Here is a 53978-nt window from a genome sequence, read left to right on the forward strand (position 1 = left end):
AGATGTGTATAAGAGACAGGTCGGCAGGCGGGGTCGCGGGGGGCGCGGTGCCAGCCGCCGGTGCGGGTGCGGTCGCGGCAGGCGCCGCCGCGGCTGGCGCGGGCGCGGCTGCGGCCGGGGGCGGATTGGCCGGGGCATTCGTCACCGATGGCGGTGTCGTCAGCGCTGCGACGGATTCACCCTCGCCTATGCCGGTTTGGCCAGCGGCCGGGCCGGGGTCGGTTTCGCCGCCTTCGGGCGTCAGCCGCTGCGTGAATTTCGTCCCCTCGGCACCTGCCGCGGGCGCTGGCGCCGCCGGGGCGTCGGTCGCCGGCTTGGCCGGCGCCGGTTTCACGGGTTCGGTCTTGGCGACGACCTTGCTGCCGTCGAGGCCCAGCATCTTGCTGAAGGCGTCCTTGTTGAGCCAGATGCCATAGCCGCCGCCGGCAACGACCAGCAAGGCCACGACGGCGGCGATCAGTCCGCCATAGCTGCGCTTGCGCTCGGCAGGGCGCAGGCGGAAAGTATCGGCTGCCGCCGGTTCCTCATCGTCCGGGAAGACGTCGGCGCGATCATCGTCCTGGTCCGTATCCATGCCCGGCAAGGCAGGATCGGCGAGATCGGGGGCCACCGGTTGCACCGGCGTGGGTTTCTGCCAGCCTGGCTCGGCCTTGGCCACGGGCGAAGGCGCGGACTGGTAAGGTTGCGGCGTGGCGGCAGGCGGCGGCGCGGGACGGTAAGGCTCGGCCTTGGCGGCTGGCGGTGCCGGCCACGCCGGCTCCGCCTTCACCGGCTGGCGCGTGTGGCTCGGCTGGTTCTTGTTGCGGTCGATCGAGGAAAAGATGTGCTCCAGCTCCGCGAGCGGGTCCGTTTCCGGCACGCTCTTGGCATACTCGCGCTCGACGCTCGTAATGGCGTTTTCCAGTGAGCGCTTTTGCGCGCTTATGGCTTCGGTGGCCAGCGGCGGCGAATATTCCGCGAGCTTCTTGGCCAGCATGGAACGAACGCTGTCATAGATGCGCGTACGCTTTTCAGGCGTCTCGTCACCGTGCTTGTCGAGCGCCTTTTTCAGAACAGCAACAAAATCTGCCATGCTTCAGTCGACCTGTATTTTGCTTCCGCGCCGGCCCCCGCAAATCAGCCGTGATGCCCGGAAAGGCTTCAGAAACTAGTCTTGAAACGGATCGGTCACAAGTATCGTATCGTCCCGTTCCGGGCTGGTGGAGAGGAGGGCCACCGGCGCGCCGATCAACTCCTCTATGTATCGGACATATTTGACGGCCTGGGCCGGAAGGTCGTTCCAGCTGCGCGCGCCGGCAGTGGTGCCTTTCCACCCTTCCAGCGCCTCATAGACCGGTTCGACACGGGCCTGCGCGCCCTGGCTCGCAGGCAGGTAATCGATCATCTCGCCGTCGAGGCGATAGCCGGTGCAGACCTTGATCTCATCCAGCCCGTCGAGCACGTCGAGCTTGGTCAACGCGATGCCCTTGATGCCGTTGACGGCGACAGCCTGGCGCACCAGCACCGCGTCGAACCAGCCGCAGCGGCGCTTGCGTCCGGTGACGACGCCGAATTCATGGCCGCGCGTGCCGAGGAATTCGCCGATCTCGTTCTTCTGTTCGGTCGGGAACGGACCTTCGCCGACGCGCGTCGTGTAGGCCTTGGTGATGCCAAGGACATAACCGATGGCGCCTGGACCGACGCCCGAGCCGGCGGCGGCCTGGCCGGCCACCGTGTTGGACGAGGTGACGAACGGATAGGTGCCGTGGTCGATGTCGAGCAGCGTGCCTTGCGCGCCTTCGAACAGGATGCGCTCGCCGGCGCGGCGCTTGTCGTCGAGGATCTTCCAGACACGGTCCATGTAGGGCAGGATCTCGTCGGCGACCGAGGTCAATTCGGCCATGATCGCGTCATGCGTGACTTCGCCATGGCCAAGCCCGCGGCGCAGCGCGTTATGATGCGTCAGCAGCCTGTCGACCTTCAGGGGCAGCGTTTCCAAATCCGCCAGATCCATCACCCGCACCGCGCGCCGACCCACCTTGTCCTCATAGGCCGGACCAATGCCCCGGCGGGTCGTGCCAATCTTCGTTCCGGAATTTGACGCGGCGTCCTCGCGGAATCCGTCCAGCTCCCGGTGCAGCGACAGGATAAGCGCTGTGTTTTCGGCTATTTTCAGGCGATCCGGCGTCACTTCGACGCCCTGCGCCTTGAGCTTTGACACTTCGGCCACGAAAGCATGCGGGTCGAAGACCACGCCATTGCCTATGATGGACAGCTTGCCCTGCCGCACGACGCCGGACGGCAACAGCGACAGCTTGTAGACCTTGCCGTCAACGACCAGCGTGTGGCCGGCATTGTGGCCACCCTGGAAACGCACCACGACATCGGCGCGCTCCGACAGCCAGTCGACGATCTTGCCCTTGCCTTCGTCGCCCCACTGCGAGCCGACGACCACCACATTGGCCATGTTTCTTTTCCCTTGAGACGCCGCCGAGCGGCTTGGATATGGTTCGAAACGACAGGCCTCTATAGCGTCAAGACCTCGCGAGCGCGACCTTTCTTTGCCGCCGAAAATGCCCTGAGGCACAACAATTTTCGGCTTTGACATCATTTACTTGGGCTGAGAGGGGCAATAGGCCGGCAAACACCGCAACGCATCCGTCGCGGCCGGAATCCTGCGATGCATCGAAGCGCCTACTTATTCCTGCTGCTCACCACCTTGCTGTGGGGTGGCAATTCGGTGGCCGGCAAGCTGGCGGTCGATCACGTCTCGCCGATGATGCTGGTCTTCCTGCGCTGGGTGCTGGCGGTGGCGATCCTGCTGCCGCTCGGCTGGCGCACGATCCAGGAGGACTGGCCCGTGGTGCGCCGGCACTGGCTCGTTCTGGCGGCACTCGGCGCCAGCGGCTTCACGCTGTTCAACGTGATCTTCTACACGGCACTCAACTACACGACGGCGATCAACGTCTCGATCGAACAGGCGGCGATGCCGATCCTGATCATGACGGCCAATTTCGTCTTCTTCCGGCTGCGCGTGAACTTGGCGCAGATCGCCGGCGTCGTGCTGACCATCGCCGGCGTGATCCTGACCGCTTGCCACGGCGATCCGCGCCGGCTGCTGACGCTGGAGCTCAATTTCGGCGACGCCATCATGCTGGTGGCGGTCGTCCTCTACAGCGGCTATTCGGTCGGGCTGCGGCTGAAGCCGGCGCTGCGCTGGCAGAGCCTGATGCTGGCCATGTCGATCGCCGCGCTCATCACCTCGCTGCCCTTCCTGCTGTGGGAGGTCGCCGCCGGCAAGGCCATCGTGCCCGACGCACGCGGCTGGACGGTCATCGTCTACACCGCCATCGGCGCCTCGGTCGTCTCGCAGATAACCTACATCAGGGGCAACGAGCTGATCGGCGCCAACCGCGCCGGCCTGTTCATCAACCTGGTGCCGATCTTCGGCACGCTGCTTTCGGTGCTGATCGTCGGCGAGACGTTCCAGCTCTATCAGGCCTTGGCGCTTGTGCTCGTGCTGGGCGGCATCGGGCTTGCCGAACATAGCGGGCGCAAGAGCGCGATGACCCGGCAGGCCAGGGCGCGCTGAGCAGCAGGAAGGCGCGACAGACGCCGCGCCTTCTGATCTTGGCGAAAAGCCGGGGGTCAGATCCCGCCGACGTCGAACTGCAGCCGCTTGGCCGAATCGATCGACTTGTGCGCCCGCACCTGCTCCAGCACCTTTTCCGGGAACGGCGCGTCGAGATAGAGCAGCGCTATGGCGTCGCCGCCCGGCCGGTTGCGGCCAAGCTGGAAGTTGGCGATGTTGACACCATTCTCGCCGCACACCGTGCCGAGCAGGCCGATGATGCCGGGGGCATCGGCATTGGTGGTGTAGAGCATGTGCTGGCCGACCTCGGCGTCAAGGTTGATGCCCTTGATCTGGATGAAGCGTGGCTTGCCGTCCGAGAAGCAGGTGCCGGCGATCGAGCGCGTCCTGTGCTCGGTCTTGACCGTCAGCTTGATGTAGCCGTCGAACACGCCCGACTTGTCGCGCTTGACCTCGGCGACGATGATGCCGCGCTCCTTCACCATGATCGGCGCCGAAACCATGTTGACGTCGGAGACCTGCGGCCGGATCAGCCCGGCCAGCGTCGCGCTGATCAGCGCGCGCGTGTTCATCGTCGCGGTCGAGCCGTCGAACAGGATCTCGACCTCCGTGATCGGATCCTCGGTGACCTGGCCGACAAAGGCGCCGAGCACTTCGGCGAGCTTGACGAAGGGCTTGAGCCGCGGCGCTTCTTCCGCCGTGATCGACGGCATGTTGATGGCGTTGGAGACCGCGCCCTTGATCAGATAGTCCGACATCTGCTCGGCGACCTGCAGCGCGACATTCTCCTGCGCTTCCGCCGTCGAGGCGCCGAGATGCGGCGTCGCCACCACGTTTTCCATGCCGAACAGGGCGTTCTGCTCGGCCGGCTCCACCTCGAACACGTCGATGCCGACGCCCGCCACCTTGCCGCTCTTCAACGCCGCGATCAGATCGGCCTCGACGATCAGCCCACCGCGCGCGCAATTGATGATGCGCACGCCGTTCTTCATCTTGGCGATTGCCCCGGCGTCGATGATGTTGCGCGTCTTGTCGGTCAGTGGCGTGTGCAGCGTGATGAAGTCCGCGCGAGCGAACAGCTCATCGAGCTCGACCTTGTCGACGCCGAGCTCCTCGGCACGCTTGTCCGACAGGAACGGGTCGAAGGCGATGACATGCATCTTCAGTCCGACGCCGCGTGTGGCGACGATCGAGCCGATATTGCCGCAGCCGATGACACCCAGCGTCTTGCCGGTGATCTCGACACCCATGAAGCGGTTCTTCTCCCACTTGCCGGCATGGGTCGAGGCGTTGGCTTCCGGGATCTGGCGCGCCAGCGCGAAGATCATCGCCACGGCATGCTCGGCTGTCGTGATCGAATTGCCGAAGGGCGTGTTCATCACGATGATACCCTTGCGGCTCGCCGCCGGGATATCGACATTGTCGACGCCGATGCCGGCGCGGCCGATGACCTTGAGCCTGGTGGCGGCGTTGATCAGCTTTTCGGTGACCTTGGTTGCCGAGCGGATGGCGAGGCCGTCATACTGGCCGATCACTTCGAGCAGCTTTTCCTTGTCCTTGCCGAGGTCTGGCAGATAGTCGACCTCGACGCCGCGATCCTTGAAGATCTGCACGGCGGTGGGAGAGAGTTTGTCAGAGACGAGAACGCGGGGCGCCATTGCGGCCTCCTTGAAATGGGATTGATCCGGGAACGGGCGGCCCGCGGGCCGCCACGGAAAGTCTCAGGCCGCCGCTTTCAGCGACGCCTTCTGCGCGGCGAAGGCCCAGTCGAGCCAGGGCAGCAGCGCCTCGAGATCCGATGTCTCGACCGTCGCACCGCACCAGATACGCAGGCCCGGAGGCGCGTCGCGATAGGAGCCGATGTCGTAGGCGACACCTTCCTTGTCGAGCGCCGAGACCAGCCCCTTGGCGAAAGCCGCCTGACCGTCGGCGTCGAGCGTCGCCACATGGGCATCGGTGAAGGACAAGCAGACCGACGTGTTCGACCGCGTCGCCGGCTGGACGGCGAGATGGCCGAGCCAGGAGGACTTGTCGACAAATCCGTCGAGCACGGCAGCATTGGCATCCGCCCTGGCGACCAGTGCATCGAGGCCGCCGATCGACTTCGCCCAGTGCAGCGCGTCGAGATAGTCCTCGACACACAGCATCGACGGCGTGTTGATGGTCTCGCCCTTGAAAATGCCCTCGATCAGCTTGCCGCCGGAGGTCAGGCGGAAGATTTTCGGCAGCGGCCATGAAGGCTTGTAGTTCTCCAGCCGCGCGACGGCTCGGGGCGACAGGATCAGCATGCCATGCGCGCCCTCGCCGCCCAGCACTTTCTGCCAGGAGAAAGTGACGACATCGAGCTTTTCGAAATCGAGCCTTTGCGCGAAAGCCGCCGAAGTGGCGTCGCAGATGGTCAGGCCCTTGCGATCCGCCGGGATGAAGTCACCATTCGGCACGCGCACGCCCGACGTGGTGCCGTTCCAGGTGAAGACAACGTCGCGGTCGAAATCGATCTTGGCCAGATCCGGCAACTCGCCATAGCCGGCCTCGAGCTTGCGCACGTCGGGCAGCTTCAGCTGCTTGACCACGTCGGTGACCCAGCCGGAGCCGAAGCTTTCCCAGGCGACCATGTCGACGCCGCGCTCGCCGAGCAGCGACCACAGCGCCATCTCGACGGCGCCTGTGTCCGACGCCGGCACGATGCCGATGCGGTAGTCGGCCGGAACCCGGAGGATTTCGCGCGTCAGCTCGATCGCCTGTTCGAGCTTGGTCTTGCCGATCTTGGCGCGGTGGGAACGGCCGAGCGCGGCATTCTTGAGCGCCTCGACCGACCAGCCGGGGCGTTTTGCGCAAGGACCTGAGGAGAAATTGGGGTTTGCCGGACGGAGTCCGGGTTTCGTATGCGTCGTCATCGTGGTCTATCCTTCCAGATAGTGGCCCCTCGTTGGGGAGGGGTGGCCCACGGACGGCGATATGCGTTCAGGCCTCGGGCGTCAAGAGGAAAGTTTTTGTCGCTGCCGGGATACCGGCGATCCGTGATCAGGATCGCGTGATCTCAAACGCGAACGGCGGACCGCTGGGATCCGCCGCTAAAGTCTCGCCCGGTCCCTGGCCTACCAGAGATCGTAGCGCAGTCCGAGCTTGATCTGGTGATTGCTGATGCCCTTGTGGACGGGGAAGGAGGTCAGACTTGCGGCCGTGACATATTCGGCATCCGGGGCGGAGAAATACTGATAGCCGAGGTCGACCGAAACGTTCTTCGACACCTGGTAGGCAAGGCCGGCATTGAGCGTATAGGCCAAGGAGTACTTCGTCTTGTCGTCGGTCTGCTCGAAATCGTCGGTGGGATCGAAATTGTTGGTGAAATAGCTGGCCGAGAGCTTGCGCGTGCTCTGTACGATTCCGACGCCGCCGCCCAGATAAGGGGTGATCCCGACATAAGTGCCAAGGTCGACATAGCCGTTGAGCATGAGCGAGTAGGCGTAATTCTTCAGGTCAGCCGACGCTTGGGTATACGCGATCGTGGATCCCGAATCATCATAGCCAACGCCGATCTTGTTGCCGGGCAGATAGCCGAGATTGAGATCGGCGCGCAGATAGTCGTTGAAGTGGTAGCCAAAGCCGATGCTGGCAAAGATCGGATCTTCTTTTTCGTCGAAGCTCGCCGGCGTGAAGGCGAAATCATCGTTCTTGAAGCTCTTCTGCACCAGATAGGAGACGTCGCCGCGCAGATACCAGCCGGAGCCGACCTCGACCGGCACATAGTCGGGCGCCTGATCGGTATAGATCGGCGGATCGTAGTCGGCGGCGATTGCCGGCGTCAGCGGCAAGAGACCGAGTCCGGCAAGCGCCAGCACAGTACGCGATGTGAGTGTCATAGTCCCCGACTCCCGGATTTGACGACACCTGCGATCAACACGGCAGCCATCGTTTCAGGAAGCATTGTTAACCATAGTGGTTAAGTCACGGTTAAGGCTAATAGAGCGTTAGCGAATTCAGTTCAGCTAATACATAGCGCCTAAATTGCCCTCCCTGTCAGGGCGCTTCATTGGCGACAGCTCAAGCGAAAACCGCCCGGTCAAGCCGGGCGGTTCGTGTATATTGGAAGCTGCGGATTTCTTACTTGGTGTAGACCGGCTCAGGTTCGGGCTGGTAGGCCACCACCGGTGCCGCGCACCCATTGTTGCCACCGAACTGATAGCGCAGGCCGCCGCGCACCTCGTGGGTGTTGAAGCCGCGGTCGAAACCCGGGCCGGTGCTGCTCGCATCCCATTCGAACATGCGGCCGCCCTGAATATGGGAGAAACGATAGCCCGCATCGAGGATGATCTTGTCGGTCAAGCAGTAGGAGGCACCGGCCATCAGGGCATAAGCGAAGCGCCAGTTGGATGCTCCGGGGTTGGTCTCGGTGGTGTTCGGGTCGTAGACGGTATCCCACTTGACGTGCGCGCCGCCGATACCGGCGCCGACATAAGGCGTGATGCCGTGCCAGGTGCCGATATCGACATAGGCATTGGCCAGCAGCAGCAGGGCGCTCATCTTCGACACTTCGGTCGACGTCGAGACGAGATCCGAGGTGCCGCCGTTGAAGTTCGACTTGAACCAGTAGTCGGCGGTCACGTCCGTACGCAGGTAATCGTTGATCTTGTAGCCGACACCGCCGCCGAGCGAGAAGCCGCCCTTGAGCTTGCCGTAGTCGAAACTCTTGCCGCCCGGTATGACCGTACAATTACAGGGATCGATGCCGTAGGTCATGTAGTCGATGCCGCGCACATCGGACTTGTGATAGTCGATGTCGCCGCGGATATACCAGCCGCCGACGTCGACCGGCTGTTCGTAGACCGGCGGCGGTGCCTCTTCTACCTGCGGCTCAGGCAGGTCGGCCGCGAACACCGGCCAGGCCAGGCCCGCGAACAGCAACGCGAACAGGGCCTTTCTTGCTGTATTGAACATGCTTGTCACCCCTAGGAACCCTCGGAACGCGATCGCGTCCGAACGAGATTGGCTTTCAGGCGTGGATAATGAATTGGAAAAGTTAAAAGGCGTTTAACCCTGTCGGTTAACCACGAATCTCTAAAATTCGAGGAATCCGGGCATGATTTCGATAGTAAGGGGGTCGCTCTCCGGCCAATAAAAAAGCCCGCCGAAATGGCGGGCCTGGATATGCAACCGGAGCAGTGACGTGACCCCCAGAGCAATTCCGTGAACCGGTGAAACACGCTGAGGGCGCCCTGGAGATCAGGCTGCGCTGCGGGTCTCCGAAATGACCTCGACAATGTCGTTGACGACGGCCTCGACCAGTTGCGGATCGTCGCCTTCGGCCATGACACGGATCAGCGGCTCGGTGCCGGACGGACGGATGACCAGACGCCCGGCCTTGCCGAGACGGTTGCGCGCATCCTCGATCGCGGCCTTGACCGGAGCTTCCTCGAGCGGCTTGCCGCCGGCGATACGGACATTCTTCAAGAGTTGCGGCACCGGCTCGAATTTCTTCGACAGTTCGCTGACCGGGCGTCCCTGGCGCTTGATGCAGGCCAGCACCTGCAGCGCCGACACTAGGCCGTCGCCGGTGGTCGAGAAATCCGACAGCACGATGTGACCGGACTGTTCGCCGCCGACATTGAGCCCATGCGCGCGCATATGCTCCACGACATAGCGGTCGCCGACCTTGGTGCGGTGCAATTGCAGTTTCATGTCGCCGAGGAAGCGTTCGAGGCCGAGATTGGACATGACCGTCGATACCACGCCGCCGCCGGCAAGCCGTCCGCTCTGGTGCCAGGACTCGGCGATCATCGCCATGATCTGGTCGCCGTCGACGATAGCGCCATTCTCGTCGACGATGACGACGCGGTCTGCATCGCCATCGAGCGCGATGCCGATATCGGCGCGCACTTCATGCACCTTCTTCTGCAGGCCGGCCGGATGCGTCGAGCCGCATTCCTTGTTGATGTTGAAGCCGTTGGGTTCGACATTGATGGCCACGACCTCGGCGCCGAGCTCCCACAGCGCCTCGGGCGCCACCTTGTAGGCCGCGCCATTGGCGCAATCGACGACGATCCTGAGGCCCGAAAGCGACATCGAGCGCGGCAACGTACGCTTGGCGAACTCGATATAGCGGTCATGCACGCCATCGACACGCTTGGCGCGGCCAAGCCCGTCGGAATCGGCGAGTGTCAGTTCGATATCCTTGTCGAGCATGCTCTCGATGCGCTCTTCGATCTCGTCCGAAAGCTTGTAGCCATCCGGACCGAACAGCTTGATGCCGTTGTCGTAATAGGGATTGTGCGAGGCCGAGATCATGACGCCGATATCGGCGCGCAGGGAACGCACCAGCATGGCGACGGCCGGGGTCGGGATCGGGCCTAGCAGGAACACGTCCATGCCGGCGGCGCAGAGACCCGCCACCATCGCATTCTCGATCATGTAGCCGGAAAGCCTGGTGTCCTTGCCCAGAACGACGCGATGGCGGTGGCTGCCGCGCTGGAACGAAAGGCCAGCGGCCATCCCGACCCGCATGGCGATCTCCGCGGTCATCGGAAACTTGTTGGCGCGCCCGCGAATGCCGTCCGTGCCGAAGTAATTCCCTGCCATGCGAGTTCAATTCCCTGAAGGTTCTTTGCCGGCGCTTTAATGCCATAATTGACCGGCGAGCCATGATCACATTGTGTGATTATATGTTACCAATCCTTAGAAAATCATTGTTGTGCGCTGCACACAACAAGGCAGCAGCCCAACATGATGGCACCGCGGCGCTGCAATATACCAGTTCTGCGAGCTATATGCCGCAGCTGCACGCGGAAAATCTTGTTTTTGACCCGGTAAGGCACAATGATTTCATCACCTTATCGGGAGGAGCAAGCTTTGGGCGGTATATACGCCACTTAGCATCTGGCGCAACCGACCGTTGAGCGTTATTGATTCGCAGGGACGTATAATGGGCTGCTGCAATGGAGAAACGCTATGCTCATCCACCGACTTGCCACTTTGACCGGCCTCGCCGTAGTGACGTTGTTCCTGGCCGCGCCAGCCAACGCACTGACGATGGCCGAGTGCAGCACGAAATATAACGCCGCCAAGGATGCGGGGACACTGGCCGGCCAGACCTGGAACCAGTTCCGCAAGGCGCAATGCGGCACCGATGCCGCCGCCACCACGGACACCAAGCCGGCCGATACCAAGAAGGCCGCCGAAACCAAGCCGGCCAAGGCAGCCAAGGCAGCGGCCGCCGACGCGGGCGCCGCGAAGGGGCTGACGGCCAAGGAATGCAGCGCCAAGTACCAGGCGGCGAAGGCCGCCGGCACGCTGAACGGCATGAAGTGGAACGACTTCCGCAAGACCGAATGCGCCGCCGGCGCATCCGCCGCCGCTGACACCACCAAGCCGGCAACCACCAAGGCAGCCGCGGCTCCCGCCGACAGTGGCGGCAAGGGCCTGAGCATGGCCGAGTGCAGCACCAAGTACCAGGCTGCCAAGACGGCGAACACCCTGAAGGGCATGAAGTGGAACGACTTCCGCAAGGCCGAATGCGGCGCCAGCGCCTCGGATGACGACACCGTGCCTGCCCCGAGTGAAGCAAATTACACCAAGGAGCCGGCGAAGCCGACGACGGTTGCGCCCAAGGGCGTCACCTTCCCGTCCGCGATCTCGCCGAAATATGCCAGCGAGACCCCCGGAAAGGGCCGCATGCACACCTGCCTCGACCAGTACTATGCCCTCAAGGACGCCAATGCGCTTGGCGGCCTGAAGTGGATCCAGAAGGGCGGCGGCTTCTACAGCCTGTGCAATGCCAAGCTGAAGGGCTAAGCTACGCATTCCCCCGGATCGATGAGGCATGAGCCGGTTGAGATCGAATTGAGTTAGACGGAAAGTCTGGCAAGGACAGGCAAAGGCCCGCGATGCATCTGCTTCGCGGGCCTTTTATTGCTCGCGACGACGCCCGCGGCCTTGCTCGCATCTATCGCGGGAGCTGTCGGCATCAATTCGCCCACACTGCCCACCGCCGGCCCTTATCGCTAGCTCCCAAAGATTCTAATTGAACATATCAGGAACAAACAGTATACAAAAGGATGTCTAACTTGTTATCAACCGGGAGGATCTTATGCCCAATTTGAAATTGGCGGTATTGGCTGTGACGGCATCGGTTGCTTGGAGCGTCGCCCCTGCAAGCGCACTGACGATGAAGGAATGCGGCGAGACCTATCGGACAGCCAAAGAAGGCGGCACTCTGAACGGCATGGACTGGGCCGCTTTCCGCAAGGAGAAATGCGCGACGCCCGCTGCGGAGAGTGTCAGCGGCGATACCGTCAAAACCGCGCCGCAGCCGAAAAAGGAATCCGACGCGGCGGTCGCCCCCACTGTAGCGCCGGCAGGCGTGACATTCCCAACCACCCTCGCCGCCGAGTTCAAGACCGAAAAGCCCGCGAAGGCGCGGATGAAGACCTGCCTGCAGGGTTACCACGGCAATAAGGACGCGGGTACGTTGAACGGCCTTCGCTGGATCCAGAAGGGCGGCGGTTATTACAGCCTGTGCAATGCGCGGCTGAAAGCTGAATCATAAAAATGGAATACGGCGGATAAAGCGGTCACGCAGACGTTGAGCCGTGATCCTCGGGCTTGTCCCGAGGATCTGCTGTCCGCCCCGGCTCAGCTTGACGGCTGTGGCTCCATGCCGCCTTCGGGCTCGGGACCCTTCTTGCGGCGGCCGCCGGACTTCGGCACGGCCGAGCCGCGGCTGGGCGGCGTGTCGTCGCCGAGATCGCGCGCGGGCTTCTCGCCGGCGATCAGCTGCTTGATCTCGTCGCCCGACAGCGTCTCGTATTCGAGCAGGCCCTGCGCCAGCGCGATCCATTCCTTCTTCTTCTTAGTCAGGATGGACTTTGCTGTCGAATAGGCCTCGTCGATCAGGCGACGCACTTCGGCGTCGATGATCTGCGCGGTCTCTTCCGAGATGTTTTGCGTGCGCGCCACCGAATGGCCGAGGAACACTTCTTCCTGGTTGTCGCCATAGGCGACATGGCCGAGCTTGTCGGAAAAGCCCCAGCGCGTGACCATGGCGCGCGCCAGCTTGGTTGCCTGCTCGATGTCGGAAGAGGCGCCCGAAGTGATGTTCTCCTTGCCGAATTTGAACTCCTCGGCAACGCGGCCGCCCATCATGATGGCAAGGCGCGAGATCATGTATTTGTAGCTCATCGAATAGCGGTCGCCTTCCGGCAACTGCATGACCATGCCGAGCGCGCGGCCACGCGGAATGATGGTGGCCTTGTGCAGCGGGTCGGCTGACGGCACGTTGAGCGCCAGTATGGCGTGGCCGGCTTCGTGATAGGCGGTCAGCTCCTTCTCGGCCTGGGTCATGGCCGATGAGCGGCGTTCGGCGCCCATCATGATCTTGTCCTTGGCGTCCTCGAACTCGGCCATGGTGACGAGGCGCTTGTTGCGCCGCGCCGCCATCAGCGCCGATTCGTTGACAAGGTTCATCAGGTCGGCGCCGGAGAAGCCCGGCGTGCCACGCGCGACAACCTTGAGATCGACATTGGGGGCCAGCGGCACGTTGCGCACATGCACCTTGAGGATCTTCTCGCGGCCGACGATATCGGGGTTCGGCACCACCACCTGGCGGTCGAAACGGCCCGGACGCAGCAGCGCCGGATCGAGCACGTCGGGACGATTGGTGGCGGCGATCAGGATGATGCTTTCGTTGGATTCGAAGCCGTCCATCTCGACCAGCAGCTGGTTCAGCGTCTGCTCGCGCTCGTCGTTGCCGCCGCCGAGGCCGGCGCCGCGGTGGCGCCCGACCGCGTCGATTTCGTCGATGAAGATGATGCAGGGCGCGTTCTTCTTGGCCTGGTCGAACATGTCACGCACACGGCTTGCACCGACGCCGACGAACATCTCGACGAAGTCCGAACCCGAAATGGTGAAGAACGGCACGTTGGCTTCGCCGGCGACCGAGCGGGCGAGCAGCGTCTTGCCGGTGCCGGGAGGGCCGACCAATAGCACGCCGCGCGGAATCTTGCCGCCGAGACGCTGGAACTTCTGCGGATCGCGCAGGAACTCGACGATCTCTTCCAGATCTTCCTTGGCTTCGTCGACGCCGGCGACGTCCTGGAACGTGACGCGGCCATGCGCCTCCGTCAGAAGCTTGGCCTTCGACTTGCCAAAACCCATGGCGCGCCCTGATCCGGACTGCATCTGGCGCATGAAGAATATCCAGACGCCGAGGATCAGGATCATCGGCAGCCAGGAGATCAGGTAGCCGAACAGCGAATTGGAACCGTCGGTCTCGGGCCGCGCATTGATGGTGACGTTCTTGTCCTGCAGCCGCGAGACCAGCTGGGGATCGCCGGGCGAATAGGTCTGGAAGCCGGTGGAATTGTCGGTGTAGGTGCCGGTGATGCGGGCGCCCGCAATGGTCACCGTCTTGACCCGGCCGGCCGCGACATCCTGTAGGAACTGCGAATAAGGCACATCGCTCGAAGCCCCGCGCGTCTGCGGCGTCTGGAACAGATTGAAGAGAGCGATGAGCAGGACCGCTATGATCGCCCAGAGCGCGAGGTTGCGATAGTTCGGATTCATCAATTGTCCCGTTGGCGTCCGCGCACGGACAGCATCATGAGAGGAAACTTGAGCCTAACATAGGGAGAGCGTCTCCCCTTGCCAAGCAGAACAGCACGTCTGGGTTAAGCTTTCGGCCACCATCAATCGGCACTGTGGCCGCGCAATGGCGAAGCGGGAAGCGGTGACGCGCCGATCAGTTCGGCGACGGCCCGCGCCGGCGCCAGATCGAAGGACGGCAGAAAGCGGGAAAAAGGCGACACGACCGGTCGCGCCGCGAACGCCGGCGACCCCGCCCCGCCCTGCGGCGAACCAGGCTTTTCAAGGGCTTGTCGCAATGTCGGTTCCGCGGCCATTGCGGCGCGCATCAGGCTTGCCGGGGTTTCTCCATCATCGATCGCCAGCCGCCTCGCACCTGTCACGCCCAACGGTGCGATCAACAATGCGCCGGACCTGTCGTTCAATGTGATGTGGCGGCGGCCGTCCCAGATGGTGTTGTCGACAGCGGTTGCGGCGGGCGGCAAACCCCGCGCCTCGCGGCGCAGGAAGAGACCGGTTCGCCGGAAATCGACCACCGTCCGCGACAATGTGGCGCAAAGAAATCCGGCCTTCAGCCGGCCCAACAGCGCCTCGCTGCGCGCCTGGTCCGGCAGGAAGGCAACGCCTCCGGCGGTGGCCAGCAGGATGCGCAACGCATAGATGGCCGCCCGGCCGTCGTCCGCGGTCAGCATTGCCGGATCGAGCCGGACGAGACCCGTGCACGGCTGGCTGGCGAAGCGATGGATCAGATCGGCAGCGCTGGCGCCAAGCTGCCTGCGCTCGACGGCGGCTTGGCCAGCGAGCCGCAGCGCATTCTCCATGTGGCCGGCACTTTCGCCGGCAAGTGCCGCGCGCACGCGCGGCCGCTCGAAGGCCTCGTCGATATTGGTCGGGTCATCGGCCCAGCCAACATGTTCATGCCGCAGGAAATCGCGAAGCGCCGAGCGCCGCATCCCGAGAAGCGGGCGAACGATCCACTCGCGCCAATCATAGAGGGTGGCCGGCGCCATGCCGGCAAGCCCACGGCCTGCCATGTCGGCACGCTCCCGGCCGCGGGCATGCCGCATCAGCACCGTCTCGGCCTGGTCGTCGGCGGTATGACCGGTGACGATCAGGCCGATGCCTTCCGCGCGCGCCGCCTCGGCCAGCAGATGGTAGCGCGCCTCGCGCGCCGCCGCCGGCAGGCCGGTCGATGGCTTGCGCCCGGACCACGTCAGGGTGCGGTGGGCAATGCCGCGCTCGGCGCACAGCTTCGCCACGGCTTGCGCCTCGGCTGCCGAACCCTGGCGCAGGCCATGGTCGATCGTCACGGCCAGCAGCTTCGCTGACGATGCGGTTCGGTCGAGATGCTGTTTGAGAAGGAGAAGCAGGGCGGTCGAGTCGCTGCCGCCGGACACGGCCGCAATGGCGCCGCGGGTAAAATCGATAGGCGAAAAAAGTCTGGTCGAAAGATCGGGCTCGGTGTCGAGCATCAACGCATGTCGTCCAAAGGCGGTCGCGGTCCAAGGACCAAGACATGCCTGGGAAAAATCAGCACGCAGCCAGGGCCTTCTCCTGCTTGACGCGTTCCTTCAGGGCACTGGAGATGTCGGGGTAGCGCTTGCCGACTTCGCTGAAGGTGGCGCAGGCGACGTCGTGCTGCTTGAGGCCGACCAGCGACACGCCGAGTTTCAACAGCATGTCGGGCGCCTTCTTGGCCTTGGGGTAGTCCTTGCTGGCGGCGAGGAAGACTTCGGCCGCGTCGCGGTATTTCTGCTGGCCAAGCAGCGATTCACCCAGCCAGTAATGCGCGTCCGCCGCCTTCGCATCGCGCGGGAAGCGCGAGATATGATCGCGAAAACCCTGTTCGGCGGTGCTGTAGTCGCCCGACAGGATGAACTGGTAGGAATTGCGGTAGAGTTCCTCCGGGTCCTTGGTGGAGGGCAGCGCCGCGACGATCGTGCCATTGGACTTGCCGGCCTTGGCCGGAGCGCCGGTGGCCGGGGCGCCATCTTGCGCCGGCGCGGTCGACTGGGTGTTGCCGCCGGCATCGATCACATTGCCGTTCTTGTCGACGGTGATGGAACCAAAGGTCTTTTCCGGGGCTCCCGTGCCGGGGATCACCTTGCCGGGGTCGCCATCCGGCGATTCGACGATGACGTCCTCGACCGTCTTGCCGCCCGCGGACTGATTGGCGCCGGGCGCGGCGCCGGCATCGGCCGGAGCCTGGGTAGCCGGGGCCGCCGCCACGTCGGTGTTGGTGTCGGTGGTGGCGTCGGATTTCTTCTGCGCCGGAGGCTGTCCGCCTTGCGCGCCGCCTTCAAGCTGCTGGAAGCGGAACTCGTTGTCTTCCTGCTGCTTGCGCATCTGTTCCTGCATCTGCAGGATCTGGAAATTGAGCTCTTCGATCTTGCCGTTCATCTGGCGCAGCTGGTCCTCGAGCCCGGTGGCGCCGGCGCCGTTCGACTGCTGCGCGAGCTGGACCTGGTCGGGTTTCTTCTTGTCGCCGAAGAGGCTCGGCAACTCGAGGCTCGGCAGATGGAAGGAAAAGCCGCTGTCGGTTGACTGCCCTGGGCCGCTTGCCCCCGGACCGCTTGCCAGGGCGGTGAAGCCTGATAGGAGCAGCGCCGCAAGCGTGCCGCTCAGAACCGATCTCAAATGCATGTGCCTCTCGCCGTGTGTCGTTTGTCTGTTCGCGCCTTCCAATCAGGATGGGACCAGCCAGGCGCCCTCGGCTCATAGCAGGACGCGAGACTTCGGCCAAATTTTGTTTCGGTCACCCGGATATGAAAAAGGCGGCCCGGAGGCCGCCTTTCGCAAAGCTGTGTTGCATTTTTGCCAGTCGGCGCGATCGCGTCTCCCGACGCGCGGCCAACTCAGGAACCGGCGCCGCTGAGCGTGGTGACGGCGCGGCGATTCTGCGACCAGCAGGAGATGTCGTCGCACACCGCGACCGGACGTTCCTTGCCGTAGGAAATGGTCTTCAAACGGCTGGAAGCGACACCCTTGGAAACGAGGAAGTCGCGGGCGGCGGCGGCGCGGCGGGCGCCGAGCGCCAAATTGTACTCGCGCGTGCCGCGTTCGTCGGCATGACCTTCGACGACGATGGCATACTGCTTGTACTGGTTCAGCCACTGCGCCTGGCGGGCGAGCGTCGTCTGCGCGTCGGCGCGGATCGAGGACGAGTCCGTATCGAAGAAGATCCGGTCGCCAATGTTGACGGTGAAATCCTGCGCCGAGCCGGGCGTTGCGGCACCGGCACCGTTGAGGCCAAGATCGGCGGCGCTGTTGGGCGTCTTCTTCGAAGCGCAACCGGCAATGGCGAGCATCGCCACCAGCGCGATCATGACCGGGTTTCTGGTAAGTGCTGCGATACGGCCCATGCCGCCTCTCCTTCGCATTTCGAGTGATTTCGTTGATCACCCAGTAACCACGTTTGGGTTAACCGGCATTCAAGAAACACGGTTAAAATTTGGTTTAGGCTGCCCGTCCGCAACCTTTTGATCGGGGTCACAGTTGGCGCGGACCCTAGGCGGAAATGCGGCCAAAACGCGACGAAGGCATGGAAAAGGGGCCGAAACGGCCCCTTTTCAGCATGTGTGGCAATTCGGCCGACGCTATTCCAGCAGCGGCGACCAGGCCGGATCCGACGCGAAGTTCGCGGTCGGGATCGGCTGCTCATTGCGGCCGGTGAGATCGACAGAAACCAGCTTCGGGCCGCCATTGGAGTCGCGGAAGAACATCAGCACGCGGCCGTTTGGCGCCCAGGTCGGTCCTTCCTGCTGGAAACCGGACGACAGAATGCGCTCGCCGGAACCGTCGGTCTTCATGACGCCGATCTGGAATTCGCCGCCGGTCTGCTTGGTGAAGGCGATGAGATCGCCGCGCGGCGACCACACCGGCGTTGAATAGACGCCGTCGCCGAAGGAGATTCGGGTCTGGCCCGAGCCGTCGGCGCCCATCACATAGATCTGCGCGCGGCCACCGCGGTCGGAAGTGAACACCACCTTGCTGCCGTCGGGCGAATAGGAGGGCGAGGTGTCGATGGCGGTCGAGTTGGTCAGCCGCGTCGTCGAGCGGCTGCGCAGGTCCATGGCGAAGATGTTGGAATTGCCGTCGTCGCGCAGCAGGCTCATGATCACCTTCTGGCCGTCGGGCGAGAAGCGCGGCGCAAACGTCATGCCGGGGAAATTGCCGACCAGTTCGCGCTGCCCGGTCTCGATCTGCAGGAGATAGACCCGCGGCTGGCCGCTCTCATAGGACATGTAGGTGATTTCCTGCCGGTTCGGCGAGAAACGCGGCGTCAGCACGATCGACCGGCCGTCCGAGAGATAGCGGACATTGGCGCCGTCCTGGTCCATGATGGCCAGGCGCTTCTTGCGCGCGTTCTTGGCGCCGGATTCGTCGATGAACACCACGCGCGTGTCGAAGTAGCCCTTCTCGCCGGTCAGCCGTTCATAGATGGCGTCCGCGATGATGTGGGCGACGCGGCGCTGGTTGGCGTCGTTGGCGAAGAACTGCTCACCCGACATCTGCTGTCCGGCGAAAGTGTCCCAAAGCCGGTACTGCGCACGGATGCGGCCATCGGCCTCCTTGCTGACGCTGCCGGTGACCAGCGCCTGCGCGTTGATCACCTTCCAGTCGTCGAAGCGGGGTGCGGCATCCGGGTTCGAGATCTTCTCGATGAAGGCGCTCTTGTCGATCGGCGCGAACAGGCCCGAGCGCTTCAGGTCGGCCGTGACGATCTGAGAGATCTGCGCGCCAAGCGCGTCGCCGCCCTGGAAATCCGTGATGGCGATCGGCAGCGGCTCGACATTGCCTTTGTTGACGTTGAGCTCGACGAGCGCCCACGCCGGCATGGGGACTACCGCCGTCATGCCCATCGCCATCGCTGCGACCATCAGGAGCGGCTTGAGGAAGGATCTCATATCTTCTCGCTTCTCTTCTTTTGATTGGTTGGGCGCCAGGCCTAGAGGCCGAGCATCTCCCTTGGATCGAAAGTGACCCGGATGTCGTTCCAGATGTCCTGCTTGCCGGCAGGAACCTGCAGGCCGGCCACGTCGCATTTCTGAACCGCACGAACCGCGCTTTCATCGAACTGCCGGTTGCCGCTCGACTTTTCAACGGACGGACGGCCATCGAGCTTGCCGGAGTTGTCCAGGTTGAAGCGCACGACCACGACGAAATTCTCCGAGCCCTCGAGGCCGACAGGCAATGTCCAGCAACCACCCAACTGGCTTTCCAGGGCGCCCTGTTCCGACTTCGACAGCTTCTGGCCCTGGTCCTTGTCGCCGCCGAGCGAGGCCTGCTGCGTCGAGCGCTTGGCACCGCCGCCTGACGGCTTCTGCTTGTCGAGGAGCGCGGAGATCTCGTTGGCGTTGAACTGCTTGTCGTCCGATTTCGGCTTCGACGACGCTTCCTTGACCGGCTTGTCGGCATCCTTGCGTTCAGGCGCCTTGGCGCTTTCAGCCTGTGCCGGCTGCGGCTTCGGCCGCGCTTCCGGCGCGGGCGCCGAGCTCGGCAATTGCGTCTCTTCGGTCGGCGGATCCTTGGCTATGGCCTCGGCGACGGCATCCGGCTTGACCTCGGGCGTCGGATCGATAGCGGCGGTCTTGTCCTGCGGCGGCGGGGTCGGCGCCGGCTTGGCCGGCGTCGGCTTCGGCTCGGTCTGCTTGACCGGCTCGGGCTTGACCTCTTCCTTGGGCGTCGGCGCGGGCGCCACTTCCGTCGCCGGAATGGGCTTCGGCTTTTCCTGCGGCTTCGGCACGTCCTCGGTCTTCGGCGTCTCTTTGGGAGTCGGCGCGGGCGGCGGGGCCGATGTCATGTCGACGGGCTTCGGCTTGGCCTCCGGCGTTATCGGCTTGTCGGTGTCGACGCTGTTCTCGCCGACCTTCTGCGAAGCCGGCACGATATCCGGGCGCTGGGTCGGCAGCGGCGCCGGCTTTTCATGCATCACGGCCTTCTTGTCGCCCTGCAGCGTCTGCGCGATGGCTTCCATCGGCACGATGTCGACCGCGACCGACTCGACATCGGCGGACGGAAGCGCGGCCGGCGCCGACAGCGTGAACAGGCCGAAGGCCAGCACCGCCGTGTGCAAGATCACCGATGTGGTGAGGCCGGTCTTCATCGCGCGTCTATTGATCCTGTTCCTGCAGCGAAACCAGGCCGATATTCTTGTAGCCGGCGGCCGAAATGCGGGCCATCACCTTCATCGCCGTGCCGTAGTCGGTGGACTTGTCACCACGGATGAAGATGCGCTCCTCGTAACCGGTCTTCGAGATCGCCTGCAGCTTGGCCACCAGCTCTTCGATCGGGATCTCGGTTTCCTGGAGATAAATCTGGCCGGTGGCGTTGATCGAAACGGTGATCGGCTGCGTGTCGGCATTCATCGCCTTGGCCTGCGTGTCGGGCAGGTCGATCGGCACGCCGACCGTCAGCATCGGTGCGGCGACCATGAAGATGATCAAAAGCACCAGCATCACGTCGACCATCGGCGTGACGTTGATTTCCGACATCAGCCCATGGTGACGGCCGCGCCGCCTGTGGCCGCGCCCGCCGCGTCCCGCCATGCCTACGGACATACCCATCAGCTACTCCTCAGGCCTTCGGCGCGACTTTTTCATCGATTTGGCGCGAGAGTATGGCGGAGAACTCGTCGGAGAACCCTTCCATGCGCACCGCGAGCTTGCTCGCATCCGATGACAGCTTGTTGTAGGCGATGACCGCCGGGATGGCGGCGAGCAGGCCGATGGCCGTCGCCAGCAACGCCTCGGCGATGCCGGGTGCGACAACCGCAAGGCTGGTGTTCTTGGACCCGGCGATGGCCTGGAACGAGGTCATGATGCCGATGACCGTGCCGAACAGACCGATGAACGGGGCCGCCGAGCCCGTGGTGGCGAGGAAGCCGAGGCGCCCCTCCAGCTTCTCCATCTCGCGGGTCAGCGCCAGGTCCATTGCCTTGTCGATGCGGGTCTGCAGCCCGAGCGGCGTCTTGGCGCCTTTCTCGAAGCTCTTCTTCCACTCGCGCATGGCGGCGACGAAAATGGCGCCCATGCCTGAGGTTTTGCGGTCGGCGAGTGTGCGGTAGAGCTCTTCCAGCGACTGCCCGGACCAGAAGACCTGCTCGAAGCGGTTCAGCGCCAGCCGCATCCGGCCATAGGCAACCAGCTTGTCGATGATGATCGCCCAGGTCCAGACCGAGGCGCAGAGCAGCCCGATCATGACCAGCTTGACCACCCAGCTGGCCTGCATGAACAGCGCCCAAATCGACAATTGCGCGCCCGGTTCGGCGAGTGCGATATTTTCCATCGTTACGTCCTTAAGATTTTCCGGGCGAAGCTGGCGGCTGGCCCCTGGCATCCCTTGTGGTCGGTTCGCACGAAGCTACCGGACGCCCCAAACCGTGCCGTTAGCGGCCTTTTCAGGGCAAATATTGGTGAAAGGAAGGCGCTCGGTAGCGCCAATCTTCACCAATCTCTTCATGAACCGTTATGGTTAAGGATGGGTTAGTGAATAAGGCGCGGCGCATTGCCGCGCCTGCCAGTCCCCGAACCGGGCCTGCGTCAACTCATACGACGCTCAAAGGTGGGTTGAGATTCAGGCTAGGCCGAGTCGAAAATGGTGGGCTCCGAGAACCGGAGCGGAGCGTACTTCTGGGAGCGCCGTTCTGCTGCGACGCAGTAGAACGGGGAAGCGCAGGAAGCCGCCGTTTGCCGGCCGGCATCACCTGAATATCAGCCCACCTTGGGCATGAACGCCGCGACCCACTCCTTGGGAAAACGCCGCGGCCGGCCATTCTCGCCGATGATCGCCGCCTCGACCTTGGCTTCGACCAGCACCTCGTCGCCGCGCTTGAGCTGCTGCGCCATGAAGATGCGCGCGCCGGAAATGGTGTCGGTACGGGTGTCGACGGTCAGGATGTCGTCGATGCGGGCGGGGCTGCGGAAGTCGATCTCCATGCGGCGCACCACCCAGACGATCTTCTCGCCATGCTTGCCGTCGGCGAGTTCCGTGTGATGCACGCCGGTGAGCCTGAGATAGTCGGAGCGGCCGCGCTCGAGAAATTCGAGATAGCGCGCGTGGTAGACGACGCCGGAGAAATCGGTGTCGGCATAATAGACCCGCGCCATCAGCCGATGGCCGAACGCCGTCAGCGCGCCGGAAAGCCCGGCCAGCAGCGTCGCCGATTCACCATGATCGTCCATTGCGCTTCCTTTTTCAGTCGCGGCGAGGCACCTGTTCCGCGCGTGACCTAGAGCATGATCCCGAAAACTGGGAACCGGTTTTCTCGGCCAAACGGGTTTCCGTTTGGCCGAGATCATGCTCCAGAAACATCGGATGGCACTGTTGAGGGCGATGATCAAGAGCTTGATGGCGGCGCTGCTGTTGCTGATGGCCTTGGCGCTGCCTGGTCAGGCGGCTACTTTTGCGATGAAGCGCGGCCTCAATCTCGACCAGTGGGTCACCTGGCCCGGCGAGGATCAGTGGGGCGACGCCAAGACCATACTGCCCTATCCGGAATGGCGCAAATTCCTCAAGGCCGACGATCTCCGAGCGCTCAAGGAAGCGGGTTTCGATTTCCTGCGCATGCCGGTCGACCCGTCGCCTTTCCTGTCCGACCAGACAACGGCGTTGCGTGACGACCTCTATGGCAGCGTGCTGGACTCGGTGCGCATGATCAACCGCGCCGGCCTGAAGGTGATCGTCGACATGCACCTGATCCCGGCCGGCGGCAGCCGCAAGATCGGCATGGCGCAGGTGATGGACGATCCCCAGACCTTCGACCGCTATGTCGACGTGGTGCGCAAGATGGCCCGCACCCTGGCCGGCGAAGATCCGAACCAGGTCGCCTTCGAATTGATGAACGAACCGATCGTCGACTGCGACAGCGACGGCACCAGCCTGTGGCCGGACCGCCAGCGCAAATTGTTCGCCGCGGCACGATCCTCGGCGACGAAATTGACCCTGGTGCTGACCGGCGGCTGCTATTCCGCAGCTTCATCCCTCGAGAAGATCGATCCCAAGGCGATCCCCGAAGACAATGTCATCTGGACCTTCCATTCCTATGATCCATTCCTGCTCACCCACCAGGGCGCGACCTGGGCCGGCGACTTTATCCCTTATGTGACCGGCCTGCCCTATCCGCTCGATGCCGTGCCGAAGGCGCAGCTCGACGTCACGCTCGACACCATCCGCGCCCGGATCAAGGCCGAAGCGCCGTGGACACGGCAGAGCGGGCTGCTTGCCTATCTCGACGAACAGATCGCCAGCATGGACAGCCCCGGCAAGCTGCTCGGCCTGATGGACGCGCCGTTCAAAAAGGTCGAGGCATGGGCGAAGGCCAACGGCATCAGGCCCGAAAACATCACGCTTGGCGAGTTCGGCATGATCCGCCAGGAATACGGCAATGCCTATGTAATGCCGGCACGGTACCGCGCCGCTTACGTCAAGGACATGATCGCCCGCGCCGAGGCGCATGGTTTCTCATGGTCGGTGTGGAGCTATAGCGGCGCCTTCGGCATCGTCGATGCCTTCAATGGCGACAAGGCCGAGCCGGATGTGATGGACGTGATCCGCTCGCTTCCCTGAGCGCTGTCGTTCAAATCAGCCAAGGTCGATCTGCAGGACCTCCGGGCGCACGCCGAAACGCACCGGCATGATGCTGAAGCCGAGCCCGCCGGAGACGATCAGATTGCGGTCGTTCTCGACGACATGGCCATAGGCGTAGCGGTTGCCGAAACGCGACGGCACGACGGGCGAATAGCCAAACAGCCGCACCTGCCCGCCATGCGTGTGGCCCGACAGGGTCAGCGAAACCCGCGACGGGACGGTCGGAAAAATATCCGGCTCATGGGCGAGCAGGATAATCGGCGCGGAGTCGCCGACCTTGGCCAACGTGCCGTCGAGATCGTCGAGCCCCTTGCAGTCGTCGCCCCTCCTGGCCGGCAGCAGCGCCAGCTGGTCGGCAAGGCCGGCGATCCAAACGCCATAACCATCCTTTTCCAGGCGCACGACATCGTTCTCCAGCACCGGGATGCCGGCCTTTTCCAGGGCCTTGCGTGCGATGATTGGACCCGCGCCGGCGCGCTGCGCAAAGCCGTCGCTCCACCAATCATGGTTACCAAGGATCGACAGAACGCCGAGCGGCGCCTTGAGGCCCGACAGGGCGGAGGCCCACTGCGACGGCGTCACCGGTCCCGTCACCAGGGGCATGCCGGCAATGTAGTCGCCCAGCAGCACGATGAGGTCCGGTTGCAGCGCATTGGCGTCTTCGACGAGCGAAGCAATACGTTCCGGCGTCATCCACGGCCGGCAGGCATGAATATCGGCGAGCGCGACAACCCGCAGCTTCAGGCCATCAGGCCAGTGCGGCGGCGCCAGAGCGTAGCGCTTCACATGGGTCAATAGCATCGGCTCGATGCCGACCGCATAGGCGCCGAGCGCGGCAGCCGTCAGGAACGACCCGCCGATGAAACGCAGGAACCCGCGTCTGGTTATCATGGATTGGCTCCCAGCCCTTCGATCGCGCGATTCCCCGCACGCGTCCGATAAAATCCACGATTACGCCGGCAAATCGGCAAAGACGCGCAGATTTTGCGCAGGATGGGTCACATATCCTTGATCGCTGGTCTGGGAACCCGCGCCTGAACGCTTGGCGGCTATTCTTCCTGGAACAGGTTGATCTGCTGCTGCGCCAAATCCTTCGGCGCATCGAGGCCGAGATGGCGCCAGGCATTGGCCGTCAGCATGCGCCCGCGCGGCGTGCGCTGGATGAAGCCCTGCTGGATCAGATAGGGCTCGATGATGTCCTCGATGGCGTCGCGCGGCTCGGACAGGCCGGCGGCGATCGTCTCGATACCGACCGGCCCGCCGCCGAAATTGCGGGCGATCATCGAGAGATAGCGGCGGTCGAGCGCATCGAGGCCGAGCGCGTCGACCTCCAGCCGGGTCAATGCCTCGTCGGCGATCAGGCGATCGACATGGCCGTCGCCGGCGACCGAGGCGAAGTCGCGCACGCGGCGCAACAGCCGCCCCGCGATGCGCGGTGTGCCGCGCGCGCGCCGCGCGATCTCCAGCGCGCCGTCGTCGCCGAGCGGCATTTGCAGGATGCGCGCGCCGCGCCGGACGATCTGCTCCAGTTCCTCGACCGTATAGAAGTTGAGCCGCACCGGAATGCCGAACCGGTCGCGCAGCGGATTGGTGAGCAGGCCAAGCCGCGTGGTGGCGGCGACGAGGGTGAAGCGGGCGAGGTCGATCTTGACAGAGCGCGCCGCCGGCCCCTCGCCGATGATCAGGTCGAGCTGGAAATCCTCCATCGCCGGATAGAGGATTTCCTCCACCGCAGGGTTGAGCCGGTGGATCTCGTCGATGAACAGCACGTCGCCTTCTTCGAGATTGGTGAGCAGTGCGGCGAGATCACCGGCCTTGGCGATGACCGGCCCGGACGTCGAGCGGAAATTGACGCCGAGTTCGCGCGCCATGATCTGCGCCAGCGTCGTCTTGCCCAGCCCCGGCGGCCCGACGAACAGCACATGGTCGAGCGCCTCGTTGCGGCCCTTGGCGGCCTCGATGAAGACCTTGAGGTTGGCCCGCACCGCCGCCTGGCCGACAAAATCGGCGAGTGTTTGCGGCCGCAAGGTCTGATCGGCATCCTCGCCGCGTTTTTCCGGAGCTATGAGACGGGGCGACAGGCTCATGCTGTCTTCCTTGCATATGGCAAGAGGAGGGGCAAGCGAGCCCTCACCGCGCCAGTTCCTTCAGCCCGAAGCGGATAAGCTTCGAGGCATCCGCGTCCTCGCCCGCCGTCGTCAGCGCCGCGGCCACCGCATTGGCGGCGGTGTCGCGCGAATAACCGAGATTGACCAGCGCCGAGACCGCGTCGGTGATCGGGGCCGGGGCGACACCTTCACCGAGCTCCTGTTTCAGGCCGATGGTGCCCGAGGCCGCGCCCGCATAGGCCGGCGCCTTGTTCTTCAATTCGGTGACGATGCGCTCGGCCACCTTCTTGCCGACACCAGGCGCGCGGGAAACCATGGCGATGTCGCGCAGCGCGATCGCATTGGCCAGATCGGCGGGCGCCAGCGTCGACAGGATGGCGAGCGCCACCTTGGCGCCGACGCCCTGCACATTGCTCATCAACAGCCGGAACCATTCGCGCTCCAGCGCCGACTGGAAGCCGTAAAGCCGGATCATGTCCTCGCGCACATAGGTCTCGATGAACAGCACCACCGCCTCGCCGGGCGAAGGCAGCGCTGCCAGTGTGCGCGCCGAACAGTAGGCGATATAGCCGACGCCATGAATGTCGACGAGGCAATGATCCTCGTCGATCTCGTCCAGCGTGCCCTTAAGCTTGCCGATCATGCCCAACAATTCCTCACGATGCCAATGCCGCCATCCGATAGGCAGCGCTCTGCCGGTGGTGCGCGTGGCAAATTGCGATGGCCAGCGCGTCGGCGGCATGTTCGGTGTCGAAGGTCGCCTTGGGCAGCAGCACTTTCACCATCATGTGGATCTGCTTCTTGTCGCCATGGCCGACGCCAATGACCGCCTTCTTCACCGCATTGGGCGCGTATTCGGCGACGACCAGGCCGGCACGCGCCGGCACCAGCATAGCGATGCCGCGCGCCTGGCCGAGCTTCAACGTTGCCACAGCATCCTTGTTGACGAAGGTCTGTTCGACGGCCGCCTCATGCGGCATTGCCGCATGCAGGACTTCGGCGAGCCCGTCATGCAATTGGCAGAGCCGCGTCGCCAGCGCCGCCTTGTCCTCGGAGCGCACCGTGCCGGACGCGACGAAGCGCAAGGAATTGCCGAGGCTCTCTACGATGCCCCAGCCGGTGCGCCTGAGCCCCGGATCGATGCCGATGATGCGAATCGCGTCCCCCATCCGGTCACTTTACCTCCGGGGGACAGCGATGCCAGCGAAATGTGAACAAACCGGAAACGGAGGCATATCCGGCGGGAAATAGTCCGAAGCCGCTCAGTTGCGGGCGAACGCCGTGTTGAGCAGGCTGATCTGGTCGGAAACCGGATTGGGCCGGCGGCCCATCGGCTGCATGTCGACCACGGCGCCGGCGCCGTAGATCTCGTCGTCCATGCGGCGCACCAATGCCTGCAGGCGAAGCGAGCGGTTGACCAGGTCGAGGAACTCCTCGGGCAATTCGGCCCAGCCGGCGGCTTCATCATGCGCGGAAGCGGTATCGAGGCGCACCTTGGACTTTTCCGAAGCGACCTGGTCGCGGGTCATCTCGCCGGAATTGGCCGCGCGCTGCAAAAGCAGCCATGAGGCCACCTGCATCAGCCTGGTCGTCAGCCGCATCGATTCGGCCGCGTAGAGCGTGGCCGCCAGCCGCGACAGCTTCTTGGCCTCGGCGCGGCCCTTGCCGTCGAGATACTCGGCCGCCTGTTCGACCAGCCCCATGCCTTCCTGGTAGAGCGGCTTGAAGGAGTGCGAAAAAACCCGACGCTCCGCCAGTTTGACGGTGTTCGCACTGCCCTTCGAAGGCTCGTTCATTGATACGCCCCTGCACTTGCAACCGGCCGATTCGGTTCTCTGCCGATACACCCGGCACCCTATCTGACTGAAGCTTGAAAATGCGCTTTGCACGGGGTGAAGGCAAGCACATGTTTAACAGAAGGTTAACGGCGAGCCGTTGCGTCAGGGTCCCCGGAATGCGGACAAAAAAAGAGCCGCGGATAAGGCGGCTCTCAGGAGTTTAACAGGGAGGCGTCAAACAAAGTGGCTCCAACCACTCGGTAAGAATCCAGATCACTGGATGCGCATAGTAAACGCCTGTAAAGCTTAATGAACCTTTAACGGCCCCGATGTTTTTTGACCGAATGCCCCCTTTCTGTGCCGTAACAGCACAGCCCCGAAGCTCATTCAGGCCTTCTTCCAGACGGCCGGCAAGGCGATGAAGGCAAACAGCAGCATGGCCGCGTAGAACCCCATCGAGGACGCCGCCACCATCGGTTCGATCGCGGCATTGCCGGCAAGCAGGAAGTAGAGCCCGATCAGCAGGCCGATGCCGCTGATCGCCGTCAGCCAGAAATGGACGACGGCGAGCGTCTTTTGCCCGACCGCCGGAAACAGATGGTAGAAGAAGGCGAAGACCGCCGACATCAGCCATCCGGCCACCATCGTGTGGGCGTGAGTCGGCATCTGGCCATGGTCCTGGCTGATCGCCATGGACAGGCCGAGCGCCATGCCGCACAGCGCATAGATGATGGCCAGCGTGAAGAAATTCCGTGCTACCCCTTGCATATGTCCCCTCGATTGCCTCTTCCCGTCTGCGGGAATGGGTTGATTGTCAGGCGATTCCTGTCGCCACCGGCTCCCGGCGTCGGCGCACTAGCATTGGCAATGTTTCCGGACGATGTCGCGCCAAACCCCTCCCGACACTTCGTATATTAGCAGAAACGAATCTGGGCATCTGCGGTCGTTGCAGCTTATGCCCGCGAAAAAGGTAGCCGAAACAGAGCCGGGTTTTCCGCGACATCGTTCCGAAACACGCGCCGCGCTAAACGCCCGCTCCTCTGACGGCTGGCGCAAATCCGCTCCACCGCAAACCTACCCGGAGCAAGCCATGGACTGGTACTCGATCGTCAAATTCCTCCACGTCACCTCGGCCATTTTGTGGGTCGGAGGCGGCTTCGTATTGTTCCTCCTCGGCGTGCTTGCCGAGCGCGCCGGCAACATCGAGGACAAGCTTCAGGCGATACGGGCCAGCGGGCAGCTGGGCGGGCGTTTCTTCGCGCCGATGTCGATGCTGACCCTGATCTTCGGCCTCATCATGTGCGGCTTCTGGGTCGGCTTCTCCGACCTGTGGATCATCATCGGCTTGGCCGGCTACGCCACGACCTTCTCGATCGGCATGCTAATCTTCAAGCCGACCGGCGAGCGCATGGGCGCGATGATCGCCAACGAGGGCATCACGCCGGCTGTTCTGGCCATCGGCCAGCGCATGATGAGCGCGGCACGCTTCGACTATGCGGTGATGCTGGTGATCGTCGCCGACATGGTGCTCAAGCCGACCATGCATGATATCGGCACCCTCGCCGGCATGGCGCTGGTCATGGCAGCGGGCGCTATACTGGCCTTTGGCGGCAGCCGTCGCCTCGTGCCGAGCGCCGCCTGATCTCCCTGACGGTGAGAGCGGCCGGCGAGCCGCCTCGCCTGTCTACATCAGGCCGGCGAGGCCGTCCCACAAAAGCTTCAGCGCCACGACCGCCACGGTCGCGTAGGTGAAGGGATAAAAAATCTCCGGCCGCATGCGCCGCACCAGCCAGGCGCCGGCGATCGTCGAAAGCGGCGCCAGCGGCATCAGCACGGCCGACGCCGTCAGGTTGGCGGTGTCGAACTGGCCGAGCGCGAAATAGGGGATGAGCTTCAGCGCATTGGTCGCGGCAAAGAAGATCGCAGCGGTGCCCGACAGGACCTTGGGGTCGAGCCGGATCGGCAGCGCATAGACCTGGAAGGGCGGGCCGCCGACATGGGCGACGAAGCTGGTGAAGCCGGCGACCGTCCCCCAGATCGCCGCAGCCACGCGGTTGGGTTCGGCGGCGTGGTCGGCACCATGGCGGAACTGCAGATAAAGCCAGCGCAGCACGAAGATGATGGCAACGGCGCCGACGATGAGCCGCACCGCTTCCTCGGTGACCAAAGCCGCCGTCAGCCAGCCAAGGCCGATGCCGATGACGGCGCCCGGCATCATGTCGACCAGCATCTTGCGGTCGTAGACGCCCCACCATGTCCACACCGAGACAATGTCCATCAGGCACAGGATCGGCAGCAGGATGGCGGCTGCCTGCACCGGCGGCATGGTCAGCGCCATCAGCGGCACGCCGACGAAACCGACGGCGCCGCCGAAGCCGCCCTTGGACAGGCCGACCAGAATGACCGCCGGAATGGCGGCCGCGTAGAACCACGGATCGAGAAGCAGGCCTGACATGGGGAGGAGCTGGTCTGGAGGGAAGGCGTCAACGCCTGAATAGCCCAGAATTGCGCTTGGGGCGACTGTAAATCCCGACAGGTTGCCGAACACCTGCCAATGTCCGGCTCGTGCCTATCGCCGGGCCGAGACCAGCAGGAACATCGGCCGATCGAGCTCTTCCGCCAGTTCCGGCCTGGCCGTGATCTGCGCGTCTGTCGGACAGAACTCCTCGACATGCTCGATCGCGAAACCGGACACGATCAGCGCGTTCAGCGTCGTGCCGATGGTGCGATGATGTTTCACCACGCCCTTGGCCAGCCAGTCGGTCTTGCGTGGACCCTCCACCAGATAGCGGTCGACAGGCCATGTCCTGCGGCCTTCGGCATCGACCGCCCAGCCGGGCCTGGTCGGAGCCATGTAGATCGGATGCTCCGTCGAGAAGACGAAATGCCCGCCGGGCGACAGCGCCTTGTGCACCGTGCTGAACAGCCGCGCGACATCCTCGACATAATGCAGCGCAAGTGAGCTGTAGGCGAGATCGAAGCCGGCTCGCGGCAGGCTGAGCTGGTCGAGGTCGGCCCTCTCATAAATGATGCCGGTGTCCGGGCCGGCGGCCCTCGCCCGGGCCAGCATCTTCTCCGACAGGTCCAGCCCCAGGACATGGCTCGCCCCATGCTCATGCGCCCAGCGGCAGAACCAGCCGAAACCGCAGCCGAGGTCGACGACCCGCAAGCCGCCGAGGTCCGGCAGCATGGCGCGCAGCGCCGGCCATTCGGCGGCGCCGCCAAGGCCTTCGATCGACCGGCCAAGCTGGCTGTAGCCAGCGAAGAAATCCGGTTGGTCGTAGATATTCTGTGCCATGTCTTCCTCGTCTCTCGGCAAATCATCTGGCGGGCTGACATTTAGTGGACTGATCGCGCCTGTCCACCACTGCCATACGGAGTCAAGACGAAGAAGATGGAACCCCGAGCGGTGGCGGCCGCCGCCGGATCGGCTGCGCCTTGATGATGGCGGTGCTGGTCTCGGCCTTGTCGGCAATGCGATCGAGAATGCCGTCGAGGTCGCCGATCGAGCGCACGAACAGCCGCGCGACGAAACAGTCGTCACCGGTCACCTTGTCGCATTCGCCGAACTCGGCGATCTCCTCGATCAGTTTCTGGACGATGTGCAGCTTGCCCGGCAAAGGCCGGATGCGCACGATCGCCTGCAGCGTATAGCCGAGCGCCAGCGGATCGATCTCGACTGTGAACGCCCGGATGACGCCGCGCTCCTCGAGCCGTCGCAGCCGCTCCGAAACGCTTGGCGACGACAGCCCGACCTTGGCAGCCAGTTCCTTCAGTGAAGTCCGCGCATCCCGTACTAGGATTTCGAGGAGATTTCGGTCGAGATCGTCAAGCATTTCAGATTTCTCACAAATTCGCGGAAGTAGCCTAATATAATTAGGTCATACAATCATACAACCTTTCCAATCAGGTGGAAAGCGCCCATCTCGCATGAGATTATGCCGCGTCAAAATGGGCTCGGAGATTATCATGAACGATATGGTACGTGGCACGGTCGAAATGTCGGCCGCAATGGCGATCCTCGGGACGATCGGATGGTTCGTCGTCATGTCCGGCCAGCCGATCATGGACGTGGTGTTCTGGCGCTGCGCGTTCGGCGCGGTGACGCTGCTGATCATCTGCGCTTGCCTGGGATTGTTGCGCGGCAGGCTGTCGCTGCGCGTCATCGGCCTCGCCGCGCTTGGCGGCGCGGCCATCGTCATCAACTGGCTGCTCCTGTTCAGCGCCTTCTCCCGCGCGTCGATCTCGATCGCCACCGCCGTCTACAACACCCAGCCCTTCATGCTGGTCGGCTTCGGCGCGTTCTTCTTCGCCGAACGGCTGACGCTGACCAAGCTGACATGGCTGGCAATAGCCTTTGCCGGCATGGTGTTGATCGTCGAGGCCGCCCCTGACGCCGGCGATGTCGGCACCAACTATTTTGCCGGCATCCTCATGGCGCTGGCCGCGGCCTTTTTCTGGGCCGTCGCGGCCATCGTCACCAAGAAGCTCAAGGGCACGCCGCCGCATCTGATCGCGCTGATCCAGGTCTGCGTCGGCGTCGTCATGCTGGCGCCCTTCGCCAATCTCTCGCGTCTTCCCGCCGATCCGTGGAGCTGGGCCATGCTGGCGACGCTCGGCATCGTCCACACCGGCCTGATGTACATATTGATGTACGGCGCCATCCAGAAGCTGCCGACGCATCTGCAGGGATCGCTGTCCTTCATCTATCCGGTCGTCGCCATCCTGGTCGATGTCGTGGCTTTCGGCCATCGGCTGCATCTCAGCCAGGTCGCCGGCGCCGCCGCAATCCTGGTGGCTGCCGCCGGCATGAATCTCGGCTGGTCCTTGTGGAAATCGAAGCCGGTCACCGCGAGCCCTGAGCCGGTCAAGTAGGGCAGGCGCCGCCCGGCGGCCAGGAAACGCGATCCCGACTGCCCGCCTGTTCAAAGCGGGCAGTTTGCTCTATGCCGCAATGCAACCATCTTCGCCCGGCATAGGCGAAACCCGGGATCGAAGAACCATGAACGACGCCACACCCCCAAATCGTTGCCGCATCGTGCTGATCGCGCCGCCCGGCGTGCCGGCCGCCCGTATCGCCGCCGCATTCGACGGCGGTGACGTCGCTTCGCTGATCCTGCCCGAAAACGGCATGGACGAGGCCTCCTTCCAGGCCTTTGCCGAACAGATCGTGCCGACGGCGCAGGCGGCGGGCGTGGCCGTGATCATCGCCGGCGACACCCGCATCGCCGGCCGTGTCCAGGCCGACGGCATCCATGTCGAGGCGTCCAAGGCCGAACTGGCCGAAACGATCGAACATTTCCAGGCGAAGATGATGGTCGGCACCGGCGGCGCCAAGAAGCGCGACGACGCGCTCGAGCTTGGCGAGGTCAGGCCCGACTACATCTTCTTCGGCCGCTTCGGCTACGACAACAAGCCGGAGCCGCATCCGCGCAACCTGTCGCTGGGCGAGTGGTGGGCGCAGATGATCCAGATCCCCTGCATCGTCATGGCCGGATCCGATCTGGCTTCCGTAGAGGACGTGGCCGCCACCGGCGCCGAGTTCGTCGCGCTGTCGAGCGCGGTGTTCGCCGACGGCGTCGATCCGAAAACCGCCGTGGCCCGTGCCAACGCGTTGCTCGACGAAACCGCGCCGCGCTTCGAGGACTGATGTGACTTCGGTAAGGCTTCCCCTTCAGGCCTTGCTTGCAGCGGTCATGATCCAGGCCGCCGCCGCCGAACCCATACCCCAGCCACAGCCCAAGCCTGAAACCGGCCTGCACACCGACAAGCCGATCGAAAAGCAGCTGCCGCAGCCCGCCACCACGGCGGAGCCGGCACCGCTGCCCTCAGTTGACAGCATCAATCCCGACCGCTTCGGCGCCAAGCCGGCGGATGCGGCCTATGGCGCCTTCCAGCGCGGGCTCTACAAAACGGCCTATAACCTGGCGCTGACCCGCGCCCAGAATGGCGACCCGGCGGCGCAGACATTGGTGGCCGAGATCCTGTCGCGCGGGCTCGGCGTGCCGCTGAATGCGGCGGAAGCCTCGAAATGGTATGCGCTTGCCGCCGAACAGGGTGTGCCTGAGGCGCAGTTCCAGTATGCGCTGATGCTGCTCGACGGCCGTTACGTCAAGAAGGACCCGAAAGAGGCCTACGCCCTGATGCAGGCTGCCGCCGAAGCCGGCAACCAGCTGGCGCAGTTCAATTTCGCGCAGATGCTGGTTCAGCAGGATCCCGGCGATGCGGGTCTGGCCAAGGCGGTTTCCTATTATGAGCGCGCCGCCGCGACCGGCCTCGCCGACGCGCAATACGCCATGTCCCAGATCTATGCCAACGGCGTCGGCGGCAAGCCGCGCGACGACGCGCAGGCAAGACGCTTCCTCGCCCAGGCCGCGCGGCAGAACTACGACACCGCGCAGATCGATCTCGCCGCCTGGATGATCGAGGGCCGCGGCGGTGTCCGCGACCTGAAATCGGCTTTCGGCTGGACGAAGCAGGCAGCCGAGGGCGGCAACGTCGCCGCGCGGAACCGGCTGGCAAAACTCTACATGCAAGGCATCGGTACCGACCCGGACCTGGTGCTCGCCGGCGCCTGGTACATCGCCGCCCGCCGCGCCGGTCTGATCGACCCCGACATGGATGATTTCCTGCAAGGACTGAGCGACGACCAGACCAAACAGGCCCTGCAGAAGGCGAATCGTTTGCCGTGACGGCGGTTGGTGGATCATTGCGTGTGATCGAGGACGACCTTGCCGAAGGGCGAGCCGTGTTCGAGGTACCGGAAGGCTGCCGCCGCGTCCTTCCAGGCAAATACCTTCTCGATCACGGGTCTTATCCGGTTGACTGTCAGGCCTCGGTTCATTGCCTCGAAGGATTCGCGTGAGCCCACGGGTATGCCGCGCGCCTTGACCTGGCGGCGGAAGATGTCGAGCGGATTGATCGACCCTTCGTTGCCGCCGAGATAGCCGATGACGTTGATCTGGGCGCTGCGCGCCGAAGCCTTCAGCGACTGGGTGAAGCTTTGCGGCCCGCCGACCTCGATAATATGGTCCGCGCCGCGGCCTCCGGTCAGCGCCAGCACGGCTGACGACCAATCGGGATTGTCGCGATAGTTGATGCCGTCATGCGCGCCAAGCGCCTTTGCCCGCGTGAGCTTGTCGTCGCTGCTTGACGTGACGATGACCCGTGCGCCGGCTGCCGCGGCGAACTGCACGGCAAACAACGAGACGCCGCCAGTGCCCAGGCTCAGCACTGTCTCGCCCGGTTTCAACCGGCCTTCGGTGAACAGCGCATGCCAGGCAGTGACCGCGGCGCAAGGCAATGTCGCCGCCTCGACATCACTCAGATGTGGCGGCGCCAGCACGGCCGCCTGTTCGTCCAGCCGCGCGAACTCGCTGAGCAAACCGTCGATGGGGCCGCCACGCTGATAGGACGGCTCGGCCATGGCAAAACTGCCGCCGACCCAGCGCTGCCAGAACGTGCCGCAAACGCGGTCGCCGACCTTGAACCGGGTCACTTCGGCGCCAACCGAGACCACTTCGCCCACACCGTCCGAAAGCGGTATCAGCGGCAGCGCAAAGGCGGTGTGGTAGCTGCCACGGGCGATCTCCACATCGCGGTAGTTGAGCGCTGTTGCCTTGACCTTGATGATCATCTCCTGGCGGCCCGGTTCTGGCATCGGCCGCTCGACCAGTCTGAGATTGTCGATGCCGCCGGGGGCCTGCAATTCGATTGCCTTCATTGTCTTCCCTTTCCTTTTGAAAGTCCGTCGAAAGGAAAATCGCTTGCCGGCACCTTGATCTCAAATTCATAATAATCAAAATGATTATGCATTTGAGGACCAAAGGATGCTGGAAGAATTGCGCACGCTTGTCCTCTTTGCCGAGGAAGGCTCGATCCAGAATGTGGCCCGCCGCCTGCCTTTGACGCAGCCGGCCGTCACCCGGCAGATGCAGCGGCTGGAGGATATGCTCGCGACAACGCTTCTCGATCGCCGGCAGAAGCCGCCGCGGCTGACTGCGGCGGGATTGGAGGTGCTGGCGCGGGCAAAGGACATACTGGCTTCGGTCGAAGCTCTGAAAGCGTTCGCCGCCGACGCCGAGCCGCAGGGCGTGCTGCGTGTCGGCCTGGCGCATGGCTTGTCCGATGCAAGCGTTGCGGGCGCTGTCGCCGGCGCCGCCGCTGCGTTTCCAAAGATATCGTTGCGGCTCAAGACCGGTTGGAGCGCTGAGCTGGTCGAGCAGTTCGAACGCGGTCAACTCGATATGGCGATCGTTCTGCGACCTGCCGGTCATCAAGGCCCGGACGCGCTTGGCACCGAACGTCTTTGCATCATAGCGCAAGCCGGCGCCCATCTCGCGGACGCTCGGACCAGCATGCCCTGGGTTCTCAGCCCCGAGCCTTGCGACGCGCGTCAGACGCTCCTCTCCAGTTTGGGCGGTGAACGGCATCTGCTCATTGTGGCGGCGGAAATTCAGGATCCGGCGATGCAGATGGAATGGGTCCGTCGGGGACACGGCCTCGGCCTCATGCCGTTGCGGCTCGCGACGCGTGGACTTCCCGACGGCCTCGCGCTTGTCGATCTCGAAGGTGTCGACCTTTCATTGCAGGTCGTGGCATTGCGCTCGCCACATCTCAACCGGCTGGCGAAGGTCGTTGAGGCCATTGCAAAGACCGTCGGCGAAGCCATCAAGATCGAGGCTGATACCGACTGACCGGTTGGGGCCGATCCGGCGTCCCTTGCCTCTCCGGACGATTTGTGGTCTTGGGAGCCCCTAAATCGCTAGTCCCGGCGAAAATCTCATTCCGGATCACCCCATCATGGCCAAGATCAATGGCAACGAAATCCGTCCCGGCTACGTCATCGAGCATGATGGCGGCCTGTGGGTGGCGGTCAGGACCAACACCGTCAAGCCCGGCAAGGGCGGCGCCTACAACCAGGTCGAACTGAAGAACCTCATCAACGGCACCAAGCTCAACGAGCGCTTCCGCTCGGCCGAGACGGTCGAACAGATCCGCCTCGACCTGAAGGATTTTTCCTTTCTCTACGAGCAGGACGACGCGCTGGTGTTCATGGACACCCAAAGCTACGAACAGCTCGAACTGAACAAGGATTTCGTCGGCGACCGCGCCGCGTTCCTGCAGGACGGCATGATGGTGACTGTCCAGCTTTATGAGGAGAGGCCGATCGGCATTTCGCTGCCCGATCAGGTGACCCTGACCATCACCGAGGCCGACCCGGTGGTGAAGGGCCAGACGGCTGCATCCTCCTACAAGCCGGCGGTGCTGGAGAACGGCATTCGCGTGCTGGTGCCGCCCTTCATCGGCGCCGGCGAACGCATCATCGTCGACACCAACGAAATCACTTACGTGCGCCGCGCCGACTGACGCGCTGCAGCAGGAAGACATACGATGGCACGCTCAGCCCTTCTCAACGTCATGGTCCAGGCCGCAATGAAGGCCGGCCGCTCGCTGTCGCGCGACTTCGGCGAGGTCCAGAACCTGCAGGTCTCGTTGAAAGGACCCGGCGACTATGTCAGCCAGGCCGACCGCAAGGCCGAGGACATCATTTTTGCCGAATTGTCGAAGGCGCGTCCGGGCTACGGTTTCCTGATGGAAGAGCGCGGCGCGGTGGAAGGCGAAGACAGCCAGCACCGCTGGATCGTCGATCCGCTCGACGGCACCACCAATTTCCTGCACGGCATTCCGCTTTTCGCCGTCTCGATCGCGTTGGAGCGGCAGGGCCAGATCGTAGCCGGCGTCATTTACAACCCGGCCATGGACGAGCTCTACACGACCGAGCGCGGCGGCGGCGCATTCATGAACGACCGCCGGCTGCGCGTGGCCGGCCGCACCAAGCTGGTCGACACGGTGATAGGCTGCGGCATGCCGCATCTGGGACGCGGCCACCACGGCAATTTCCTCGTGGAATTGCGTAACGTCATGGCCGAGGTCTCGGGCGTGCGCCGTCTCGGTTCCGCCGCGCTCGATCTCGCTTATGTCGCTGCCGGCCGCATGGACGGTTTCTGGGAAACCGGCCTGTCGGCCTGGGACATCGCCGCCGGCCTGCTCCTGATCCGCGAAGCCGGCGGTTTCGTCTCGGACATGGATGGCGGGCAGGACATGCTGGACAACGGCTCCGTCGTTGCCGGCAACGAGGTCATCCAGCGTGCGCTGCTGAAGACGGTGAAAAAGCCCCTGGCACCCCGTTAAAGCCCTCCCGCCGCACTGAACGGCCGCGGTCGCAAAACCGCCACCTGAGCTTGAAATACTGTCCGGCGGTTGCCCAGATATGGGGTGATGCAGGACGATCGATGACCAACATCCCGCCGCAAATCGAAATCCCCTTTGTCGGGCGCTGGCACTACTCCCGCGCGGAGATGATCGCCGACGGCATTGTCCATGCTGTCGGCATCGCGCTGGCGATCGCGGCCGGCTCGGCGTTGCTGGCGCTGGCGGCGTTTCGCGTCGGACCTGGCGAGTACATCGCCGCCGCCTTCTATGTCGTTTCGCTGCTAACCGTGCTCTCGGTGTCGCTGGCCTACAATCTGTGGCCGGTGACGTCGCCGGCCAAATGGGTTCTGCGGCGCTTCGATCACGCCGCGATCTATCTTCTCATCGCCGCCACCTACACGCCTTTTCTGGCCCAGCTCGACGCGTCGCCGCTGGCCCGCTGGATGATCGTGCTGGTCTGGATCGCGGCGGCGACGGGCATCGCCATCAAGGTGGGCTTTCCCGGCCGTTTTGACCGGCTGGCGATCGTCTTCTATCTCGCCATCGGCTGGAGCGGCATCGTCCTGGTCAAGCCGCTTGTCGCGACGCTGCCGACGACGTCGATCGTGCTCATCGTTGCCGGTGGCGTCGTCTATTCCTGCGGCGTCATCTTCTTCGCCTGGAAGGGTCTGCGCTTTCACAACGCCTTGTGGCACGGCTTCGTCGTCACCGGCGCAGGCCTGCATCTGGCGGCCATGGTCGACTGTCTGGTGATAAACCGTTTCTGATCCGCTCGCGGCAATATTGCCAAGCGCCATTCAATTTGGTCACAATTGCGTTTAGAGTCGCGAACGACGTGATCGGCGGCAGCGGCAGCGAAACGGGGCACGGATGGCTTTTCTCAGATCCTTCGGCATGGGCAGGCGCTCCGACGTACTGATCTACGATCCGCATAAACTGTCGAGTCCGCAGGTGTTCCTGCTGACCATGGTCATCTTCCTGGCCATCGTCGCCTTCATTGCCGCTATCCTGACGCGACAGATCTCGACGGCTTTCGTCACCAATCCCGGGCTCAACGGTCTTATCATCGGCGTGCTGGCGGTCGGCATCCTGCTTGCCTTCGCCCAGGTCGGGCGGCTGTTTCGCGAAGTGCGCTGGCTCAACTCCTTCCGCGCCGGTTCGGAGACCACCGAGCCGGTGCTGCTGGCGCCGATGAAAGCCATGATCGGCCGCTCCTCGACCATGGCATTCTCGACCTCCTCGATGCGCACCATGCTCGATTCCATCGCCACGCGCCTCGACGAAAGCCGCGACACCTCGCGCTACCTGGTCGGCCTCCTGGTGTTCCTCGGCCTGCTCGGCACCTTCTGGGGCCTGCTGAACACGATAGGCTCGATTCGCGAAACCATCGAAGCGCTCGATCCCGGCAGCGGCGACGCCGCCGCCGTGCTGGATTCGCTGAAGCAAGGGCTTGCAGCGCCTCTGGCCGGCATGGGTACGGCCTTCTCGTCCTCGCTGTTCGGCCTCTCCGGCTCGCTCGTGCTCGGCTTCCTCGACCTGCAGGCGGGCCGCGCCCAGACGCGCTTCTACACCGAGCTTGAGAACTGGCTGTCCTCGGTCACCGATCTCTCCTCCGACATCGTCGTCTCCGATCAGGCCAAGAGCGAACCATCCGACGAAATCCGTCTGCTGTCGGAGCGCCTGCGCAGCATGCAGGAGAATGGCGGCGGCTCCAATCCGCGCGTCGCCACCGCCATGGCCAATCTCGCCGACGGCATTTCCGGCCTGGTCAAGAACATGCGTTCGGAACAACAGATCATGCGTGACTGGGTCGAGGCCCAGTCCGACGAGCAGAAGGCGATGCGCAACACGCTGGAGAAGATCGCCGACGCGCTGAAGAAGCAAGGGGTCCACTGACGTGGCGCTAGCAAGACGGCGCGCCGACCGCCGCATCGACTACTGGCCGGGCTTCGTCGACGCGCTGTCGACGCTGCTGCTCGCCATCATGTTCCTGCTCACCGTCTTCGTGCTGGCCCAGTTCCTGCTCGGCCGCGAGATTTCCGGCAAGGACACGGTGCTCAACCGCCTCAACTCGCAGATCAACGAACTGACGCAACTTCTGGCGCTGGAGCGCTCGACAGCGCAGGACAAGGAGGACTCGCTCGCCAACCTGCAGGCGTCGCTGTCGGCGGCCGAGGCCGAGAAGAGCCGGCTCGAACAGTTGCTGGCGCAAGGCGCCGGCGCCGGCGACCAGGCCAACCAGCGCGCCGCGGCGCTTTCGGGCGAACTCGACAGCCAGCGCCAGATCAGCCAGCAGGCGCTGAGCCAGGTCGAGATCCTCAACCAGCAGATCGCCGCGCTGCGCAAGCAGATCGGCGCGCTTGAAGACGCCCTCAACGTGTCCGAAGCCCGCGACCGCGATTCCAACACCAAGATCGCCGATCTCGGCCGCCGGCTGAACGTCGCCCTGGCGCAGCGCGTGCAGGAATTGAACCGCTACCGCTCCGACTTCTTCGGACGCCTGCGCGAGATCCTCGCCGACCGCGAGAATATCCGCATCGTCGGCGACCGCTTCGTCTTCCAGTCGGAAGTGTTGTTCCCGACCGGCTCCGAGGTGATCAACGATGCCGGCAAGGTCGAGATGAAGAAGCTCGCCGACGCCATCATCGAGTTGCAGAAGGAAATCCCGCCCGAGATCAACTGGGTGCTGCGCGTCGACGGCCATACCGACAACAAGCCGCTCTCCGGCACCGGCCGCTACCGCGACAATTGGGAATTGTCGACGGCGCGTTCGACCTCGGTGGTCAAGTTCCTGATCGAGAACGGCGTGCCGGCCAACCGTCTGGTCGCCGCCGGCTTCGGTGAGTTCCAGCCGCTCGACCCCGCCGACACCGACGAAGCGCGCAACAAAAACCGCCGCATTGAACTGAAGCTCACCGAACGTTGATTTCTCATCACGCGAACTCACGCGAATTTGTTCGCCGCTCAACTCTAGGGCGCAGAGTGTAGCCGGCAAGGCCTGAAAAGATTATCTTTTTTTAATTACACTTCGCGCCGGAGCGCTCCTAGTTTGCCGCTCAGGGCCGAGAACCGCCGGCGATGCCTCCCATCGCGACGCGACGGAACTGGACGACCCAAACGGTCGGAAGGCGAGGCGGCGCGACCGCCCCCTTCCCAGCAGGAGGAAGCGCCCCATGCGCACATCAGCACCTCTCAAGACGGCAACGCTTGCCACGGTTCTCATTGTCGCCCCGCTCGCCGGCGCCTATGCCGCAGGCCATCACAAGGGCGCTCTCGAGGCGACGGACCCGACAGACATGACCGGCCCGCGTGTCGAGGCTCTCATCGAACAGGCTCAGGGCATCCGCCACGGCATAGTCGACGCCAGGCAGGCCAACAACATCACCCCGGCGGTGGCGGAGCGCCTGGAAATGCGCACCGCCCGCATCAGGCAGGCGGCCGAAAAGATAGCCGCGTCCGATCACGGCAGGATACCGGCAGCGCAATACCATGACCTGCTGCGCCGCCTCGACAATGTCGACCAGCGGCTGCGGGTCGATACCGGCAGCGGTTTCCTGATGGGTGACGGCGCCGACGGCGGAGCCTATCCGAACGGCTGAGGCCTCCGGCAAGGTCCAAGAGGAAGGGACCACCTGGCGCCTTCGGGACCCCAATCCCGCGGGCGTCCTTTTTCCTCACCAGCCCGGCCTGCCTACCAACCGAGCCAGACCGCGATCAGGGCGACCACCGCCGGCACGGTCTGGATGAACAGGATCTTGCGGCCGGCCGTTGCCGCGCCGTAAAGGCCGGCAATGGCCACGCACAACAGGAAGAAGACCTTGACCTGAAAACCGGCGGCGCCGAGATACAGCCCCCAGATCAGGCCTGCGGCGAGAAATCCGTTGTAGAGGCCCTGATTGGCGGCGAGCACCTTCGACGCCCTGGCGAATTCCGGCGTCAGGCGGAATGTCTTGTGCCCGCGCGGCGTGTCCCACAGCACCATCTCGAGATAGACGATGTAGACATGGATCAAGGCCGCCAGGCCGACCAGGATGTTGCCGATCATTTGCTCCCCCTTCATGCGTTGCCGGCAGCATTTCATGTGTGGCATCGCCTGCGCAAGATGCATCCGCCGGAGGGCATCCGAGGGTTGCCAACGCTTTTGCGTTGGTGTCTTTTCGCGCCGTCCTCAATCACGGAAGCCGCCATGTCCTTTCAGAAACTCGACGACCTCGGCCACAAGCTCGAAGCGCTTGAGCATGCGCTGGCCATCCTCGGCGCTGACGAAGCCACGCATATGGCCGTCGGCGGCGGCGAGAAGCGCGCCGAGGCGATGGCGGCACTGGCCGGCATGTACCACACCAGGGCGACCGCCCCGGAAATCGCCGATTGGATCGCCACCGCCGAAGGCGAGGCGCTCGACGACCAGCAGCGTGCGGCGCTCGGCGAACTGCGGCGGCAATACACCAACCTGACCTGCCTGCCGGTCGAATTCGTCGAACGCCAGACGACGGCGCGCATGCGTTGCGAGCAGCTGTGGCGCGACCTGCGCGCCAAGAACGATTGGGCGGGTTTCCAGCCGGCGCTCGAGGGCGTGGTGGCGCTGGTGCGCGAAGAGGCGGCCCTGCGTTCCGACGTGCTCGGCCTCGCCCCTTACGATGCGCTGATGGAGCAATTCGATCCCGGCAACCGTACCGCCGACATCACCCCCGTCTTCGCCGACCTGAAAGCCTTCCTCAAGGGATTCGTGCCGGAGGCGCTGGCGATCCAGGAGGCGCGGCTGCGCAAGCATCCGCTGAAGCCGCTCTCAGGCACCTACGCGATCGACAAGCAGCGCGAGCTTGGCCTTGCCATGATGGCGGCCGTCGGTTTCGACCTGACGCACGGCTCGCTGTCGGTATCGCACCATCCCTTCTGCGGCGGCGTGCCCAGCGACGTGCGCATCACCACCCGTTACAAGACATCGGATTTCCTGTCGGCGCTGATGGGCGTGCTGCACGAGACCGGCCATGCGCTCTATGAACAGAACCTGCCGAAGGCGTGGTCGCACTGGCCGCTCGGCAAGGCGCGCGGCATGGCCGTGCATGAAAGCCAGAGCCTGTTCGTCGAAAAGCAGATCGGCCGCAATCCCGCCTTCTGGCGCTGGGCGCTACCGGTGGTGGAAAAGCATCTCGGCGAGGCCTGGTCGCTCGACGATCTCCTGCCGCATGTGCATCGCGTCGAGCGCGGCCTGATCCGCGTCGATGCCGACGAGGTGACCTATCCCCTGCATGTCATCCTGCGCTACGAGCTGGAGCAGGAGCTGGTCTCGGGCAGGCTGGAGGTTGCCGATTTGCCCGAAGCCTGGGACGCCAAGATGCGCGACTATCTCGGCCTCTCCACGTTGGACAATCCGGCCGACGGGCCGATGCAGGACGTGCACTGGCCGGGTGCCGCCTTCGGCTACTTCCCGTCCTACACGCTGGGCGCGATGATGGCGGCGCAGCAATGGGCCGCGCTGACGCGCGAACATCCTTCCGCAGATGACGACCTGGCGAAAGGGAATTTCACGGATATCAATGACTGGCGCCGCAAGAAGATATGGTCGCAGGGCTCGCGCTGGTCGACGCCGGACCTGCTCGAACGCGCCACTGGCGAAAAGCTCAACGCCGTGTATTTCGTCGATCACCTGCGCAAACGGTATGGAACCGCGTGAAGCCATCGAGGGAACCGACAGGGCAGAAGCGCCTGTCTACTCCGCCGCCCCTCTGAAGGCGCTGGCGCCGGTCTCGAACTGCAGCTTGGCAAGCCTGGCATAGATGCCGCCCTTGGCGACCAGGCTCTGATGCGTGCCTTCCTCGACGATGCGGCCGCCATCCATGACCAGGATCCTGTCGGCCTTCAGCACCGTTGCCAGCCGGTGGGCGATGACGATGGTGGTGCGGCCTTGCATCAGCCGCTCCAGCGCCGTCTGCACCAGTGTCTCGCTTTCGGCATCCAGCGCCGAGGTGGCTTCGTCGAGCAGCAGGATCGGCGCGTCGCGCAGGATGGCGCGGGCGATCGCCACGCGCTGGCGCTGGCCGCCGGACAGCGTCACGCCGCGTTCGCCGACCTGGCTGTCATAGCCGTTCTCGAGCTTGAGGATGAATTCGTCGGCCAGCGCGTCCTTCGCCGCCGCCTCGATCTCGGCATTGCCTGCGCCCGGCCGGCCGAAGCCGATATTGTCGCGCGCGCTCGCCGCGAAGATGGTGACGTCCTGCGGCACGATGGCTATGCGTTCGCGCACCGAAGCCGGATCGGCTTCGCGCACATCGACGCCATCGATCATGATCTTGCCGGTTTCGGGATCGTAGAAGCGCAGGATCAACGAAAAGACCGTGCTCTTGCCCGCCCCCGAAGGGCCGACGATGGCCACTGTCTCGCCGGGCATGACCTGGAAACTCAGGCCGTGGACGGCGGCCCGGTCGGGCCGCGCCGGATAGGAGAAGGAGACGTCGTCGAAGACGATCGCGCCCTTGGCGACCGCCGGCAGCGGCTTCGGCTCGGCCGGCGCCTGGATCGCCGGCTTTTCGGCCAGGATCTCGGTCAGCCGCTCGGCCGCGCCCGCTGCCTGGGCAAGTTCGCCCCAGACCTCCGACAGCGCGCCGAGCGCGCCTGCGGCGAACACCGAATAGAGCAGGAACTGGCCAAGCGTGCCCGGCGACAGCGTGCCTTCGAGCACGTCGCGCGATCCGAACCACAGCACCGCCACGACGGAGGAAAAGATCATGAAGATGGCGAAGAAGGTGAGGAAGGAGCGAGCGAAGATCGAGGCGCGCGCCGCCTCGAAGGCGGCCTCCACGGCGGACGAAAAGCGACCGGTGACCAGTCTTTCGTTGGTGAAAGCCTGCAGCGTCCGCACCGCGCCGATCTGCTCGCTGGCATAGGCCGTCGCATTGGCCAGCGTGTCTTGCGCCAGCCGCGACTTGCGACGCACCGAGCGCCCAAAAGCGACCAGCGGCAAGACGATGACGGGGATGGCCGCGATGACCAGGCCGGACAGTTTCGGACTGGTGAAGACCATCATTGCCACGGCGCCGAGGCCGAGGATGACGTTGCGCAGCGCAACCGAGGCGGTCGCCCCCACGGCCGACTTGACCTGCGTCGTATCGGCCGCGAGCCGCGATACGATCTCTCCCGACTGCGACGTATCGAAGAAGGATGGCGAGAGGGTCGTCACATGGCTGAACACGTCATTGCGGATGTCGGCGACAACACGTTCGCCGAGCGTGATGACGAAATAGTAGCGGCAGGCCGACGCCGCCGCCAGCACGGCGGCCATCACCACCAGCATGCCGAAATATTCGGCGATGAAGCTGGAATCCGATGCCGAAAAGCCGTGGTCGATCATGCGCCGCACCGCCAGCGGCAGGGCCAGTGTCGTCGCCGCCGCGACCGTCAGCGAGATCACGGCGCCGATGACCAGTTTCCGGTAGCGGCCAAGATAGGGGAACAGGCGCCTGAGCGGCTTGAGCGAGCGCCGACGCTCGTCCGCATCGCCACTGATGTCCGCCATGACCGTTTTCCTCTGGCCCTTTTCGTGCGCGCCATCAATATGCGTTTGACGCGGCCTTGTGATTCAATTTCGGCTGATGTATAGGCTCGCCGACCGTTTTAGAAGCCGTGGCTCCTCAATAGCTACGGCTTCGAGTTTTAAAAAGAGGCGCATCGACGCAGGCTCATGCCCGTCAGCCGCGCCGGCAAGCCAGGAACCGAACCATGAAGAGCGCTATTCATCCCGACTACCACACCATCAAGGTCGTCATGACAGACGGCACCGAATACACGACCCGTTCGACCTGGGGCAAGGAAGGCGATACGATGAACCTCGATATCGACCCGACCACCCACCCGGCCTGGACCGGCGGCCAGCAGACCCTGCTCGACCGCGGCGGCCGCCTCTCCAAGTTCAAGAAGCGTTTCGAAGGTTTCGGCCTCTAAGCCCATTTCGGCATTGTCGCAGATCAAAAACCCGCCCTTGTGGCGGGTTTTTTGTTGCGATGAGGTGACGCGCCTCGAGCTGGCGCCCACCCCTACCTCCCCCTTGTGGGAGGTCGGACCGAAGGTCCGGGTGGGGGTCTGGCGCCGGCCCCACCCTGCTGCTTCGCAGCGACTTGTCGGGGCGAGCCACGGGGCTTGCCCTTCCTTCGACCCCACGCGGGGGAGGATTGGGAGGCATTCTACCCGTCCACCAACTCCCGCAGCGCCATGCGCTTGTAGGCGGCGACCAGCCTGTCGCCTTCCTGCCGCTCGACCGAGATGGCCAGCCGTACCGCGGCCTCGCCCATTTGCCAGACGAGAAGCGCCGTGGTTTCCAGGGCGAGGGGGTCGGCGCCGGGCCGCAAGCGCTTCAGCACCGCGACCAGGAACTCCGCATTGGCCCGGCTGTCGGCGAGTTCGAGCTGGCGCAGCGCCTTGTCGGCCTGCGTGCCCGACCAGATGTCGCGCATCACCGGCTCGGCCAGGAACAGCCCGTAGTAGATATCGACCAGCTCCGAGAAAGCCTGCCGCAGGCCTTCGGCGTCGCTGACGTCCCTGAGCGCCGCCGAGATACAGGCCTGGCTTTCGGCGGTGTAGCGCTCGGCCAGAGCCCAGATGATCGCCCGTTTGTCGGGGAAGAACTGGTAGAGCGAGCCGATCGACACCCCTGCCCGTTCCGCGACCTCGCCCATGCGCATGGCGTCGCTGCCTTGCTCGGTGATCAGCGCCGAGGCCGCGGCCAGCATGCGCTCCACCCGCTCGCGGCTGCGCTGCTGGCTTGGCGCCCGCCGTGGCGAAGCGATCTGCTCGTTGGCCGGCGTGCGTTCCATCGACTGTCTCCAACAATGCATTCGGCACAATCGCCGAGAAAATGGCTTGACTGACAAAATACGAGGGTTTATCACGTTTTGCAAATGTGAGGATTACTCATATTTTCAAACGGAGGAAAACCACCATGACCGACACCAAACCAATTCTGATCCTCGGCGGCACCGGCAAGACCGGCCGCCGTCTTGCCGAGCGGCTGACGGCGCGCGGCATTCCGGTACGGATCGGCTCCCGTTCCGGCACGCCGCGCTTCGACTGGGAGGCGCCCGCAAGCTGGGCTCCGGCACTCAAGGACGTCAGCGCGGTCTATATCAGCTACTATCCCGACATCGCCGTGCCGGGCGCCGCCGAGGTGATCGATGCCTTCACCCGCCTTGCCGTGGCGCATAGCGTTCGACGTCTGGTGCTGTTGTCGGGCCGCGGCGAGCACGAGGCGCAGCGTGCCGAAGAGATGCTGCAGGCTTCCGGGGCCGACTGGACGATCCTGCGCTGCGCATGGTTCTCGCAGAATTTCAGTGAAGGCTTTCTCGTCGAGCCGTTGCTGGCGGGCGAAGTGGCCCTGCCGGTCGGACCTGTCGGCGAACCCTTTGTCGATGTCGACGACATCGCTGACGCCGCCGAAGCGGTGCTGACCGGGCCCGGTCATGTCGGCCAGCTCTATGAGCTGACGGGGCCGCGGCTGTTGAGCTTCGCCGACGCGGTCGCCGAAATTGCCAAGGCAGCCGGACGTGACATCCGCTTTGTCAGAATTTCGCATGACGAGTTCACGGCCGCTATCGCGTCGCATGAACCACCCGAAATCGTCTGGCTGCTCGATGAGCTGTTCACCCAAGTGCTCGACGGCCGCAACGAGATGCTCACTGACGGCGTCCAGCGCGTGCTCGGCCGTGCACCGAAAGACTTTTCCGCCTACGCAACCGAAACCGCCGCTAGCCGAATCTGGAGTAACTGAGATGAGCAAGCTTGTTCCCACCCTCACCATCATCGCCGCAATCGGCTCGGGCGTCGTCGGCGGCGTCTTCTTCGCCTTTTCCAATTTCGTCATGGCAGCCCTTGCCCGGCTGCCCGTCCCGCAAGGCATCGCCGCGATGAATTCGATCAACGTCACGGTGATCACCCCAAGCTTCATGACCGCTCTTTTCGGCACCGGCCTCATCTGCCTCGTGCTGATTGCCGCCGTTCTTCTGGGCTGGAGCCAATCAGGCTCATACTGGCTGCTTGCCGGCGCCGTGATCTATTTCATCGGCAATCCGATCGTGACCATGGTCTTCAACGTGCCGCTCAACGACGCACTCGCCGCCGTCGATCCTGCGAGCGCCAACGGCGCCGCCGTATGGGCGAACCATCTGAGCCAGTGGGTAATGTGGAACCACGTCCGCACCGTCACCGCCATCGTGGCGATGGCCTGCTTCATCATGGCTTTGATCTGAAGACAGCAGCCCGCGAATGCAAAAGACCCCGCCTCAGGCGGGGTCTGTCTTCTTGTGCGTTTTGCGGTCGGCATGGCCCAGGTCGCGGTCCGGATCGATCACGTCGCGGACCAGCTGCTTGAGTTTTGCCGCGTCCGGAAAGCCGCCGTCGCGCTTGCGGTCCCAGATGAGCACGTCGTTGCAGGAAATGGTGAAGACGCCGCCGGTGCCGGGCACAAGCGTCACTTCGCCAAGGTCGGTGCCGAAGGTGGAGAGCAGCTCCTGCGCCATCCAGCCGGCGCGCAGCAGCCACTGGCACTGCGTGCAATAGGTGATGCGGATGGCGGGCAGCGGCGTCTCGCTCATCACGCCGCGCTGAGCTTGGCCAAGGTCTCGTCGTCGACTTCGAAGTTGGCGTAGACGCTTTGCACGTCATCGTCGTCCTCGAGCGTGGCGACCAGCTTCATCAGCGACTGTGCCCGCTCCTCGTCGACCGGAACATTGTTCTGCGGCCGCCAGATCAGCTTCACCGATTCCGCTTCGCCGAGCGAGGCTTCCAGTGCCTTCGACACCTCGCCGAGATTCTCGAAGGCGCAATAGATCGTGTGGCCTTCCTCGTCGGTTTCGACGTCGTCGGCGCCGGCTTCGATCGCCGCTTCCATGACCTTGTCGGCACTGCCGGCCGATGCCGGATAATAGATCTCACCGACACGGTCCCACATGAAGGACACCGAGCCGGTTTCGCCCATCGCGCCGCCGGCCTTGGTGAAGGCGGCGCGCACATTCGACGCCGAGCGGTTGCGGTTGTCGGTCAACGCCTCGACGATGACGGCGACGCCACCTGGGCCATAGCCCTCATAGCGCACGGCCTCGTAGTTTTCGGCATCGCCCATCGACGCCTTGTTGATGGCGCGCTGGATGTTGTCCTTCGGCATCGACACTGCCTTGGCGTTCTGGATCGCCAGCCGCAGGCGTGGATTCATCGATGGGTCGGGCGTGCCGCTCTTGGCGGCCACGGTGATTTCGCGCGCCAGCTTGGAAAACATTTTCGACCGCACCGCGTCCTGACGGCCCTTGCGGTGCATGATGTTCTTGAACTGTGAATGGCCAGCCATGGCACCCCTGTCGTGTTCGGCTAGAGCGTTCTGCAGCGAGATGCATTACCTCGCCTGTTGCAAAATGCTCGAATTCAAAATTTCAGAACGTCCTTGATGCGTCCGGAGGACGTACGGCGCTCTTTGTCGGAATGGCCGGCTTATAGATAAATCGGCTCAATTCGTCCAGCCGCACCGCGCGCGTGGCGTAACCGGACAGGCTGCTGCAAACGCTTACGCCTCCAGATCGGACTTCAGCCGGTCGATGATGCTGAGCGCATGGCCGGCATACTGGCTGATCCAGCGATCGTGGATCTGCTTGATCGGCAGTGCGTTGAGATGGTTCCAGCGCTCGCGTCCATCGCGGCGCGCAACGATCAGCTCCGCCTCCTCCAGCACCTTCAGATGCAGCATGACGGTGCAGCGGTCGATATCGGGAAAGGCATCGCACAGCATGCCGGTGGTCTTCGGCTCGTCCTTCAGCCGATCGAGCATTTCGCGCCGGCGCGGGTGCGCCAGCGCCTTGAAAACATTGTCATCTTGCGATCGGCTTGACATGTTATGTTTATATAACATATTGTTGAACCTTTCAAGGATGGAGCTGTGGATATGTCTCTTGGATTCCGCGTTTCCGGCCGCATCGGCAAACCGGCCGCCGAAGTTTTCGACGCCGTCGTCAACCCCAAGAAGCTCAGCGGCTATTTCACCACCATCGGCGGCGCCAGCGCACCGCTGCAAACCGGCACGAGCGTCGTCTGGTGGGGCAAGGTGCCGGTCGAGGTCGACGAGGTGGTCAAGGACAGCCGTATCGTGCTGCGCTGGGACGCCACCGACGCCGACGGCAAGCCGGCCTACAAGACGCGCATCGAGATGAATTTCGAACCGCTGGACGATGGCGGCACCCTCGTCACCATCGCCGAAAGCGGTTGGCAGGAAGGCGCGGTCGGCCTGAAGAAATCCTACCTCAACTGCGAGGGCTGGTCGCAGATGCTGGCCTGCATGAAGGCCTATGTCGAATACGGCATCAATCTGCGCGACGGCTATTACCGCAGCGAGATGAAGGGCGAGCCCGCCAACGAAACCAATGTTTGAGCAAGGAAACGGAGGCCAGCGATGACGATAGTAACGCCGTTCCTGATGTTCGAGGGCAAGGCCGAGGAGGCGATGGCCCTCTATTGCGACACCATTCCCGGCAGCAGCATCCTCGACATCACGCGCTATGGTGCCGGTGAGGATGGCCCTGAAGGGACGCTGAAGCTGGCGCGCGCTTCCATCGCCGGCCGGGACGTCATGGTCTTCAACAGCCCCGTACACCACGCCTTCGGCTTCACGCCGTCGGTCTCGTTCTACGTCGACTGTTCCTCCTTGGAGGAACTGGACCGCATTGTCGACGCACTGGCAAAGGAGGGCGGATTCCTGATGCCACCCGACAATTATGGTTTCAGCCGCCGCTTCGCCTGTTTGAACGACAGGTTTGGTGTCTCATGGCAGGTCAACCTGGCCTGACCGAACATGGCCGACCCAAGCGCAGCGCAATGGAGACAGCAATGACGACGAAAATCACCGGCGGCATCAACATAGCCATGAAGGTGCCACCGCATCAGTATGAGGCGACGATTGCCTTCTACCGCGACATCGTCGGCCTGAAGCCGTTCACCGCCAAGGCGCCGGCGGTCGGCTTCGAGCTCGGACCCAACCGCCTGTGGATCGACGAGGCGCCGATGTTGAGCCAGGCCGAGGTCTGGCTGGAACTGTTCACCGAAGATTTTTTCACCGCTGCCGCACACTTCGCCGAGGCCGGCATCGTGCGTTGCGATGCCATCGAGCCCTTGGGCGAAGGCTTTCGCGGCGGCTGGATCACCAACCCGGCCAGCATCGTTCACATGCTGCGCGAGCCCGACGCCTGGTGAGCGCCACGACCAGAAAGGAGACCGCCATGGAAATCCGTGAAACCCCGACAGCCGAAGCCGGCATGCTGATCCGACGGCCCGTCGCCGAGGTGTTCGAGGCCATCGTCGACCCGGCCATCACCACCAAATTCTGGTTCACCCATGGCAGCGGCCGGCTGGACAGCGGCAAGGAGGTCCGCTGGGAGTGGCGCATGTATGGCGTCTCGACGACCGCCAAGGTCAGCGAGATCGTCAGGAATGAAAGGATCGTCATGCAATGGAGCGATCCGCCGACAACGGTGGTCTGGACGTTCACCGAAATGCCTGGCGATGCGACCTTTCTCGAGGTCCGCAACTTCGGTTTCGCTGGCACGCCCGACGAACAGGTCAAGGAAGCGATCGGCTCGACCGGTGGCTTCACGCTCGTGCTGGCCGGCGCCAAGGCCTGGCTGGAACAGGGCCTGACGCTAGGCCTGATCGGCGACCGCCACCCGGAGGGTGCGCCGGGGCGTTAGATGCCCAGCACCCCGATACTCAATGCCCGTCGCCGGGCTTCGCTTTCCTGCGCCGCCGCGCCAGCATGTTGAGCCCCTCGACCAGGGCCGAGAAACCCATCGCCGCGTAGATGTAGCCCTTGGGCACATGGTAACCCATGCCGTCGGCGATCAGCGTCATGCCGATCATCAACAGGAAGCCCAGGGCCAGCATGACGATGCTGGGGTTCTTGGCGATGAAGTTGGCCAGCGGACCCGCCGCCAGCATCATCACGCTGACAGCCACGATCACGGCGATGTACATGATGGCGATCTCGTCGGTCATGCCGACCGCGGTGATGATGGAATCGATCGAAAAGACGAGGTCGAGCAGCAGGATCTGGAAGATCGCACCGGCAAGCGAGATCTTGAGCGTCTCACCCATCATCGTGTCCTTATGGTCGTCGGGATCGACCGTGTGATGGATCTCCTTGGTCGCCTTCCACACCAGGAACAGGCCGCCGGCGATCAGGATCAGGTCGCGCCAGGAAAAGCCGTGGCCGAGGGCGGTGAAGACCGGCGTCGTCAGCTGGACGATGACCGAGATGGTGGCCAGCAGCACCAGCCGCATGACCAGCGCCGCCGAAATGCCGAGCCGGCGGGCACGGGCCCGCTGCGCTTCCGGCAGCTTGTTGGTCAGGATCGAGATGAAGATCAGATTGTCGATGCCGAGCACGATCTCGAGCACCACCAGCGTCAGCAAGGCGACCCATGCGGTTGGATCGGAAACGAATTGAAAATGCGGCGCAAGAAATTCGATAAGCTGCATGGAGGTCGTTGTCCCCTCTGTTAACGATCTGAAGCAGATGTCGTCGGCAGTTAGGTACCGCGCGCGCCTATATCAATGTCATGACCAGAAGGACGGAGTCGTTTCTTCCAGTCGCGGCCCGCGACGAAACGGCGCGATCCTCTCGGTCAGTCCGGTACGATCGGAAATATTGACACCGACCCCGCACAAGGTCGCCGGGCCGGTCGCCGCCTCGAAGCGCCCCTTCGGCACTTTCGACAGGAACCGGTTGAGCGGTTCCTCCTTGTCCATGCCGAGCGAGGAATCATAGTCGCCGCACATGCCGGCATCCGACAGATAGCCGGTGCCGCCATTGAGGATCTGGTGGTCGGCGGTCGGCTGGTGGGTGTGGGTGCCGACGACCAGGCTGGCGCGGCCGTCGACGAAATGCGCAAAGCACATCTTTTCCGAGGTCGCCTCGGCGTGGAAGTCGATCACCACCGCATCCGCCTGCTCGCCGAGCGGGCAGGCGGCAAGCTCGCGCTCGCCGGCCTGGAACGGATCGTCGAGCTCGGGATGCATGAACACCCGGCCCATGATGTTGGCGACCAGCACGCGCGCGCCACTTCTGGCGATGTAGACGCCGGAGCCGCGCCCGGGTGTGCCTTTGGGAAAATTCGACGGACGCAGGAAGCGTTCTTCGCGCGGCGCGAAGGCCAGCGCATCGCGCTGGTCCCAGACATGATTGCCGGTGGTGACGACATCGGCGCCGGCCGCGATCGTCTCGCGAAAGATCTCCTCGGTGATGCCGAAGCCGCCGGCGGCATTCTCGCCATTGACGATGACGAATTCGAGTTTGAAGTCCGAGATCAGGCCGGGCAGTTGTTCCCACACCGCCGTGCGTCCCGTTTTTCCGACCATGTCACCGAGGAAGAGAAGTCTCATATGATCCCGCACCGAAAGTCAGCGAAGCAAAAGCTGCATGACATCCGCGAAAAGATCATGCCTCCATTATCTACAATTTTGGCGTGAAGCGACGCAACCCGCTCTCGGTGAGTATTTCCGGGATGATCACGTCATGGTTCTCGTCCGGAACCTGCGCCACCTCCTGGCAGTCGAAGGCGATGCCGATCAGCCGGGGCGTATGCCCCTTGTCGACGAGCTTGGCGATCGCGCGGTCGTAATAGCCGGCGCCATAGCCGATGCGGTGGCCGCGCGCGTCGAAGGCGGCAAGCGGTACCAGCATCACCTGGGGGTCAAGCACCTCGGCCTCTTCATGAGGTCCGATCGTGCCGAAGCCCATGTCGACCATCGGCGCGCCGCGCACCAGTTCGCGAAAGACGATCGTGGTCTTGTCGAGAATGGCGGGCAGGCAAAGCCTGGCGCCCTGTTCACGCAAGGCAAACATCAAGGGCCTGACGTCGACTTCCGAACGCATCGGCCAGAAGCCGGAGACGATTTGGCCGGGCTCGATGGCGAGATGATCGCGCGCCGTCTCGGCCATTTCGAGCGCCATTTCCACCCGCCAGAATTCGTCGAGCGCGTCGCGGCGTCCAAGCGCCTGGAGTCGCAGCTGTTTCTTCTGGTCTTTGAGAGATGTCATGCGCGGATGGTAGAAAAGGCCGGATCGGGATGGCGTTTTGGGAGCGACGTTTTCCACCGCATCATCCACCGCAATGCATGGAT

At 63.8% G+C, this 53978-nt stretch carries 57 protein-coding genes and 1 pseudogene; 23 read left to right on the top strand and 35 right to left on the bottom strand.

Annotation, left to right across the window (positions count from 1 at the left end):
* Positions 1-1072 (bottom strand): annotated as a pseudogene (locus CK228_RS27825) (hypothetical protein); the annotation flags it as partial.
* A 75-nt stretch (positions 1073-1147) separates the two neighbouring features.
* Positions 1148-2446 (bottom strand): adenylosuccinate synthase, encoded by a 1299-nt coding sequence (locus CK228_RS27830; protein WP_095772066.1) that lies wholly within the window; start codon positions 2444-2446, stop codon positions 1148-1150.
* Between the two features lie 213 nt (positions 2447-2659).
* Between CK228_RS27830 and CK228_RS27835 the strand changes: the two genes are divergently transcribed.
* The gene (locus tag CK228_RS27835; RefSeq protein WP_095789892.1) at positions 2660-3571 is read left to right on the top strand and encodes a DMT family transporter; all 912 of its coding nucleotides are present in this window, start codon (positions 2660-2662) and stop codon (positions 3569-3571) included.
* Between the two features lie 56 nt (positions 3572-3627).
* Here the strand turns inward: CK228_RS27835 and serA are convergent, their stop codons facing one another.
* The 5 genes from serA to glmM all read right to left on the bottom strand — a co-directional run bounded on the left by serA (position 3628) and on the right by glmM (position 10147).
* On the bottom strand, positions 3628-5229 hold the full coding sequence (serA, locus tag CK228_RS27840) for a phosphoglycerate dehydrogenase (protein WP_095772064.1): 1602 nt from the start codon (positions 5227-5229) through the stop codon (positions 3628-3630).
* Positions 5230-5292: 63 nt separating this feature from the next.
* Positions 5293-6468: a phosphoserine transaminase gene (locus CK228_RS27845; protein WP_095789893.1), complete on the bottom strand. Its 1176-nt coding sequence runs from the start codon at positions 6466-6468 to the stop codon at positions 5293-5295.
* Between the two features lie 201 nt (positions 6469-6669).
* Positions 6670-7434 carry an outer membrane protein gene (locus CK228_RS27850; RefSeq protein ID WP_095772062.1) on the bottom strand — a complete coding sequence of 255 codons (765 nt, stop codon included), beginning with the start codon at positions 7432-7434 and terminating at the stop codon, positions 6670-6672.
* Positions 7435-7675: 241 nt separating this feature from the next.
* Positions 7676-8509: an outer membrane protein gene (locus CK228_RS27855; protein ID WP_095772061.1), complete on the bottom strand. Its 834-nt coding sequence runs from the start codon at positions 8507-8509 to the stop codon at positions 7676-7678.
* A gap of 285 nt (positions 8510-8794) precedes the next feature.
* Positions 8795-10147: a phosphoglucosamine mutase gene (glmM, locus tag CK228_RS27860; protein WP_095772060.1), complete on the bottom strand. Its 1353-nt coding sequence runs from the start codon at positions 10145-10147 to the stop codon at positions 8795-8797.
* A gap of 369 nt (positions 10148-10516) precedes the next feature.
* Here glmM and CK228_RS36035 point away from each other — a divergent pair, with 369 nt between their 5' ends.
* Both CK228_RS36035 and CK228_RS27870 read left to right on the top strand, forming a co-directional pair.
* Positions 10517-11359, top strand: a complete 843-nt coding sequence (locus CK228_RS36035) for a hypothetical protein (RefSeq protein WP_095789894.1) — start codon at positions 10517-10519, stop codon at positions 11357-11359.
* Positions 11360-11654: 295 nt separating this feature from the next.
* Positions 11655-12113 (top strand): hypothetical protein, encoded by a 459-nt coding sequence (locus CK228_RS27870; protein WP_095772058.1) that lies wholly within the window; start codon positions 11655-11657, stop codon positions 12111-12113.
* 86 nt (positions 12114-12199) lie between these two features.
* Here CK228_RS27870 and ftsH read toward each other — a convergent pair whose 3' ends face one another.
* From ftsH to ybgC, 9 genes are all read right to left on the bottom strand, one after another.
* Positions 12200-14128: an ATP-dependent zinc metalloprotease FtsH gene (gene ftsH, locus CK228_RS27875; protein WP_019861731.1), complete on the bottom strand. Its 1929-nt coding sequence runs from the start codon at positions 14126-14128 to the stop codon at positions 12200-12202.
* 122 nt (positions 14129-14250) lie between these two features.
* Positions 14251-15618 carry a tRNA lysidine(34) synthetase TilS gene (gene tilS / locus CK228_RS27880; protein WP_095789895.1) on the bottom strand — a complete coding sequence of 456 codons (1368 nt, stop codon included), beginning with the start codon at positions 15616-15618 and terminating at the stop codon, positions 14251-14253.
* Between the two features lie 58 nt (positions 15619-15676).
* Complete coding sequence (gene ybgF, locus CK228_RS27885; RefSeq protein ID WP_095789946.1) at positions 15677-16789, bottom strand: tol-pal system protein YbgF; 1113 nt, start codon at positions 16787-16789, stop codon at positions 15677-15679.
* A 212-nt stretch (positions 16790-17001) separates the two neighbouring features.
* Entirely contained in the window at positions 17002-17508 is a 507-nt protein-coding gene (gene pal / locus CK228_RS27890; RefSeq protein WP_013892538.1) for a peptidoglycan-associated lipoprotein Pal, read from the bottom strand.
* Positions 17509-17742: 234 nt separating this feature from the next.
* Positions 17743-19053: a Tol-Pal system beta propeller repeat protein TolB gene (gene tolB, locus CK228_RS27895; protein WP_095789896.1), complete on the bottom strand. Its 1311-nt coding sequence runs from the start codon at positions 19051-19053 to the stop codon at positions 17743-17745.
* A gap of 41 nt (positions 19054-19094) precedes the next feature.
* Positions 19095-20252 carry a TonB family protein gene (locus CK228_RS27900; RefSeq protein ID WP_019861736.1) on the bottom strand — a complete coding sequence of 386 codons (1158 nt, stop codon included), beginning with the start codon at positions 20250-20252 and terminating at the stop codon, positions 19095-19097.
* Positions 20253-20259: 7 nt separating this feature from the next.
* Positions 20260-20712 (bottom strand): protein TolR, encoded by a 453-nt coding sequence (gene tolR, locus CK228_RS27905; protein ID WP_027023582.1) that lies wholly within the window; start codon positions 20710-20712, stop codon positions 20260-20262.
* A 10-nt stretch (positions 20713-20722) separates the two neighbouring features.
* On the bottom strand, positions 20723-21433 hold the full coding sequence (tolQ, locus tag CK228_RS27910; RefSeq protein WP_019861737.1) for a protein TolQ: 711 nt from the start codon (positions 21431-21433) through the stop codon (positions 20723-20725).
* 425 nt (positions 21434-21858) lie between these two features.
* A complete protein-coding gene (gene ybgC / locus CK228_RS27915) occupies positions 21859-22329 on the bottom strand; it encodes a tol-pal system-associated acyl-CoA thioesterase (RefSeq protein WP_095772055.1) in 471 nt (156 codons plus the stop codon).
* Between the two features lie 133 nt (positions 22330-22462).
* On the opposite strand from ybgC, the gene CK228_RS27920 reads away from it, so the two are divergent.
* Positions 22463-23713 carry a cellulase family glycosylhydrolase gene (locus tag CK228_RS27920; RefSeq protein ID WP_095789947.1) on the top strand — a complete coding sequence of 417 codons (1251 nt, stop codon included), beginning with the start codon at positions 22463-22465 and terminating at the stop codon, positions 23711-23713.
* A gap of 15 nt (positions 23714-23728) precedes the next feature.
* On the opposite strand, the gene CK228_RS27925 is transcribed toward CK228_RS27920, so the two are convergent.
* The 6 genes from CK228_RS27925 to CK228_RS27950 all read right to left on the bottom strand — a co-directional run bounded on the left by CK228_RS27925 (position 23729) and on the right by CK228_RS27950 (position 28388).
* Positions 23729-24625, bottom strand: coding sequence for a metallophosphoesterase (locus CK228_RS27925; RefSeq protein WP_095789897.1), 897 nt, complete (start codon positions 24623-24625; stop codon positions 23729-23731).
* A 158-nt stretch (positions 24626-24783) separates the two neighbouring features.
* Positions 24784-25821 carry a Holliday junction branch migration DNA helicase RuvB gene (ruvB, locus tag CK228_RS27930; RefSeq protein WP_010912034.1) on the bottom strand — a complete coding sequence of 346 codons (1038 nt, stop codon included), beginning with the start codon at positions 25819-25821 and terminating at the stop codon, positions 24784-24786.
* Positions 25822-25864: 43 nt separating this feature from the next.
* On the bottom strand, positions 25865-26485 hold the full coding sequence (gene ruvA, locus CK228_RS27935; RefSeq protein ID WP_095789898.1) for a Holliday junction branch migration protein RuvA: 621 nt from the start codon (positions 26483-26485) through the stop codon (positions 25865-25867).
* A gap of 13 nt (positions 26486-26498) precedes the next feature.
* On the bottom strand, positions 26499-27011 hold the full coding sequence (ruvC, locus tag CK228_RS27940; RefSeq protein ID WP_095772051.1) for a crossover junction endodeoxyribonuclease RuvC: 513 nt from the start codon (positions 27009-27011) through the stop codon (positions 26499-26501).
* 93 nt (positions 27012-27104) lie between these two features.
* Entirely contained in the window at positions 27105-27638 is a 534-nt protein-coding gene (locus CK228_RS27945; RefSeq protein WP_095772050.1) for a DUF1465 family protein, read from the bottom strand.
* A gap of 369 nt (positions 27639-28007) precedes the next feature.
* Positions 28008-28388 (bottom strand): hypothetical protein, encoded by a 381-nt coding sequence (locus CK228_RS27950; protein WP_095772049.1) that lies wholly within the window; start codon positions 28386-28388, stop codon positions 28008-28010.
* 322 nt (positions 28389-28710) lie between these two features.
* Between CK228_RS27950 and CK228_RS27955 the strand changes: the two genes are divergently transcribed.
* Positions 28711-29262, top strand: coding sequence for a DUF2269 family protein (locus CK228_RS27955; protein WP_095789899.1), 552 nt, complete (start codon positions 28711-28713; stop codon positions 29260-29262).
* 42 nt (positions 29263-29304) lie between these two features.
* Here the strand turns inward: CK228_RS27955 and CK228_RS27960 are convergent, their stop codons facing one another.
* The 3 genes from CK228_RS27960 to CK228_RS27970 form a co-directional block, all read right to left on the bottom strand.
* The gene (locus CK228_RS27960; RefSeq protein ID WP_095789900.1) at positions 29305-30075 is read right to left on the bottom strand and encodes a sulfite exporter TauE/SafE family protein; all 771 of its coding nucleotides are present in this window, start codon (positions 30073-30075) and stop codon (positions 29305-29307) included.
* A 114-nt stretch (positions 30076-30189) separates the two neighbouring features.
* Complete coding sequence (locus CK228_RS27965; protein ID WP_095789901.1) at positions 30190-30918, bottom strand: class I SAM-dependent methyltransferase; 729 nt, start codon at positions 30916-30918, stop codon at positions 30190-30192.
* 82 nt (positions 30919-31000) lie between these two features.
* Positions 31001-31456 carry an Lrp/AsnC family transcriptional regulator gene (locus CK228_RS27970; RefSeq protein ID WP_095789902.1) on the bottom strand — a complete coding sequence of 152 codons (456 nt, stop codon included), beginning with the start codon at positions 31454-31456 and terminating at the stop codon, positions 31001-31003.
* Between the two features lie 133 nt (positions 31457-31589).
* On the opposite strand from CK228_RS27970, the gene CK228_RS27975 reads away from it, so the two are divergent.
* From CK228_RS27975 to CK228_RS27985, 3 genes are all read left to right on the top strand, one after another.
* Entirely contained in the window at positions 31590-32495 is a 906-nt protein-coding gene (locus CK228_RS27975) for a DMT family transporter (protein WP_095789948.1), read from the top strand.
* Between the two features lie 127 nt (positions 32496-32622).
* Positions 32623-33270 carry a thiamine phosphate synthase gene (locus tag CK228_RS27980; protein ID WP_095789903.1) on the top strand — a complete coding sequence of 216 codons (648 nt, stop codon included), beginning with the start codon at positions 32623-32625 and terminating at the stop codon, positions 33268-33270.
* A 1-nt stretch (position 33271) separates the two neighbouring features.
* Entirely contained in the window at positions 33272-34312 is a 1041-nt protein-coding gene (locus CK228_RS27985) for a tetratricopeptide repeat protein (RefSeq protein ID WP_095789904.1), read from the top strand.
* Between the two features lie 14 nt (positions 34313-34326).
* Here CK228_RS27985 and CK228_RS27990 read toward each other — a convergent pair whose 3' ends face one another.
* Positions 34327-35343: an NAD(P)-dependent alcohol dehydrogenase gene (locus CK228_RS27990; protein WP_095789905.1), complete on the bottom strand. Its 1017-nt coding sequence runs from the start codon at positions 35341-35343 to the stop codon at positions 34327-34329.
* Between the two features lie 106 nt (positions 35344-35449).
* On the opposite strand from CK228_RS27990, the gene CK228_RS27995 reads away from it, so the two are divergent.
* From CK228_RS27995 to CK228_RS28025, 7 genes are all read left to right on the top strand, one after another.
* Positions 35450-36316 (top strand): LysR family transcriptional regulator, encoded by an 867-nt coding sequence (locus tag CK228_RS27995; protein ID WP_095789906.1) that lies wholly within the window; start codon positions 35450-35452, stop codon positions 36314-36316.
* 106 nt (positions 36317-36422) lie between these two features.
* Positions 36423-36989 (top strand): elongation factor P, encoded by a 567-nt coding sequence (gene efp / locus CK228_RS28000; RefSeq protein ID WP_032932086.1) that lies wholly within the window; start codon positions 36423-36425, stop codon positions 36987-36989.
* A 24-nt stretch (positions 36990-37013) separates the two neighbouring features.
* Positions 37014-37814, top strand: coding sequence for an inositol monophosphatase family protein (locus CK228_RS28005; RefSeq protein WP_095789907.1), 801 nt, complete (start codon positions 37014-37016; stop codon positions 37812-37814).
* Between the two features lie 101 nt (positions 37815-37915).
* A complete protein-coding gene (locus CK228_RS28010) occupies positions 37916-38602 on the top strand; it encodes a hemolysin III family protein (protein ID WP_095789908.1) in 687 nt (228 codons plus the stop codon).
* Positions 38603-38705: 103 nt separating this feature from the next.
* A complete protein-coding gene (locus tag CK228_RS28015) occupies positions 38706-39731 on the top strand; it encodes a MotA/TolQ/ExbB proton channel family protein (protein ID WP_095772038.1) in 1026 nt (341 codons plus the stop codon).
* 1 nt (position 39732) lies between these two features.
* The gene (locus CK228_RS28020; RefSeq protein ID WP_095772037.1) at positions 39733-40761 is read left to right on the top strand and encodes a peptidoglycan -binding protein; all 1029 of its coding nucleotides are present in this window, start codon (positions 39733-39735) and stop codon (positions 40759-40761) included.
* Between the two features lie 247 nt (positions 40762-41008).
* The gene (locus tag CK228_RS28025) at positions 41009-41434 is read left to right on the top strand and encodes a hypothetical protein (protein ID WP_095789909.1); all 426 of its coding nucleotides are present in this window, start codon (positions 41009-41011) and stop codon (positions 41432-41434) included.
* Between the two features lie 92 nt (positions 41435-41526).
* On the opposite strand, the gene CK228_RS28030 is transcribed toward CK228_RS28025, so the two are convergent.
* Complete coding sequence (locus CK228_RS28030) at positions 41527-41880, bottom strand: DUF1304 domain-containing protein (protein WP_095789910.1); 354 nt, start codon at positions 41878-41880, stop codon at positions 41527-41529.
* Between the two features lie 141 nt (positions 41881-42021).
* On the opposite strand from CK228_RS28030, the gene CK228_RS28035 reads away from it, so the two are divergent.
* Complete coding sequence (locus tag CK228_RS28035; protein WP_095789949.1) at positions 42022-43509, top strand: carboxypeptidase M32; 1488 nt, start codon at positions 42022-42024, stop codon at positions 43507-43509.
* A gap of 36 nt (positions 43510-43545) precedes the next feature.
* On the opposite strand, the gene CK228_RS28040 is transcribed toward CK228_RS28035, so the two are convergent.
* Positions 43546-45348 (bottom strand): ABC transporter transmembrane domain-containing protein, encoded by a 1803-nt coding sequence (locus CK228_RS28040; RefSeq protein ID WP_095789911.1) that lies wholly within the window; start codon positions 45346-45348, stop codon positions 43546-43548.
* Positions 45349-45551: 203 nt separating this feature from the next.
* Between CK228_RS28040 and rpmE the strand changes: the two genes are divergently transcribed.
* On the top strand, positions 45552-45773 hold the full coding sequence (gene rpmE, locus CK228_RS28045; RefSeq protein WP_010912060.1) for a 50S ribosomal protein L31: 222 nt from the start codon (positions 45552-45554) through the stop codon (positions 45771-45773).
* A 239-nt stretch (positions 45774-46012) separates the two neighbouring features.
* Here the strand turns inward: rpmE and CK228_RS28050 are convergent, their stop codons facing one another.
* Entirely contained in the window at positions 46013-46642 is a 630-nt protein-coding gene (locus CK228_RS28050; RefSeq protein ID WP_095789912.1) for a TetR/AcrR family transcriptional regulator, read from the bottom strand.
* Positions 46643-46767: 125 nt separating this feature from the next.
* On the opposite strand from CK228_RS28050, the gene CK228_RS28055 reads away from it, so the two are divergent.
* Both CK228_RS28055 and CK228_RS28060 read left to right on the top strand, forming a co-directional pair.
* Positions 46768-47592, top strand: a complete 825-nt coding sequence (locus CK228_RS28055; RefSeq protein WP_095789913.1) for an NAD(P)H-binding protein — start codon at positions 46768-46770, stop codon at positions 47590-47592.
* Position 47593: 1 nt separating this feature from the next.
* A complete protein-coding gene (locus CK228_RS28060) occupies positions 47594-48070 on the top strand; it encodes a DUF1772 domain-containing protein (protein ID WP_095772030.1) in 477 nt (158 codons plus the stop codon).
* 33 nt (positions 48071-48103) lie between these two features.
* Here CK228_RS28060 and CK228_RS28065 read toward each other — a convergent pair whose 3' ends face one another.
* From CK228_RS28065 to CK228_RS28075, 3 genes are all read right to left on the bottom strand, one after another.
* Positions 48104-48415, bottom strand: coding sequence for a SelT/SelW/SelH family protein (locus tag CK228_RS28065; RefSeq protein ID WP_095772029.1), 312 nt, complete (start codon positions 48413-48415; stop codon positions 48104-48106).
* Positions 48415-49164, bottom strand: a complete 750-nt coding sequence (locus CK228_RS28070; protein WP_095772028.1) for a YebC/PmpR family DNA-binding transcriptional regulator — start codon at positions 49162-49164, stop codon at positions 48415-48417. The genes CK228_RS28065 and CK228_RS28070 overlap by 1 nt, the downstream gene beginning before the upstream one ends.
* 213 nt (positions 49165-49377) lie before the next feature.
* Positions 49378-49701, bottom strand: coding sequence for a helix-turn-helix domain-containing protein (locus tag CK228_RS28075; protein ID WP_010912067.1), 324 nt, complete (start codon positions 49699-49701; stop codon positions 49378-49380).
* A 51-nt stretch (positions 49702-49752) separates the two neighbouring features.
* On the opposite strand from CK228_RS28075, the gene CK228_RS28080 reads away from it, so the two are divergent.
* The 4 genes from CK228_RS28080 to CK228_RS28095 are packed head-to-tail and all read left to right on the top strand — an operon-like array spanning position 49753 to position 51547.
* Positions 49753-50235 (top strand): SRPBCC domain-containing protein, encoded by a 483-nt coding sequence (locus tag CK228_RS28080; RefSeq protein ID WP_095772027.1) that lies wholly within the window; start codon positions 49753-49755, stop codon positions 50233-50235.
* A 21-nt stretch (positions 50236-50256) separates the two neighbouring features.
* Entirely contained in the window at positions 50257-50649 is a 393-nt protein-coding gene (locus tag CK228_RS28085; RefSeq protein ID WP_095789914.1) for a VOC family protein, read from the top strand.
* 41 nt (positions 50650-50690) lie between these two features.
* Entirely contained in the window at positions 50691-51053 is a 363-nt protein-coding gene (locus CK228_RS28090) for a hypothetical protein (RefSeq protein ID WP_095789915.1), read from the top strand.
* Between the two features lie 26 nt (positions 51054-51079).
* A complete protein-coding gene (locus CK228_RS28095; protein ID WP_095789950.1) occupies positions 51080-51547 on the top strand; it encodes an SRPBCC family protein in 468 nt (155 codons plus the stop codon).
* Between the two features lie 19 nt (positions 51548-51566).
* Here CK228_RS28095 and CK228_RS28100 read toward each other — a convergent pair whose 3' ends face one another.
* The 3 genes from CK228_RS28100 to CK228_RS28110 all read right to left on the bottom strand — a co-directional run bounded on the left by CK228_RS28100 (position 51567) and on the right by CK228_RS28110 (position 53895).
* Complete coding sequence (locus CK228_RS28100; RefSeq protein ID WP_095772024.1) at positions 51567-52334, bottom strand: TerC family protein; 768 nt, start codon at positions 52332-52334, stop codon at positions 51567-51569.
* A gap of 78 nt (positions 52335-52412) precedes the next feature.
* Entirely contained in the window at positions 52413-53237 is an 825-nt protein-coding gene (locus CK228_RS28105) for a YmdB family metallophosphoesterase (RefSeq protein ID WP_095789916.1), read from the bottom strand.
* Between the two features lie 70 nt (positions 53238-53307).
* Positions 53308-53895, bottom strand: a complete 588-nt coding sequence (locus CK228_RS28110) for a 5-formyltetrahydrofolate cyclo-ligase (protein ID WP_095772331.1) — start codon at positions 53893-53895, stop codon at positions 53308-53310.
* Positions 53896-53978 lie beyond the last annotated feature (83 nt).

The sequence above is a fragment of the Mesorhizobium sp. WSM4312 genome (assembly GCF_002294875.1).
In the GTDB taxonomy this organism is placed as follows: Bacteria; Pseudomonadota; Alphaproteobacteria; order Rhizobiales; family Rhizobiaceae; genus Mesorhizobium.

What these genes read in the sequence shown, in the direction of transcription:
- CK228_RS36035 (WP_095789894.1), top strand. Translation starts at nt 10,517, where the DNA reads ATGCTCATCCACCGACTTGCCACTTTGACCGGCCTCGCCGTAGTGACG.
- CK228_RS27975 (WP_095789948.1), top strand. Translation starts at nt 31,590, where the DNA reads ATGAACGATATGGTACGTGGCACGGTCGAAATGTCGGCCGCAATGGCG.
- CK228_RS28035 (WP_095789949.1), top strand. Translation starts at nt 42,022, where the DNA reads ATGTCCTTTCAGAAACTCGACGACCTCGGCCACAAGCTCGAAGCGCTT.
- CK228_RS28040 (WP_095789911.1), bottom strand. Translation starts at nt 45,348, where the DNA reads ATGGCGGACATCAGTGGCGATGCGGACGAGCGTCGGCGCTCGCTCAAG.
- CK228_RS28025 (WP_095789909.1), top strand. Translation starts at nt 41,009, where the DNA reads ATGCGCACATCAGCACCTCTCAAGACGGCAACGCTTGCCACGGTTCTC.
- CK228_RS28075 (WP_010912067.1), bottom strand. Translation starts at nt 49,701, where the DNA reads ATGTCAAGCCGATCGCAAGATGACAATGTTTTCAAGGCGCTGGCGCAC.
- tilS (WP_095789895.1), bottom strand. Translation starts at nt 15,618, where the DNA reads ATGCTCGACACCGAGCCCGATCTTTCGACCAGACTTTTTTCGCCTATC.
- CK228_RS28090 (WP_095789915.1), top strand. Translation starts at nt 50,691, where the DNA reads ATGACGACGAAAATCACCGGCGGCATCAACATAGCCATGAAGGTGCCA.
- CK228_RS28015 (WP_095772038.1), top strand. Translation starts at nt 38,706, where the DNA reads ATGGCTTTTCTCAGATCCTTCGGCATGGGCAGGCGCTCCGACGTACTG.
- CK228_RS28095 (WP_095789950.1), top strand. Translation starts at nt 51,080, where the DNA reads ATGGAAATCCGTGAAACCCCGACAGCCGAAGCCGGCATGCTGATCCGA.
- tolR (WP_027023582.1), bottom strand. Translation starts at nt 20,712, where the DNA reads ATGGGTATGTCCGTAGGCATGGCGGGACGCGGCGGGCGCGGCCACAGG.
- CK228_RS28100 (WP_095772024.1), bottom strand. Translation starts at nt 52,334, where the DNA reads ATGCAGCTTATCGAATTTCTTGCGCCGCATTTTCAATTCGTTTCCGAT.
- CK228_RS27845 (WP_095789893.1), bottom strand. Translation starts at nt 6,468, where the DNA reads ATGACGACGCATACGAAACCCGGACTCCGTCCGGCAAACCCCAATTTC.
- CK228_RS27995 (WP_095789906.1), top strand. Translation starts at nt 35,450, where the DNA reads ATGCTGGAAGAATTGCGCACGCTTGTCCTCTTTGCCGAGGAAGGCTCG.
- glmM (WP_095772060.1), bottom strand. Translation starts at nt 10,147, where the DNA reads ATGGCAGGGAATTACTTCGGCACGGACGGCATTCGCGGGCGCGCCAAC.
- CK228_RS28070 (WP_095772028.1), bottom strand. Translation starts at nt 49,164, where the DNA reads ATGGCTGGCCATTCACAGTTCAAGAACATCATGCACCGCAAGGGCCGT.
- CK228_RS27945 (WP_095772050.1), bottom strand. Translation starts at nt 27,638, where the DNA reads ATGAACGAGCCTTCGAAGGGCAGTGCGAACACCGTCAAACTGGCGGAG.
- CK228_RS27835 (WP_095789892.1), top strand. Translation starts at nt 2,660, where the DNA reads ATGCATCGAAGCGCCTACTTATTCCTGCTGCTCACCACCTTGCTGTGG.
- CK228_RS27950 (WP_095772049.1), bottom strand. Translation starts at nt 28,388, where the DNA reads ATGCAAGGGGTAGCACGGAATTTCTTCACGCTGGCCATCATCTATGCG.
- ybgC (WP_095772055.1), bottom strand. Translation starts at nt 22,329, where the DNA reads ATGGACGATCATGGTGAATCGGCGACGCTGCTGGCCGGGCTTTCCGGC.
- ruvA (WP_095789898.1), bottom strand. Translation starts at nt 26,485, where the DNA reads ATGATCGGCAAGCTTAAGGGCACGCTGGACGAGATCGACGAGGATCAT.
- tolQ (WP_019861737.1), bottom strand. Translation starts at nt 21,433, where the DNA reads ATGGAAAATATCGCACTCGCCGAACCGGGCGCGCAATTGTCGATTTGG.
- CK228_RS28105 (WP_095789916.1), bottom strand. Translation starts at nt 53,237, where the DNA reads ATGAGACTTCTCTTCCTCGGTGACATGGTCGGAAAAACGGGACGCACG.
- CK228_RS27990 (WP_095789905.1), bottom strand. Translation starts at nt 35,343, where the DNA reads ATGAAGGCAATCGAATTGCAGGCCCCCGGCGGCATCGACAATCTCAGA.
- tolB (WP_095789896.1), bottom strand. Translation starts at nt 19,053, where the DNA reads ATGAGATCCTTCCTCAAGCCGCTCCTGATGGTCGCAGCGATGGCGATG.
- CK228_RS28030 (WP_095789910.1), bottom strand. Translation starts at nt 41,880, where the DNA reads ATGATCGGCAACATCCTGGTCGGCCTGGCGGCCTTGATCCATGTCTAC.
- CK228_RS27980 (WP_095789903.1), top strand. Translation starts at nt 32,623, where the DNA reads ATGAACGACGCCACACCCCCAAATCGTTGCCGCATCGTGCTGATCGCG.
- CK228_RS28110 (WP_095772331.1), bottom strand. Translation starts at nt 53,895, where the DNA reads ATGACATCTCTCAAAGACCAGAAGAAACAGCTGCGACTCCAGGCGCTT.
- rpmE (WP_010912060.1), top strand. Translation starts at nt 45,552, where the DNA reads ATGAAGAGCGCTATTCATCCCGACTACCACACCATCAAGGTCGTCATG.
- CK228_RS27960 (WP_095789900.1), bottom strand. Translation starts at nt 30,075, where the DNA reads ATGTCAGGCCTGCTTCTCGATCCGTGGTTCTACGCGGCCGCCATTCCG.
- CK228_RS27855 (WP_095772061.1), bottom strand. Translation starts at nt 8,509, where the DNA reads ATGTTCAATACAGCAAGAAAGGCCCTGTTCGCGTTGCTGTTCGCGGGC.
- serA (WP_095772064.1), bottom strand. Translation starts at nt 5,229, where the DNA reads ATGGCGCCCCGCGTTCTCGTCTCTGACAAACTCTCTCCCACCGCCGTG.
- CK228_RS28055 (WP_095789913.1), top strand. Translation starts at nt 46,768, where the DNA reads ATGACCGACACCAAACCAATTCTGATCCTCGGCGGCACCGGCAAGACC.
- efp (WP_032932086.1), top strand. Translation starts at nt 36,423, where the DNA reads ATGGCCAAGATCAATGGCAACGAAATCCGTCCCGGCTACGTCATCGAG.
- CK228_RS28065 (WP_095772029.1), bottom strand. Translation starts at nt 48,415, where the DNA reads ATGAGCGAGACGCCGCTGCCCGCCATCCGCATCACCTATTGCACGCAG.
- CK228_RS28060 (WP_095772030.1), top strand. Translation starts at nt 47,594, where the DNA reads ATGAGCAAGCTTGTTCCCACCCTCACCATCATCGCCGCAATCGGCTCG.
- CK228_RS27925 (WP_095789897.1), bottom strand. Translation starts at nt 24,625, where the DNA reads ATGATAACCAGACGCGGGTTCCTGCGTTTCATCGGCGGGTCGTTCCTG.
- CK228_RS27970 (WP_095789902.1), bottom strand. Translation starts at nt 31,456, where the DNA reads ATGCTTGACGATCTCGACCGAAATCTCCTCGAAATCCTAGTACGGGAT.
- ruvB (WP_010912034.1), bottom strand. Translation starts at nt 25,821, where the DNA reads ATGAGCCTGTCGCCCCGTCTCATAGCTCCGGAAAAACGCGGCGAGGAT.
- CK228_RS27955 (WP_095789899.1), top strand. Translation starts at nt 28,711, where the DNA reads ATGGACTGGTACTCGATCGTCAAATTCCTCCACGTCACCTCGGCCATT.
- CK228_RS27920 (WP_095789947.1), top strand. Translation starts at nt 22,463, where the DNA reads ATGGCACTGTTGAGGGCGATGATCAAGAGCTTGATGGCGGCGCTGCTG.
- CK228_RS27870 (WP_095772058.1), top strand. Translation starts at nt 11,655, where the DNA reads ATGCCCAATTTGAAATTGGCGGTATTGGCTGTGACGGCATCGGTTGCT.
- CK228_RS28085 (WP_095789914.1), top strand. Translation starts at nt 50,257, where the DNA reads ATGACGATAGTAACGCCGTTCCTGATGTTCGAGGGCAAGGCCGAGGAG.
- pal (WP_013892538.1), bottom strand. Translation starts at nt 17,508, where the DNA reads ATGGGCCGTATCGCAGCACTTACCAGAAACCCGGTCATGATCGCGCTG.
- CK228_RS28080 (WP_095772027.1), top strand. Translation starts at nt 49,753, where the DNA reads ATGTCTCTTGGATTCCGCGTTTCCGGCCGCATCGGCAAACCGGCCGCC.
- CK228_RS28050 (WP_095789912.1), bottom strand. Translation starts at nt 46,642, where the DNA reads ATGGAACGCACGCCGGCCAACGAGCAGATCGCTTCGCCACGGCGGGCG.
- ybgF (WP_095789946.1), bottom strand. Translation starts at nt 16,789, where the DNA reads ATGCATTTGAGATCGGTTCTGAGCGGCACGCTTGCGGCGCTGCTCCTA.
- CK228_RS28010 (WP_095789908.1), top strand. Translation starts at nt 37,916, where the DNA reads ATGACCAACATCCCGCCGCAAATCGAAATCCCCTTTGTCGGGCGCTGG.
- CK228_RS28005 (WP_095789907.1), top strand. Translation starts at nt 37,014, where the DNA reads ATGGCACGCTCAGCCCTTCTCAACGTCATGGTCCAGGCCGCAATGAAG.
- CK228_RS27830 (WP_095772066.1), bottom strand. Translation starts at nt 2,446, where the DNA reads ATGGCCAATGTGGTGGTCGTCGGCTCGCAGTGGGGCGACGAAGGCAAG.
- CK228_RS27850 (WP_095772062.1), bottom strand. Translation starts at nt 7,434, where the DNA reads ATGACACTCACATCGCGTACTGTGCTGGCGCTTGCCGGACTCGGTCTC.
- ftsH (WP_019861731.1), bottom strand. Translation starts at nt 14,128, where the DNA reads ATGAATCCGAACTATCGCAACCTCGCGCTCTGGGCGATCATAGCGGTC.
- CK228_RS27900 (WP_019861736.1), bottom strand. Translation starts at nt 20,252, where the DNA reads ATGAAGACCGGCCTCACCACATCGGTGATCTTGCACACGGCGGTGCTG.
- CK228_RS27965 (WP_095789901.1), bottom strand. Translation starts at nt 30,918, where the DNA reads ATGGCACAGAATATCTACGACCAACCGGATTTCTTCGCTGGCTACAGC.
- ruvC (WP_095772051.1), bottom strand. Translation starts at nt 27,011, where the DNA reads ATGGGGGACGCGATTCGCATCATCGGCATCGATCCGGGGCTCAGGCGC.